Source organism: Formosa agariphila KMM 3901, from assembly GCF_000723205.1.
Taxonomy (GTDB): Bacteria; Bacteroidota; Bacteroidia; order Flavobacteriales; family Flavobacteriaceae; genus Formosa; species Formosa agariphila.
The window spans coordinates 4,097,534-4,155,204 of record NZ_HG315671.1 but is presented as its reverse complement, the minus strand read 5'-3'; the positions used below and the strand labels follow the sequence as shown (position 1 = coordinate 4,155,204).

Genomic DNA, 57,671 nt, shown 5'->3' with positions numbered 1-57,671 from the left:
GGTCATATTCAGTACACTAGAAATATGGTTACAGGAGCTTCAACAGCAAATGTGGCTACTATTTTAATAGACGCCAGACATGGTGTCATCGAACAAACAAAGCGTCATGCATTTATTGCGTCATTGTTAAACATACCACATGTTATTGTGTGTGTTAACAAAATGGATTTAGTGGATTATTCAGAAGAGGTGTTTAATAATATCGTTTCTCAATTTGAAGAAATTTCATCTAAGATGCTAATTAAGGATGTTAGATTTATTCCTATGAGTGCTTTAGATGGAGATAATGTTGTTAACCGCTCAGAGAATATGCCTTGGTACCAAGGTTCACCGATGCTATATGTGTTAGAAACGATGCATATTAGTAGTGATATTAATAAGGTTGATGCACGTTTTGCTGTGCAAACTGTACTTAGACCTCAGAGTGATTCTCATAGAGATTACCGTGGTTATGCAGGACGTGTAGCTAGTGGTGTATTTCGTATTGGAGATGAGATCACAGTAATGCCTTCAGGATTTACATCTAAAATAAAAGGTATAAATTTATACGATCAAGAATTAGAAGAAGCCTTTGCGCCGCAATCAGTATCGATTCAATTAGAAGACGATATCGATATTGGAAGAGGAGACATGATTGTGCGTTCTAATAACAAACCAGAAGCATCACAAGATATAGAAGTAATGTTATGTTGGTTAAATAGTACAGGAGCAAAACCACGTACTAAATACACAATAAAGCATACGTCTAACGATCAAAAAGCAATGATTAAAGATGTCGTTTATAAAATAGATATAGAAACCTTAAACCGTGTTGAGGGTAATGCTGAGCTTAATATGAATGATATAGCAAAAGTTAAGATTAGAACAACAAAGCCATTAATGATAGATTCTTATAGAGAAAACCGCTCTACAGGAAGCATTGTTTTGGTAGACGACTCAACTAACGAAACTGTTGCTGCAGGAATGATTGTGTAAGTTTAAGATTGCTTAACTAAAAGTAATTTTAAAAAAGTAAATCCATTAAAGGTATACATTAAAGTGTATATTTTAATGGATTTACTTTTTTAAAATAGTAGCTTTGTTTGCATTTTAATTCTGATAATAAATCTATAAAAATTGTTTAAAAACCTAATCAGTAAACTCAACTCAGACGCCAATTTAAAAGAACTTTTGTTTGGTAGTGCCATAACATTTGTCCTGAAAATTTTTGGTATGTTATTAAGTTACATTACTGTTTTAATTATTTCTAGAAAATATGGTGCATCGGGAGCGGGTGTATATACACTTACTTTAAATGCTTTAATTAGTTTATCAATTATTGGGGCTTTAGGTTTAGATATGGCTCTATTACGGTTTGTTGGTCAGTACAATAAAACTAAAAATGGCAATGATAAAATAAAAAATATTTATAAATACGTTTTTTATTTAGCCTTACCTTTTTCTCTGTTATTGTCACTGTTGTTATACTTTTTTTCGGAAACCGTAGCAGAGAATTTATTTAAAAACGACATCTATGTTCAGGTTTTAAGAATAGGTGCTGTTGCTTTGCCTTTTTTAACGGTTAGTATTGTTAATATAGAATTTATTAGAGGACTAAAAAAATTACAAATTAGTGAGTATTTACGAAGTGTTAACAGGCCTTTGTTTATAATAATTTTTTTATTGGCATTAAGTTATAGCGATAATGTAGTTAATGCGATTTACGCTTTAATAGGTGCCATAATTTTAAGTATGATTTTATCTTTTATACCAATTATAAAATTCTTCAATAAAAAGAAAGAATCGGTAGATGTTTATAAGTCCGAGGTAAAAACTAAAGATTTACTAAAGACAACATTTCCTATGATGATTGTTTTGGTTATCACATCGTTGTTGGGTACCTCTTCTGCTTTTTTTTTAGAAACTTATGGCACATCAGAAGAAGTCGGTATTTTTAATATTTGTTTTAAAGTGGCCCAACTAATAAGTATCGTTTTGGTGGTTGTTAATACTATTTCTGCACCAAAGTTTGCTGAACTATATTGGAATAATAAAAGAGTTGAATTGCAAAAATTATTATTTCAATCTTCAAAATTGATTTTTATTTTCGGGTCTATTTTATCTGTTGTCATAATTTTATTCTCTGGATATATTTTAAGCTTCTTTGGGGAAGAATTTTTACAAGGAAAGCAGATACTAGCGATTCTTGTTTTAGGGCTGTTAATTAGCTCTTTTTGCGGTTCTGCAGGTATATTTATGGGTATGACAGGTAGTGAAAAAGCATTGCGTAATATTATTTCTGTGGTATTTGTATGCACTTTATTATGCTTATATAAATTTGTTCCTTTATATGGTTTATTAGGAGCAGCTATTATATCTGCATGTTCCCCTATAATTTTAAATATGAGTTGTGCGTTTTATGTTTACAAAAAATCTAACTTAATTACTTTTTATATGCCTCAATTCTTGAATAACATATTAAAATCTAATAAAAGTTAAATTGAAAAATATACTTGTTTGCTGAATTAAACTTTAAAAACTATGAGGAATATATTTTTAATAGCATGTGTTTTTTTATTGTTTTCTTGTGAAGGAAAAAATGAAAAAAATAAAATTTCTGAAAAAAAAACTAGTATTAATAAAATTGAAAAAGACAATATTTTTAGTGTTGATTTAAATGTCAAAATATTAGAAGACGACAGATTACAATTATTTTTTATTGAAGATGATCCAGAATCAGGATTTAGTGCAGATAAAAGAATGTATATAGATATTAAAGGGAAAGATGAATTTCAGGTTGTATCGTTTAAATTACCTTCAGGCGTTTTGCCTTATCGTTTTAGAGTCGATTTAGGAGAGAATAAAATAGAATCGGATATACAAATTAAATCGATAGTAATTAAGTTTAATCAAGGTGTTATGGACATAGATAGCGCTACTTTTCCAAGATTATTTAGTTCAAATATTTACCTAAATACTACCGATTATAAAACATTTTCTAGAAAAATAATCGATACTCAGTATGATCCATACATTGTATCTACGCCACTGTTAGATAAAAAAATTGAAATAGATTTATAATAAGAATTAAGAACTTAATTGATGAATTCTAAAATGAAGGTAACTGTCGTTACGGTAACTTACGGAAATCGATTTACATTTCTCAAAGAAGTAATAGATTCGTCTTTAAGTCAATTAGTCGACGAGATTATTATAGTATCTAATGGTAGTGACGAGTATTCTATTAATCAGATTAGAAACCTTGTTGCTGTAAATACAAGTATAAAATTAATCGATTTAAAAGAGAACACGGGGTCTGCAAATGGGTTTTATCAAGGATTAAATGAAGCTTATAATACAGGTGCAGAGTTTATTTGGATTTTAGATGATGATAATAAACCTAAAGCGAATGCTTTATCAGAATTAAAACTCTTTTGGCAAAGTAACACTAATCTTAAAAAGAATAATACGGCATTACTGTCTTACAGATTAGATAGAGAATTATATAAAAAGGCGATACAATCTAAAGATCCGTTTAAAATGCTTGGCAGTCAAAATTCATTTTTAGGATTTAATATTTTAGATAAATTTTCTCAAAAAGAAACAACTCCGTTAGATACTAGTATTAATTATGGTGAAGTAAGTGTAGCGCCTTATGGCGGACTATTTTTTCACAGAAAATTAATTGATACAATAGGGTTGCCAGATATAAATTATTACTTGTACGGAGATGATTACGATTATTCTTATAGAATAAGTAAAAATAAAGGTAAAATATATTTAGTTTTGTCTAGTGTTTTAGAAGATTTAGAGAAATCATTTCATTTAAAATCAAGCCAAAAGCGGTTGTTAAGCAATCGGTTTATTAAAACGGATTCAAAAAATAAAATTTTCTATGCAGTTCGAAATGGAATTAAATTTGAACAAAATTTTGTAGATAATAAAGTTGTTTATATTCTTAATGCTATAATTTATTTAGTACTTACTTTTGTAATTCTGTTATTCAACTATAAACACTTTTGGAAATTAAAATATGTTTTAAAAGGGGTGATGGCCAGTATCAAGTAAATGTTAAAGCTTAAAACAATATATCAGTTCTCGTTCTTATTAATTTTTGTTTTGATATTCTTATTAGGAGGAAGTCTGCAGTTTTTTTTAGGGGTTTCTAATACAGGGTTAACATTAGCACTTTGCTTAATCATGTTAAGTAACTACGCTCTGTACGTTTTAATTAGAGGGAAAATTGTGTTTGATAAAGTTGTAGGTTTTGCTTTTCTTTATAGTATTGTAATTATTATTAGTGGAGTAATAAATCATTCTACTTTATTCCATATCGTATTATATAATATTTTTTCAGTATTACCTCTTAGTTGTTATTTGTTTTTTAAAATGAATAAAAACGAGAATTATATTCAAAAAAGAACTGTTAATAAACTTGTATTATATGTTGCCATTATACAGTTACCTATACTTCTTATTCAAAGAAATTTTTATGACATTTTAATTCATTTTAATAATAGCGGACAGCAAATTGCGTCTTTTGATTTTCTATTCGGAAGTTTCTTTCTTAAGTCTGATCATTCTTTAGGACTTTATCTGTTTTTAGTGATAGCCTCTTTGTATTTTAATATTAATAATATCCGTCAATCTACTAAATATACTTTTCTATTAATTGTTTATTTAAGTATTACGCTACTATTAGCAGAATCTAACATTTCTAAGGGATTATTGTTTTTGTTTTATGGTATTATAATTTCTATGAATTTATATAAAGCAATTACAAGAAACAGGATTGTTCGGAAAATTATGATTGGTTTTATTGTAGTTTTAGGAGCATTATTTATTTACAATATTAGGAATATTGAATTAATTACCTCTAGACTTGGAGGAACGTTAGAGCGTAATTTTACGGCCGAAAAATCGCTTCATTTCTTTAATCTAGGTACAGCCAAAAGAGAACAAATTGTTATTGCTGCAATACACGTTTTAGATACAAAATATATTGGTGATGGCCCATATTCATATTTTGACATATCTACAGGAAAGTTTAAAAACACGATTCATTTTACACAGTTAATTTGGACCTATTTTGACTTAGGATTAATAGGATTATTTGTAGTTATATTATACATGTATTTTATAATAAAAACACTCAATATTAATAACCGGCAAGGCTTCTATGCAGTATGTATTTTAGCACTTATTTATATGTTTTATACAACTCCATTTTCGGAGATCGGTATAATATTTAGCCTTATTTTATTTTTTAATTTTTATAAAGATGAACGTAATTATAATTCCATTTCATGATTGGAGAAAAAGCGAAAGAGAAGGGTTTAGAACACGAGATGTTCACTTTATTAAAGCATTTTCCAAAGACTCCGAAATTGAAAAAATATTAGTAATTAATAGGCCCACAACTTTTTTAGAATTGGCTTATAATAAACAGAGTAAAAAAATTAATGGTGAAATGCTGTTGTCAGAAAATGGTTTTACACTTAGTAAGGTTGATACAAACATATATGTAGTAGATTACCACTCTAAAGATATCTTTACTCAAATTATTAAAAAACACCTTTGGTTTATCGCTAAATATAACGACGAGCACTATTTTAATTTTATTGAAAAAGCAAAACACGTTCTTAAAATGGAAACAAGTAATGTGGTATTACAAAATGTGTTTGCTTATAAACTAGCAGTTAAATTAGATTCTAAAAATAAAGTTTTTGATGCTTGGGATAATTTTCTAAAATTCCCAGCTTACCAGAAAATTAAAAATGAAATTTATTCGGGGTATAAAACACTATCCGAAAATACTTTTATATGGATAACGAATTCTTTAGAGAATGTTGAATTTTATAAAAGCACTTTTAAAGTTGAAAATATTTCCTTAGTTAAGAATGGAGTTAAAACAGACTTCATTAAAAATTTAAAGCATGTACCCGAAGATTTAAAACATATTCAAAGACCAATTATTGGTTTTGGAGGTAAAATATCTTATTTATTAAACACAGATTTAATTAATTATTTATCGGCCGATAACCCGAATGCTTCTTTTGTTTTTGTAGGTCAAATTCTAGATAAAGAGATCTTTGAAAAAATTGAAAAAAGAAAAAATGTTTATTTCTTAGGCGATAAGCATTATGATGAGTATCCAAATTATGTTCAAAATTTCGATATCTGTATTGTTCCTTATAACATTAGAGAAAAGCAGCATGGAGGCGATTCAATTAAAGCATATGAATATTTACTAACAGGTAAGAAAGTAGTTGGTACAAGAGGAAATGGACTTCAAGATTTAGAAAAGCATTTATATTTAGTAGATTCTTCAGAAGACTTTTCAAGCGCATTAAAATCGGTAGAAAATAACAAGCCTTTAATTAATATTAATGAACATTCTTGGGAGTCTAAAGCTAAAATGTTAATGCGATTCTTTAAATAATGAGTGTTCTAAATACTATAAAAAAGCAAGGATTAAATCGTCCAGAAGAAACACTTATGTGTTTAATGGCGGTTACAATACCTTACATGCTAAACGTGGGTAATATTTCGGTTGTTTTAGCTGGGGTATTTAGCTTCTATTTAATTTTTACAAAAAAAATAGATTTAAAGCAGTATTATAATTTCGGATTTTTATTTCCGTTATTTTATTTTCTAATTATTATAGGAAGCGCACTAACGAGTGATAATGTTAATTATGGATTAAAAGTGGTCAATAAAAACCTATTATTGTTTTTAATCCCTTTTGTATTATTTAGTTTCAAAAATGCCGATTTTAAAATAAAACGTATTCTTGTAGTTTTTGCTTTATCAACAACTTTGGCAACCTTTATATTACTATGTTATGGTAGTTTTAATCTAATTTCAGGAAAGGGAATAGACTCGGTTTTCTTTCATGAATTTACTAAATTGTACGATCAGCATCCCGTATATTTTGCACTGTATATAACATTAAGCATTTTTATAGTTACCTATTATTCATTCAAATTACATTTAAGTTCTGTTTTCAAGAATAAACTGTTTGTTTTTGGCTTAATTTCTATTTTAGGAATTGGACTTATTTTAACAGCCTCTAAAGCAGTCTTATTTATAAGTATTCCTCTATATTTTTTCTTGATTTTTTCTTTGGTTCAGAAAATGAAAAACAAACTCCTATTGTCTGGAGGTTTGGTTGTATTCATTGCGCTATTGGCTTGTGTACCTATAATTAAAGAACGATTCCTGGAGGGTATTCATTTTAATATTGAAGCATTTCAACCTACAAATAACTTGTCTGAAGCTTATGTGTTTAGTAAAGAAGATAAGGATAATATTAGTGATTTAGAGTTACGTTATATCTTTTTAAAAATAGGCCTGTATCATACAACCGAAGACCATAAATTATTATTTGGTTATGGTGTTGGGGATGTTCAAAATTATTTAGATTACTATTATATGTATTATGGTTTAGCTCCAAATTGGTACGAAGGCTATAATGTGCACAATCAATATTTACAAATACTCGTGTCTTTAGGTATTATTTCGCTGTTATTTTTTATAAGCTACCTTTTGTTTAGTATTTGGATTGCGTTAAAATCTAAGAACATATTGTATATAATGTTTTTAATAATGATTACGTTTGCACTTTTCTTTGAATCTTATTTTGAAAGAAATAAAGGGATTGTATTTTTTATTTTTATGAATACATTATTTTTAATTGATTTTTTTAGACATGAAGATAGGAATATTGGGCACACGGGGAATACCTAATTATCATGGTGGTTTTGAGCAATTTGCAGAGTATTTTTCTGTGTATTTAGCAAATCAAGGTCACGATGTTTATGTGTATAACTCTAGTATGCATCCTTATCAAGAAAAAACATTTAAAGGTGTACATATTATTCATTGTAAAGATCCAGAGAATAGAATAGGTACTGCGGGACAATTTATTTACGATGTTAATAGTATTCTTGATTCAAGAAAACGAAATTTCGATATCCTTCTTCAACTCGGATATACTAGCAGTTCTGTTTGGTACAAATTGCTTCCTAAAAAAAGTATGGTTATTACCAATATGGATGGTTTAGAATGGAAGCGATCCAAATATTCTAAAAAAATTCAATCGTTTTTAAAAGTTGCAGAATCTTTAGCTGTTAAATCTAGCGACCATTTAATCTCAGATTCTGTTGGTATACAAAATTATTTGAATACTAAATACAATGTGCAATCAAAATACATAGCGTATGGTGCAGATTTATTCCATAATCCAAATGAGAAGGTTCTAAACGATTTTGAAGTAAAACCATATAAGTATAATATGCTTGTGGCTCGTTTTGAGCCCGAAAATAACTTAGAAACGATATTAGATGGAGTTGTGTTGTCTAACAAAAAGGAAACGTTCTTAGTTGTAGGTAAACATGATAGTAATGCGTTTGGAGCTTATTTAAAGAAAAAGTATCAACATCATGATTTTATAAAATTTGTTGGTGGTATTTACGATATAGATATTCTTAATAACTTAAGGTATTATTCAAATTTGTATTTCCACGGACATTCAGTTGGTGGTACCAATCCTTCATTATTAGAGGCAATGTCTTCGAATGCTTTAATAGTTGGTCATAAAAATGAATTTAATAGCTCTATTTTAGGAGATTTTGCATTTTATTTTGAAAGTGATATTGATGTTAAGGGCATTATAGAGTCAATTGAAAAAAAGGATTACCTAGAAAAAGTTAATGGTTGCCGAAATGAAATCGTAGAAAAGTATAACTGGAATACAATTAATAAACAATATTTGGAGTTTTTTAAAGATTGTTTAAAATGATAATAATAAGTTAACAACTAGCTTCTATAATCCCCTTTCTTTTCTATTTTTGCACCTGAGCTGTAAACATGGCAATAATCTTTTTTAGTAAAATTAAATTAATAGGTGAGGACACACAAACAAGGTAGATATTCAGGGTATTTAAGACCTATTTCTTACGCTATCGATTTATTTATAATAAATGGGATGGCTTTACTGTTTTTCTTCCCAAAAGTTAATCCTTATTTATTTATTGGTTTAGTTTCAACTACTTGGATTATTTTATCCATTTACTCGAAATTTTACGAAGTGTACCGTTTTACAAGACCAGTTACTATTGCAGCACTTTTGTTTAAACAGGCACTATTATTCACACTAATAGTCTTTGCTTATTTTGGATTTAGACATTCTTTAAATATAAATTCTATTCTAGTTTTAAAGTATATCTTTTATGTCTTTTTTGTTATTGGAGTAGCAAAATTTACAGTTTATTATTTGCTTCAAAAATATAGAGCTTCATTTGGTGGAAATTTAAGGAAGACGGTCATTGTTGGTAAAAACAGACAGACCAATGCTTTAGAAGGTTTTTTTAAAAACAACCCAGAATACGGTTATGATCTTAAAAAGGTGTTTAATTTAAAAGATAAATCTCAAGAATCATTAGAAGACTGCTTAGAATATATTAAAAAGAATAATATAGATGAAATATATTGTTCTATTACAGAGTTGTCTAATAGTCAGATTTTTAATATCGTTAATTTTGCAGATAACAACCTAAAAATATTAAAATTTTTACCAGATAATAAAGAAATTTATTCTAAAAAGTTGAAGTACGAATACTACGATTTTATTCCTATTTTATCTCTTCGTGATATTCCTTTAGAAGAAAGTGTAAATCATTTTCTTAAGAGGTTATTCGATATTGTATTTTCTTTATGCATAATTGTTTTTGTGCTCTCTTGGTTAACACCACTTTTGGGAATAATTATAAAATTAGAATCTAGAGGTCCTGTATTCTTTAAACAGTCTAGAAATGGTTATAATTACAGAGAATTTAAGTGTTTTAAATTTCGATCTATGATGCCAAATACAAATGCAAACTTGTATCAGGCAACAAAAGGAGATCAGCGTATTACTAAAGTAGGACAGTTTATTAGAAAAACAAGTATTGATGAACTGCCTCAATTTTATAATGTACTCTTTGGAGATATGTCTGTAGTTGGTCCTAGACCACATATGGTAAGTCATACACACATGTATGCCAAACGAATTGATAAGTTTATGGTGCGTCACTTTGTAAAACCAGGTATTACAGGTTTAGCTCAAGTAAGTGGTTTTAGGGGAGAAGTAGAAACAGATAAGGATATTATAAATAGAGTAAAATACGATATTTTTTATGTTGAAAACTGGTCGTTATTACTTGACCTTAAAATCATTTTCCAAACGTTAATAAATGCCTTTAAAGGTGAAGATAAAGCGTATTAATTAGATAATTTTAGTGCTAAATTATCTAATTGATTTTTTAGATCAAAACGTGTATAAGCAATAGTTTTAATAGCGTTATTTAACTCTGTATTTAAGTTTTGTTTATCTATACTGCTAATTACTCGATTTAGGTCGTTATAATCACCTGACTTAGCAATCCAGCCTAAATTATTATTTCTAATAATATTTTCTCCTTCTCCACCTCCAAAATAGAGCATAGGGAGTCCTAATTTTGCGTATTCAAAGATTTTAGAAGGTACAGATCCATAAATTCTATTTAATAAAGGTATGATGGTTATATCGTACTGTTTTAAAACTTCATGGAGTTCGTTTCTTGATACCTGACCATGAAAAGTAATTGGTAGTTGCGGGTTGTTGGTTATATAATTTTCAATTTTTTCTTGTTCAGAGCCGGATCCATAAATATGAAATTCAATATAATCGTAATTTAAACGATTACATAGTTCATAAATACCTTGGGCAATACCCAAGAGCCCAGCATAAACCATTTTTATTTTACCCTCTGGAGTAGCTTTAAAGTTTAAATCTTCATTTTTAATCTCTGGATAATTTCTGTATAAAAAAGTAGCCTTATCAGGATAGATAGAGGTAACATGTGTTAATATTTCTTCACTTTGACCTAAAATTAAGTCTGCTTTTTTATAATTGAAATGTTCTATTTTTTCAAGAATGCTATAGCTGAAATTCTTTTTTAAAGCACCCAATTCTAAACCTGCAATAGGCCATAAATCACTGACGTTTAAAATAAGTTTTCGCTTTTTAGATTTTAGGAATAACATGCAAGTAAATGCAACCAATAATGGAGGAGACTGTACAATAACTTTTTGAGGTATTTTATTAAAAGTAAAAAACCATAACAAACTAAAACTATAAGAAAACATGGCTATTAAGCGTAATAATTTGTTTTTCGAATTACTAGCATAAATCCATAATCTATTAACTGTAGTACCTTTTTCTATAGTAGTTAGTTTAAAGTGCCCTTTGTACGCTTTAAAAATTTTTCCAGTAGGATAGTTTGGTAAAGGTGTTAATATAGAAACATTAAATTTTTTATCTTTTAGTCCTTCTGCTAAATGAGCAATTCTGTTAGAAGCGGCACCTATTTCTGGCGGATAGTAGCTTGTAATGATTAAAATATCTTTCATGAATAATTTTAAATTTCTAAGAGATGGTTTACTATGCGATTTGCTGTGTTTCCATCCCAAAATTTTGGAATCTCACCAACTGGCCACTCATTAGACAATAACTTTTTAAAACCTGTTTCTAATTTTTTAGGGTTATTTCCTGCTAGATAATTTGTGCCTATATCGCAAGTTTCAGGGCGTTCGGTATTTTCTCTTAATGTTATACAAGGAACATGCATTACTGTAGTTTCTTCTGTAATTCCACCAGAATCAGTAAGAACTGCAAAGGCATTTTTAACTAAAAAATTAAATTCTAAATAACCAAGAGGCTCAATAAAATGAAGGTTATCAAAATTTAAATTTAAATCTGATAACATTTTTTTAGTTCTTGGATGTACGGGGAAAACTATAGGTTTGTTATTGCTTAATGTAACAATTTTAGTAATGAGTTCTTTTAAAGATTCAGTTTCATCTACATTACTAGGTCTATGAAGCGTTAAAACAAAATAAGATTTATGTTTTAAACCAATACTAGTCCATACTTTTGGCTGTTTTAGTCTGTTTTCGTGTTTTCTTAAAGTGTCAATCATAACATTTCCAACGTAGTAAATCTTGTTTTTAGGAACGCCTAGATTTTTTAAATTTTCATTAGCATATTCAGATGTAGTGAAAAAATAATCTGTTAGACTATCCGTAACTATTCTGTTAATTTCTTCTGGCATATTCATGTCTCCAGAGCGAATCCCAGCTTCAACATGCGCAACCTTAATCCCTGCTTTTTTAGCTACTATTGTGCATGCCATAGTTGAAGTTACATCGCCAACAACAAGAACTAAATCACACGGATTATCATTTAATTCTTTTTCAAAACCAATCATAATCCCTGCTGTTTGTTCTGCTTGTGTACCGCTTTTAATATTTAGATTAGCATCTGGATACGGAATATTTAATTCTTCGAAAAACGTGTCACTTAAATTTTTATCATAATGCTGGCCGGTATGTACTAATCTGAAATCAATATCGATACCTTCATTTTTTTTAAAGTTAATAGCATCTATTATCGGTGCTATTTTCATAAAATTTGGTCGTGCTCCTGCAACTATAGTTATTTTCATGTTTTTATTATTTTACCAAAGACTTAAATTGCTTTAGTTTGCCACTTTTAGAACGTTTTAAAGCCTTATGCTTTTCAAAATGTATAATTAGTCCGCTTTCCAAGTAGCGTTTCATTTCTGAAATTATTGCCTGTTGTTTGTCTTCAGAAATTTCCATATTTCCAACGTAATCTATCTTAAATGTAGATTTGGTTTCTTGGGTAATAATAAACTCTTTTACATTGCCATCGTCTTCAATAATAGCTTTTGTAATGTAATAAAACGTTAATCCCGCTGCGCGTTTACCGCTTGACAAGATAGCCATATCATTTGTTCTTCCCAGCAGTTTTTCTAAAACAGGTTTTTGTAAAGTGCTGGTTTTGGATAGAATTCCAATATCACCTAAATCGTACCGAATAAAAGGATGTGCTTTGTTGTAAAGAGAAGTAATTACAATTCGTCCTTCTTGCCCGTAGGGTAAAGGTAAATTTTTATCATCTAAAACTTCAATAAAAAGCGTGTCGCTATTGGCTTGCCAAATATCTTCTGGGTTCTGAAAGGCAATTAAATCTAATTCCGATGCGCCGTATTCGTTAATTACTGGAACTCCAAATTGATGTTGTAAAAGTAGTTTATCGTCAGGAAAAAGCATTTCCGATGTGACCACACAGCATTTTAAAGTGGGACACACCGTGTTTAAAATAAGATTTTTCGATTTTAAATATTTAGCAAATTGTACAATGGCGCTAGTGTAGCCGTTTATATAGTCGAACGGTTTCGTTTTAAAAACGTTTAGGTAATTTTCTAAGGCAGTATCACTCAAATCGAAAATAGAAAACCGGTAGCGGTTACTTAGTTTATCTTTTAGGTGCTCTTTGTAATACCCAAATTTATCTAGTGGAATTCCATAAAAGCGGGCTTGTAAAGCGCTGTTAAAATCGATACCATACCAACCAAATCGATTTTGTATCTCTGCCCAAGTTAATGCGTGACAGGTTTTATCTTTAGCAAACACAAAAGGATCTCCAGAAGAACCAGATGTTTTGTTTATATAGACATTTTTAAGCGTATAACCTTCTGAAAGACGATTTTCTAGAGGTTGCTGTAAATCGCGTTTCGTCATAACAGGAACAGAATTCCAGTTATTTAAATCTATATCCTTTCCGAAAGAATTGTAAAACGGATTGTGATTTAAATGGTGTTGGAGGATCTCTTTTTTTCTTGAATTTAAATAGTTTTCAAATTCAATTTCACTTAATTTCTGAATTTTAGAAATCGTCTCTTTTGCATCCTTTAGCGGGAAACCATTAAATTGTAAACTAAGATTAAATATCTTCAAAAGACGATGTGGTATATGTTTTTGTAAAATAATTATTTTTTAAGCTTAAAAGCAATTATTTTTGCTTCAAACTATAAGTAATATGACAATTTTAATTCTAGGTTCTGGCGGAAGAGAACATACTTTTGCTTGGAAAATTTCTCAAAGTCCATTATGTAAAAAACTTTTTGTAGCTCCGGGTAACTCGGGAACTGCTGCTATCGCAGAGAACGTTGCAATAGGTGTAACCGATTTTGAAGCTATTAAAAACTTAGTTTTAGAAAATAATATAGATATGGTTGTCGTGGGGCCCGAAGATCCTTTAGTACAAGGGGTTCATGATTTTTTCTTAAATGATGATAAATTAAAGCATGTTGCTGTTATCGGACCAGAAAAAGCTGCTGCAGAATTAGAAGGTAGTAAGGAATTTGCTAAAGAATTTTTATTTAGACATAACATTCCAACTGCTGCTTACAAAAGTTTTAATAAATCGAATGTAGAAGAGGGGTATGCGTTTTTAGAAACCTTAACAGCACCGTATGTATTAAAAGCTGATGGACTAGCAGCCGGAAAAGGTGTACTAATTTTAAGTGATTTAGATGAAGCTAAAGACGAATTAAAAGCGATGTTAGTCGATTCTAAATTTGGAGCAGCAAGCACTAAAGTGGTGATTGAAGAATTCTTAGACGGCATCGAGTTAAGTTGTTTCGTGTTAACCGATGGAACCAACTATAAAGTATTGCCAACTGCAAAAGATTACAAACGTATTGGGGAAGGCGATACCGGTTTAAATACAGGTGGAATGGGAGCCGTGTCTCCAGTGCCTTTTGCTACAGATGAGTTTTTAGAAAAAATTGAAACACGTATCGTAAAACCTACAATTGAAGGTTTAATTAAAGATAATTTACCATATAAAGGGTTTGTGTTTATTGGTTTAATAAAAGTTGGAGACGACCCAATGGTTATCGAATATAACGTAAGAATGGGAGACCCAGAAACCGAAGTGGTTTTACCTAGACTTAAAAATGATTTCGTGGAATTACTACAAGCTGTAGCAAATGGTACTTTAAATGAAATAGATTTAGAAATAGACGAACGTGCTGCAACTACAGTAATGACTGTTTCTGGTGGCTATCCAGAAGCCTACGAAAAAGGAAAAGAAATTACAGGTCTAGAAAATATTGAAGGTTCCATTCCTTTTCATGCTGGTGCAGATTTAAAAGACGGAAAAGTAGTAACTACTGGCGGTCGAGTATTAGCAATGACGTCTTATGGAAATACATATCAAGAAGCCATAAAAAAATCTTATCAAAATATAGAAAAACTACATTTCGATAAGATGTATTATCGTAAAGATATAGGGTTCGATTTGTAAAAATCGAACTTATAGAAAAGAGTGCGAAGAAATACTTTTGTCTTCTTCGTTGTTGTCGTTAAACTTTTTTAGCTGAAGCATCCAGTATACGAAAAATCCCATACCGATTAATATAAAAACCCAAGATAGTGCGTTTGCTGCAAACCAGTTTGTAAGTTCAAGTTCTCTAATAGCGTCCAGTGGAGCGAACAATACATTGACAAATAAATCCTGTATCGCGTAAAAAAAATCTTTCATAGTGTGGTATATTTACCAAACAAAAATACAAAAAGAGTTAATGATTACAAGTATTTTTAGTAAATCTAAGCCAATAAACTTTTTAGTAGTTTTTATAATTACTTTAGCCACATTTTTTATAGCGCATTTAAAGTATGCAGAAGGCTCAGGTTTATCTACGCATTATGTTAGATATTTCTTTGTGTTTTTGGCTAGTTTTTCTTCTATTTTAGTGCTAGATTTTTTGGTGAGTAAGAATAAATTAACTCAGAAAAGCAGTTATGAGATTCTGCTATATGCCTTATTTTTAATGGCTTTGCCTCAAACAATGTTAAACGATAACATTGTGTATGCTAACTTTTTTATTCTTTTGGCTTTAAGACGCATTTTAAGTCTGCGTTCGCAACTTCATGTAAAAAAGAAGTTGTTAGATGCCGCGTTTTGGATTGCAATTGCTTCTTTATTTTACTTCTGGTCAATTTTATTTATATGTCTTATTTATGCCGCTTTATTTTTCCATTCTAATAATAATTTAAAAGAATGGATTATTCCAATTGTGGGTGTGGCTGCTGTTTTTATATTAGGTGTGTCGTATTCTATAATTGTATACAACGATTTTTTTACAGCTTTAAATATTTTTCCTAGTGTAAGTTTAGAGTTCGATACCTACAATACGTTGCAGTATATAATTGGAGTTACATTGTTAATTTCTTTCGGAATTTGGTCCTCTGTGTTTTATATTCGGACCATTAAATCTAAAAAGAACGACTTTAAACCCGCTTATAAAGTCGTGTTAGTTGCTGCGCTAATAGCGTTTAGTATCATGATTTTATCTCCTAAAAAAGAAGGTGGAGAATTTTTGTTTTTATTTGCACCTTTGGCTGTTATTATTACCAATTACCTAGAAACAATCCAAGATAAGTGGTTTAAAGAACTTTTTCTTGGACTCTTAATTTTCGTGCCATTTGGCTTACTATTGTTGGAGTTTCTCGCCAAAACATAAATCTCCAGCATCACCAAGTCCTGGTACGATATAGCCTTTTTCATTTAATTTTTCATCTATAGTTGAAATCCATAAATGTGTATCTTCATTAAAATGATTATTAACATAATCTACGCCTTGCTGTGCGCCAATAACACTAACTAAATGAATTTCTTTAGGTGTTCCAAAAGGTTTAAGAGCTTCAAAAGTGGCAACCATAGATTGTCCGGTGGCAAGCATAGGGTCGGCTAATATTAAAGTTTTGTTTTCTAAAGACGGACAAGCTAAATATTCAACTACAATTTCAAAACTTTCTGGAGACGATTTATGCTGTCTGTATGCAGAAATAAATGCGTTTTCTGCCGCATCAAAATAATTTAATAAACCGTTATGCAGTGGTATTCCTGCTCGAAGAATAGAACAAATAACAATATCATTCTCTGGTAAATTCACAGTGGTTGAATCTAAAGGTGTTTCTACACTTTGTTTTTTAAACTGAAGTGATTTACTGAGTTCGTAAGCTAAAATTTCACCAATACGTTCAATGTTTCGTCTAAAGCGCATATTGTCGGTTTGAATGGTTTTATCTCGTAACTCTGACATAAATACATTTAAAATAGTGTTTTCTAAAGATAAATTATGAATCTGCATGGTTCTCTTTTATGGTGTCTGGTAAAGTTAATTAATTAAGAGTATATTTACGTTTGTATTGTCTATTTAAAATTTTGTTAAACGTGAACCTGCACACAATGTGAAATGAAGGTGTTTAACAAAAATATATGTAGGTTTGTACTTTAAAATAAAAATCATGTTTACAACTAAAGCAAATACTATATTTCAGGAGGTTATAAATACCTATCACGTTATAAATACTGTAGATCAGGAATTTTCTAATCCGTATAGCAAAGAAGACGATTTATTAGCACATCTATTATACAGAAAATGTTGGATAGATACTGTGCAATGGCATTATGAAGATATTATTCGTGACCCACAAATTGATCCTGTTGCTGCTTTAACATTGAAACGTAAAATTGATGCTTCTAATCAAGATCGTACAGATATGGTAGAGTACATCGATAGTTATTTTTTAGAGGAATACAAAGCTGTGACACCAAAAGCAGACGCTACAATTAATACCGAAAGTCCAGCTTGGGGTGTAGATAGATTATCTATTTTGGCTTTAAAAGTATATCATATGGAAGAAGAAGCTACACGTGAAGATGCTTCTGAAGCTCATAGAAAAGCTTGCCAAACGAAATTAGATATTCTTCTTGAACAGCGTGTAGATTTATCGACTGCTATAGATACTTTATTGAACGACATCGCTTCTGGCGATAAATACATGAAAGTGTATAAACAAATGAAAATGTACAACGACGACGAACTTAACCCTGTGTTACGTTCTCAAAAATAGGAAGACTTTTTCTTTAAATTCGTGTCAAAAAAAACACATCATATATTAGTTATACGTCTCTCGGCAATGGGAGACGTTGCTATGTCTGTACCTGTGTTGCGTGCATTAACTTCACAATACCCAAACTTAAAAGTCACCGTTTTAACGCGCCCTTTTTTTGAACCCTTTTTTCGAGATTTAGATGCGGTAAGTATTGTTCCGGCCGATTTAAATGGAGTGCATAAAGGTGTTTTTGGATTGTATAAACTTTCGAAATCACTTAAAAAACAGAATATAGATGCTGTTGCAGATATTCATAATGTGTTGCGTTCTAAGATTCTGAAAGCTTTTTTTATAGGGACGCCTTTTATTCAAATAGATAAAGGAAGAAGTGAAAAGAAAGCGCTTACAAGCGGAGCTGTTTTTAAACAACTTCCAACAACTATTTCGCGTTATGCTGAGGTTTTTAATAATTTAGGTTTTCCCATAGATTTATCTCAACCCACGTTTCCAGAACCATCAATTTTATCTGATAAATTGCAAGCTATATTGGGTGGGCATGGCACTAAATGGATTGGTATTGCGCCGTTTGCTGCTCACGATAGTAAAATGTATCCGATAGAACAGATGGAAACTGTTATTGAAACCTTGTCTAAAAATTACAAAGTATTCTTATTTGGAGGTGGTGCTAAGGAAGTTGAAATTTTAAACGGATTTCAAGCTAAATACAATGCAGTAATCAATCTTGCTGGACAATTAAATTTTAATGAAGAATTAGATATTATCTCTAATTTAGATGTAATGTTGTCTATGGATTCTGGAAATGGCCATATGGCAGCTATGTTGGGTAAAAAAGTAATTACCATTTGGGGTGTAACGCATCCGTTTGCAGGCTTTGCACCATTTAATCAACCAGATGATTATGCTTTAACGGCCGATAGAGTAAAATTTCCGCTAATTCCAACTTCAATTTACGGAAATAAATTTCCAGAAGGATATGAAAAAGCTTCCGGAACGATTGCTCCGGAAACCATTGTCAATAAAATTATATCGGTGATTTAAACGTCATCGTAATCTACAACTATTGTTGGTGTAGTAGGATGTGCTTGACATGTTAATACTAAGCCTTCTGCTAACTCTTTTTCTGTTAATATATTGTTTTGTCTCATGGTCGCCGAACCTTCGGTAACGCGTGCAATACAACTACTGCAAATTCCACCTTGACAAGAATACGGAGCATCTACTTCTTTAGCAATTGCCGCTTCAAGAATCGATTGTTTTTGCGACATTACAAATTCAACTTCTTCATCGTCTACAATAATTTTTATAGCAGTAGAACCATCGCTTACCGCTTCAGGAATAACCTCTTCGTCTGTAGCAATTGGCGTGGTAAATAGTTCGAAATTAATATCGTCTTCAGCAACACCAAAATCTTTTAACACATCTTTTGTCGTGGTAATCATGCCTTCTGGTCCACATAAATAAAAGGTGTCAATCTTTAAATGTTTGTAGGTGTTTTTCAATAAGAAATTCACTGTGCTTTTTTCAATTCGGCCAAACATAGCGTCGTCTTCTTGCGACTGACTAAATACCATTTGTATAGAAAAACGCTCGGTGTATTTGCTATGAAGCGCTAATAACTCGTTGAAAAAGATAGTGTCTTTAGGGGTTTTATTTCCGTAGATCAGGACAAAGTGACTGTTTGGTTCTTCTTCTAAAATGGTTTTCGCAATACTCATAATAGGTGTAATACCACTACCTGCGGCAAATGCAGCAACAGTTCTGGTTTTAGAAGCATCTGGCTCAAATATAAAGCGTCCGTTTGGTTCTGCAACTTCAATGCTATCACCTGCTTTTAGTGTTGTATTTGCGTATTTAGAGAATAATCCATCTTCTACAGCTTTAACAGCAACCTGTAATTCTCCGCTATTTGGAGATGAACATAATGAGTAGTCTCTACGCACCTCGTTACCGTTAATTTCGGTTTTTAAAGTAATGTATTGCCCAGCTTTAAAGCTGAATTTATCTTTTAGAAAAGAAGGAACATCGAAACTAATAGTTACAGCTGCTTCTGTTTCTTTATTTATATTTTGTATTGCAAGTTTATGAAATGCCATTGATGTAATTTTTTACAAATTTAGTGAAGCTAAAAGGTTTATAAATATAATTAAGAAAAAAAATAATACATTGGAATCTTATGTATGTGATAATTTATATATATTTATGATGTTATGGCAAATTCAAATTTATATAAAGGCAGTCTTACTACTATCATTTTAAAACTCTTAAAAGAGACAGATAGCATGTATGGTTATGAAATTACTCAAAAAGTAAAAACGTTAACTAACGGAGAATTAAGTATAACTGAAGGTGCTTTGTACCCAGCATTGCATAAGTTAGAGTCTGAAGGTTTATTAAAAGTTGAAATGGTAAAAGTAGATAACAGATTGCGAAAGTATTATAGATTAACCGATGCTGGAGAGAAGGAAACGGCCTCTAAATTATCGGAATTAGAGCGGTATATACAAACCATGCAACAATTGGTTAATCCTAAAATAATCTAATCATGAAAGTTTCTGAGGGTCAAATAGAAGAGTTGTATCTCTTCACGCGTAAACATTTTGTCGAGCATTACGATGTGCAAACAGAACTCGTAGATCATTTAGCAAATGATATTGAGTCGCAGTGGGAAGAACATCCACAGCGTACTTTTAGTGACGCTCTAAATCTCGCATTTAAAAGATTTGGAATTTATGGTTTTCAAGATATTTTATGGGCTAAATCTAAAGCATTAAATAAACACTATTGGAGTGCTGTTTGGGCTATTTATAAGCAGTTTTTTACCCTTCCTAAAATTATATTTACTACGGCTTTATGGTGCTCAACCTATTTAATTTTAAGATACACACCCTATTTTAATTATACCTTAATTATTGTAGTTTGTCTGTTGGTATTAATATATATAATTCAGGTGTTTCGTATTAATAAGGCCGTAAAACAAAGGCAAAAAGAAACTGGTAAAAAATGGCTGTACGAAGATGTTCTTGGTCGATTAGGGGGTATGGCTGGTTTGGCAAGCGTTGTTATTCAGTTTTTTCCAAGAATTTTAGATATTGAAAACAGTATTGCAGGATATAAATTACTAGTGCTAACTTCAGCTTTGGTAGCACTGCTAATTTTGTGTTACGTTACCTTATTTGTTGTACCTAAAAAGATTACATTGTACATAAAAGAAGAATATAAAAAATATTACGTGTAACATTTATTAAATTACGCATACCAATATAAAAACCATACCAAACCAACCATCTTAATTATGATTAAACACTTTTTGAACCTGGAGTGGAAACAATTTACTAGATCGGCAAGCTTCGGGAAAACACTAGGCCTTAAATTAATAATGATATTTTTTTCATTGTATTTTATTGTCATGTTTTTGTTTTTGGGAGTTGCCATGTATCCACTGCTTAAAAAACTGTTCCCTGAAAGCGATCCTTTTGTAGTTTTTAATAGCTTTATTTTTTATTGGATTTTAGGAGATTTGGTAATGCGTTTTTTCTTTCAAAAATTACCAGTAATGAGTGTTAAGCCATTACTTACACTTCCAATAAAACGAAAAAAGATTGTAAATTTTGTATTGAGCAAATCGGCTTTATCATTTTTCAATTTTTTACCCTTATTTGCTATTATTCCTTTTGGTGTAACCCTAATTACAAAAGGGTATAATACCTCTACAATTGTAATTTGGGTGTTTACCATAATAGTAATTACATTAATAGATAATTTCTTGAATTTTATAATCGAAAGTCTGTCCTCTAAAACAGAATTATCCTTTCTTCCAATTATCCTGTTCTCGGGTGGATTGTATGCTTTAAATTATTTTGAAATTCTGAATATTTCTGAACTATTAGCAAACGGAATTCTAGCTATTACTAATAATCCGTTATTAATAATCGTGCCTATTTTAATTTTAATTGGCTTGTATGTTTACAATTTTAAAATACTTCGAAATAAATTATTTTTAGATAGCTCTTTACAGACCAAAACACTGGAGGTTAATGCTTCTAACCTGGATTGGACTAAGAAATTTGGAGATATTGCACCTTTCATGCAGTTAGATTTAAAATTACTTTGGCGTAATAAGCGACCAAAATCTTCGGTTTGGATGTTGGTCTTTGGGTTACTTTATGGTTTAATATTTTATCCAAATCCCGATTATCAGGACAAACCTTATTTTTATGCGTTTGTGGGCATATTTGTAACCGGTATTTTTCTTATCAATTTCGGACAATTTATTCCTGCTTGGGATAGTGGGTATTACAAGTTGCTAATGAGTCAGAATTTAAGGTATAAACAATACCTAAAATCTAAATATACATTAATGACGTTAAGTGTTATTATTCTATTTGTATTGAGTATACCTTATGTGTATTTCGGATGGAAAGTTCTACTCGCGCATTTTGCCGCAGCCATTTATAATATTGGTGTAAATACGTATGTTATTTTAATTGGAGGTTCGTTTAATCGAAAAAAAATAGATCTTAATCAAAGAGCTGCGTTTAATTTTCAAGGCACGGGTGCTGTGCAGTGGCTTATAGGTTTGCCGTTAATTATTTTGCCTATGGTGATTTTTGCCATCTTTAATTCGTTTTTTGGTTTCGAAATTGGCTGTTTAGTTTTAATTCTTTTAGGCATTACAGGAATCATTTTTCACGAAAAACTAATGAAATTTATAACCAACAAATATTTAGATTCAAAATATAAAATGATCGCTGCTTTCGATCAAGACAACTAAAATATTACAGTATGATAATTACAACAAATCTTTCTAAAAAATACAATTCTAATCAGGTTTTAAACATAGAGCATTTAGAAATTCCTAAAGGACAAAGTTTTGGTTTAGTAGGCAATAATGGTGCTGGTAAAACAACATATTTTAGTTTGTTACTCGATTTAATTCAGCCAACTACTGGACATATAAAAAGTAATGATATCCAAGTTAATTTAACCGAAGATTGGAAACCATTTACGTCGTCTTTTATAGACGAAAGTTTTTTAATTGGCTATTTAACTGCCGAAGAGTATTTCTACTTTATTGGCGAACTTAGAGGTCAGAATAAAGCAGATGTTGATGCGCTTGTTGGGCAATTTGAAGATTTTTTTCATGGCGAAATCCTTAATCAGAAAAAGTACTTAAGAGATTTAAGTAAAGGAAATCAGAAAAAAGTGGGAATTATAGCGGCTTTAATTGGAGATCCAGAAGTGATTATTTTAGATGAGCCTTTCGCGAATTTAGATCCTACAACACAAATTAGACTTAAAAAAATCATTAAAGACTTAGCCGAACAAAAAGGCGTAACCGTACTTGTTTCTAGTCATGATTTAATGCATGTTACAGATGTGTGCGAACGTATTGTTGTGTTAGAAAAAGGTGAAATTGTAAAAGATATAGTAACTAGTAATGAAACGCTTAAAGAGTTAGGAGATTATTTTGCTAGCGAGCTTCAAGTTTAAAAGTCAATCTAAAATATATAGGTTAATCGAAAAAGATGCTTATTTTTACCGCTTTGCATAATAATAGCAAGAGTTTAAAGTTATTTAGTTGATTAAATACTCCAACGTTGAAAACATCTTTTAAGGTTATTTTTATAGCATGTATTTCTGTATTTCTATTGGTGAATTGTTCTCGGAAAAAGGACAAATTTATTAGTAGAAATTATCATGCAATGACCACAGAATATAATACACTTTACAACGGTAACATGGCCTTAGAAGATGGTCGTGCGCGTCTTAATGAAGAGTATCGAGACGATTATTGGAATATTCTTCCTGTAGAGCGTTTAGATTTCGAAGAGGATGCTATGCTTCCTGGTCAATCTAAAAACGAAACTTTTTCCAGGTCTGAAGAAAAGGCAGTAAAAGCCATTCAGAAGCATTCTATGAATATTAAAGGGAAAGAGAAAAACCCTAAAATGGACGAAGCTTATTTGCTGTTAGGAAAGTCTAGGTATTTTGATCAACGTTTTGTGCCTGCTTTAGAAGCCTTTAATTATATTCTTTACAAATATGCTTTAAGTGATAAAATTAACGTGGCTCGAGTATGGCGTGAGAAAACCAATATGCGTTTAGATAACGACGAACTCGCTATAGAAAATTTAAAACGGTTATTGCGTTTAGAAAAGTTAGACCGACAAGAATTAGCAGATGCTACATCTACTTTAGCGCAAGCATATCTTAATATAAAAGTTGTAGATACTGCCATAACCTATTTAGAAGTTGCTGCAGAGTCTACCACAAAAAACGAAGAGCGTGGCCGCTATTTGTTTATAAAAGGTCAGTTATATAATACTTTAGGGTATAAGGATAGTGCAAATATTACTTTTGATCGTGTTATAGACATGCATCGAAAAATTCCTAGAGACTACTATATAGGTGCTTACGTTGAGAAAGCAAAGAATTTCGATTACGAAACTGGAGATAAATTAGCCTTTGCCGAAACGTTATCTATGTTAGAGGAAGATCGCGAAAATCGTCCATATTTAGGGCGTATTTATCATCAGGTTGGAGAATATTATTTGGCCACCAATAACGATTCTTTAGGTGTTGCTTATTACAATAAATCTTTAAGAACAGAGCGAAGCGATAAAGAATTAAATGCAAGAAATTATAAAATTTTAGGAGATTTTTATTTCGATAATGCCGAGTATAAATCTGCTGGAGCTTATTACGATAGCACGTTAACCAATCTTAAAGTAGATTCTAAACCTTATAGAACAATTAAACGCGAACGTGATAATTTGGTAGATGTTATTTACTATGAAGAAATCTCGAAAGTAGACGATAGTATTATACATTTAGTAAATTTAACAGAGACCGATCGTTTAGCCTATTTTGAATCGTATACCGATACGCTTAAAATTCAAGCCGAATTAGAATTCGAACGTCAGGAAGCTGAAGCTCGGGCGCAAGACATGCTAAGTTCTAATAATGGTTTTAATGTCGATACTAAAGCCTCTGCTTTTCAAAGTCGAGACGAAGCTGCAAAAAATGCAAATACTTTTTATTTTTATAATTCCACAACACTAGCTTACGGTAAGAATGAATTTATGAAAATTTGGGGCGATAGAAAAAATGAAGATAATTGGCGTTGGTCGAATATGAATTTTTCAGCATCAACCGGACCAATAGGAGTTTCGGCAGCAGAAGGCTTAGATTTGACTGCCGACATTTTTCAGCCACAGTTTTATTTAGATCAAATTCCTACAGAACAAAAAGTAATAGATAGTATTGTTAAAGAACGAAACTATGCCTATTTTCAATTAGGTGTGATTTATAAAGAAAAATTTAGCGATTACGAATTGTCTAAAAGCAAACTGCAAGCGCTATTAGAAAGCAATCCTGAAGAACGTTTAATTGTTCCTGCAAAATATAACTTATATAAAGATTATGAATTACTGGGTCAGCATGGAGAAGCAGAGATTGTAAAAAAAGATATTATTACAAACCATTCAGATTCGCGTTATGCCGAGATACTAAGTAACCCAAATCAAGGGTTAGCCGAAGATATAAATAGTCCAGAAACCATCTATAAAATGGTTCACGATAAATTCGATGCACAGCAATTTCAAGACGTTATTACACTTTGCGATAAGAATATACGTGATTTTGAAGGAGACGATATCGTTGCTAAGTTTGCTTTACTAAAAGCCACTGCAATGGGACGATTGTATGGGTTCGAGACATATAGATCGTCCTTAAATGAGGTAGCAACATCGTGTCCTAATCTTCCCGAAGGACAACGTGCAGAAGAATTAATTCGGGATGTATTGCCAAGAATGGCCGATAGTAGTTTTGAAGATGATGAGTCTGGAAAACGATTCCGTGTTATATTTCAGTTCGCTAATGCTTCAGACGAAGAAATTGATGCTTTTGAAGAGAGATTGAATGCGCAAATTAAAAAACTTCAGTATTATTCATTTACAACATCTAAAGATGTGTATTCGCCAACAACAACCTTTGTAGTAGTTCATGGCGTAGACCATTTAGTTATTGCCGAAGGTTTCGACGGTTTGTTTAAAAAGAAAGATAAAAATAGAATTACAAAACCATACTTTGTAATTTCGTCAAATAACTATCAGGTTATTCAAATACATAAAAATTTAGATTCATATTTAAGTCAGAATAAATCATAACGTCCTCCAAATTTAATTACTATGTTTAACGATAGCAAAAAGGAAAAACAACAAAATTTAGAAAATACAAGTAACCAAAACATTATTGCTCACGGCACCAAAATTGTTGGTGATATTAGCAGTGAAGGTGGGTTTAGAATTGATGGAATAGTTGAAGGAAATATTAAAACACCAGGTAAGATTGTTGTTGGTAAAACGGGTTCTATTAAAGGAACTTTAGAAGGCACAGACGCTTATTTTGAAGGTAAATTTTCTGGGAAACTACAACTGTCGGGAACCTTAACTTTAAAAGCTTCAGCAGAAATTGATGGCGATGTTGTGGTTGGAAAACTAGCAGTAGATCCAGGTGCGAGTTTTGATGTAACTTGTGTTATGAAAAGTGCTGTAAAGACAATAAACAATGGGAAATCAAAAGAAAAAACCGCTTAGTAAGTATGTAAGATTTACTACTATGGCGATTCAAATGGGATTAACCATTTATTTAGGAAGTATTTTAGGGGATTGGTTAGATCAGAAATTTGAAACTCAAAATCAGCTATATTTTAAAATTGTAACATTATTTGCTGTATTTATAGCCATGTATTCTGTTATAAAACAAGTGCTTAATATTACTAAGAATGATAAAGAATGATTAAAAGAATTCTAATTTTTACACTATGCATACTTTTATTGTTTGCTGTTGGGTTTGGGTTGCATAGCTATTTAGCACCGGATGGATTAACATTAGAGTTATGGCAAGTGTATTTGTATCATGCTATAGCCTCAGTAATTATTTACGCAGCTCTAGAAGCGGTTGCTAGTACAGTGCCAAATCAGGCAGGTTATGCTTATTTAGTGCTTATGTTCCTTAAGTTAGGTTTGTTTATGCTTATTTTTAACAGTACTGTTTTTGAGGAAGAGCAACTCTCTCGAGTAGATAAATTTGGATTGGTAATACCACTATTTTTGTTTTTAACGGCCGAGGCAACAGCGGTTGCAAAACTGCTAAATAGCAAATAGTTGAAGTTTTTTATATAAAAATATAAATTCGATACTATTATTTAAACATATGTAAAAAAAGGGTTTGGGTTTTTAAATTATTGTTTACATTTGCACAAAATTTTAGAGATCGTAATTCATTAGTTTTAAAAATATGATGGTAGCAAAACAATCTATCAAGTTTATTGCAATTTTAGTTTTATTGATGACTTCTGTCTCGTCTTTCGCAAAAGGGGGAGATCAAGATAATCAACATCATGAAGAAGGGGATAGTAGGATAGATACTCCTGATAAAATTAAGGAATACATCGGGCATCACTTAAAAGATTCTCACGATTTTGCATTGTGGTCTTATACAAATGATGCTGGTGAACGTGTGCATGTTGGAGCACCGTTGCCTATTATACTTTGGACCTCTGAAGGTTTAGTAACTTTTATGTCATCTGAATTTCATCATAACGACGATGGTTCTGTAATTGTCGATAAAGGTGGAGTTAAACTTACAAAAATTCACGGTAAAATTTACGAATTAGATGCTGGAGCAAATACGGTTGCTTTTGATGAGCATCATCACGCAACAAACGCACATAGGGTTTTAGATTTTTCTATTACAAAAAGTGTGTGTGGAATGTTGTTAGCTGCGCTTCTAATGTTTTTAGGATTTACAGCTTTAGCTAGAGGTTATAAAAACGGTCCTATTCCTACAGGTTTTGCACGCGTACTTGAGCCATTAGTAATTTATGTGCGCGACGATATGGCACGTCCAAATATTGGGGAGAAAAAGTATAAGAAATTTATGCCTTTTTTATTATCGGTGTTTTTCTTTATCTGGATTTTAAACTTACTAGGTTTAACACCTTTAGGTTTTAACGTAACAGGACAAATTGCAGTAACGGCATGTTTAGCAATATTTACAGCAATTATTTATCTAACAAGTGGGAGTAAAGATTTCTGGGCACATACATTATGGATGCCTGGTGTACCATATTTATTAAGACCAATATTAGCAGTTATAGAGCTTATTGGGTTTTTAATTATTAAACCGTTTTCATTATTAGTACGTTTATTTGCTAACATTACCGCAGGTCACTTTGTTCTTATGAGCTTAATTGCTTTAACAATTACATTAAAAGAAGCTTTCGGTCCTGTAGTATCTACAGGAGTATCGCTTGCATTGTCGTTATTCATTATGCTAATAGAAATATTAGTGGCATTTTTACAAGCGTTTATTTTCACGATGTTATCGTCTTTATTTATCGGTATGGCCGTTGAAGAACACGAACATCATTAAAAAGAATTTGTTTAATTAATATATATATAAGTCAAATTACTATGGAGTTACATTTAATTGGAGCTGGATTAATCGTAATCGGAGCAGGAATCGGATTAGGTCAAATTGGTTCAAAAGCAATGGAAAGTATTGCTCGTCAACCAGAAGCAGCAGGAAAAATCCAAACAGCAATGATTATTATTGGAGCATTATTAGAAGGTTTAGCATTCGGTGCTTTAATCTTAGGTTAATAATCCTCTCAGTAAAGAAGCAATAACAGCATTCTGCAACGGTTGGTTGCAGAAGCTGTTTTTAAATTAAACAAAAACAGAAGTAAAACTTTTTATTTAGTTACACATGGATCAGTTATTAAACGATTTTTCACCAGGATTGTTCATTATGCAAGCCGTTATTCTTATAATCTTAATTGTATTATTAGGAAAGTTTGCTTGGAAACCTATATTAGAGTCTTTACAAACTCGTGAAGATGGTATTACAGATGCTATAAATGCTGCTGAGAAAGCAAAATTAGAATTACAAAATCTTCAAGCCGATAATGAAAAGTTATTAAACGCTGCTAGAGTAGAACGTGACACTATGCTTAAAGAAGCTCGTGAAATGAAAGATAAAATGATTCTAGACGCTAAAGAAGAAGCACAAAGTCAAGCAGATAACATGATTGAGGCTGCAAAACATGCTATCGATGGTGAAAAGAAAGCTGCTATGGTTGAGATTAAAAACCATGTTGCAGAATTATCTATAGAAATCGCTGAAAAAGTGGTGCGTGGAGAATTATCTAATAAAGACAAGCAATTAGAATTGGTAGATTCTTTACTTGGTAAAGAAACTTTAAACTAATTAAACATGGCGGGATCAAGAGCAGCAATACGTTACGCAAAAGCAGTTTTAGAATTAGCAAAAGAAAGTAATTCAGCAGAAGCTGTAAATACAGATTTGACTTTAATTGCTAAAACTATTGCAGATAGTAAAGACTTAGGCGATATGCTAGAAAGTCCTGTACTAAAATCTTCTGTAAAGAAGTCGGCGTTGTTAGAAATTTTTAAAGACATCACGCCAGCAACAGTTAACTTAATTGATATTTTAATTGAAAACAAAAGGTTACCTATCTTTAAAGACGTTGCAAATACTTACAATATATTATTCGAACAATTATCGGGTACAGACATTGCAATAGTAACTACTGTTGTGCCATTAACTAGCGATTTAGAAGTTAAAGTATTAGCTAAACTAAAAGAGTTAACTGGAAAAACAGTTGAGATTAAAAACGTAATAGACGAAGACATTATTGGTGGATTTGTATTACGTGTTGGCGATTTGCAGTACGATGCAAGTGTAGCAAACAAACTGAATAAAATAAAACAAGAATTTTCATTAAATTAATTTTATAACTTTTTTAATCGGAAATTATTTCGATTAGAGCTTATATCTAAATAAAATGGCAGAAGTAAAACCAGCTGAAGTAACAGCAATCCTAAAGCAACAACTACAAGGTTTTGACGCAGGAGCAACCTTAAACGAAGTAGGAACAGTATTAACTGTTGGAGATGGTATTGCACGTGTTTACGGATTAGCTAACGCACAATATGGTGAATTAGTAGATTTCGGAGACGGTCTTGAAGGGATTGTATTAAACCTTGAGGAAGATAATGTAGGTGTAGTATTATTAGGACCATCACAATTCGTTAAAGAAGGAACAACTGTAAAACGTACAGAGCGTATCGCATCTATTAATGTAGGTGAAGGTATTGTTGGTCGTGTTGTAGATACTTTAGGAAACCCTATCGATGGTAAAGGACCTATCACTGGTGAAACTTACGAAATGCCTTTAGAGCGTAAAGCGCCAGGGGTTATCTTTAGAGAGCCAGTAACAGAGCCGTTACAAACAGGTATTAAAGCAATTGATGCGATGATTCCAGTAGGTAGAGGGCAACGTGAGTTGGTAATTGGAGATAGACAAACAGGAAAAACAGCTGTTTGTATTGATGCTATTTTAAATCAAAAAGAATTTTACGATGCAGGTGAGCCTGTATATTGTATATATGTAGCTGTTGGGCAAAAAGCTTCAACAGTTGCTTTAATTGCTAAAACTCTTGAAGAAAAAGGAGCTTTAGCTTACACAACAATAGTAGCTGCAAATGCGTCTGATCCTGCTGCAATGCAAGTTTATGCACCATTTACAGGAGCTTCTATTGGAGAGTATTTTAGAGATACTGGTAGACCAGCTTTAATTGTTTTCGATGATTTATCGAAGCAAGCGGTTGCTTACCGTGAGGTGTCTTTATTATTACGTCGTCCACCGGGACGTGAAGCATATCCTGGGGATGTATTTTACTTACACTCTCGTTTATTAGAGCGTTCTGCAAAAGTTATTAATAATGACGCTATTGCTAGAGAAATGAATGATTTACCAGATTCATTAAAGCCAATCGTAAAAGGTGGTGGTTCTTTAACAGCGTTACCAATTATTGAAACACAAGCGGGAGACGTTTCTGCATATATCCCAACCAACGTAATTTCTATTACAGATGGGCAAATCTTCTTAGATGGAGATTTATTTAACTCTGGTGTACGTCCAGCTATTAACGTTGGTATTTCTGTATCTCGTGTTGGTGGTAACGCTCAGATTAAATCTATGAAAAAAGTATCAGGTACTTTAAAACTTGATCAAGCACAATACCGTGAATTAGAAGCTTTCGCGAAATTTGGATCAGATTTAGATGCTGTAACTTTAAATGTAATTAACAAAGGTAAACGTAACGTAGAGATCTTAAAACAAGCTCAAAACGATCCGTTTAAAGTAGAAGAGCAAGTTGCAATTATTTATGCAGGTTCTAAAAACTTACTTAAAGACGTTCCTGTTGAAAGAGTAAAAGAATTTGAAAATGATTACCTTGAATTTTTAAGAGCTAAACATTCTGGTGTTTTAAGCACTTTAAAAGCAGGTAAATTAACTGATGAAGTTACAGATACATTAGTGGCTGTAGCAAAAGAAGTATCAGTGAAATATAAAGCATAATTAGATTTTAGTATTGAGTAGTGAGGTCAAATAGATTTCACTACTGAATACTCAATACTTTATTCTAGTATAAAACATGGCAAATTTAAAAGAAATACGTAACAGAATAGCTTCGGTATCTTCAACGATGCAGATCACAAGTGCCATGAAAATGGTATCGGCTGCAAAGTTAAAGAAAGCGCAAGATGCTATTACTGCTATGCGTCCTTACTCAGACAAACTTACAGAGCTTTTACAAACATTAAGTGCAACCATAGATTCAGAAATATCTAATCAATATTCAGAACAAAGAGAGGTTAACAAAGTACTTATTGTTGCAATAACTTCTAACAGAGGTTTATGTGGTGCGTTTAACTCTAACATTGTTAAAGAGGTAAATAACCTAGCTAAAACAAAGTATGCTGGTAAAGATGTATCTTATCTTGCAGTTGGTAAAAAAGCAAATGATGCATTTAAAAAGACTAACAAAGTAATCGATAATAGAAGTGATATTTTCGATACTTTAACATTCGACAATGTTGCAGAAATAGCTGAAACTTTAATGCAAAAATTTGTTGCTGGCGAATTTGATAAAATTGATATTGTTTACAATCAATTTAAAAATGCAGCAACTCAAATTGTAACAACCGAACAGTTTTTACCTATTGAGCCTATTGAAGTAGAAAAAGAAGTAAATACGGAATATCTTTTTGAGCCATCTAAACTTGAAATTATTGACCAATTAATTCCGAAATCTTTAAAAAACCAATTATTTAAAGGTCTTAGAGATAGTTTTGCAAGTGAACACGGTGCACGTATGACAGCTATGCATAAAGCAACCGACAACGCAACAGAATTAAGAGATCAATTAAAATTAACATACAACAAAGCACGTCAGGCTTCAATTACTAACGAAATCTTAGAAATTGTTGGTGGTGCAGAAGCTCTTAATAATTAGTCCTTACTAATAGATTAAGCAAACCATAACAATGTTTATATTTTAATTTAAACATTAATATCACATTACAATTAAAGCCTTGCAATTCGCGAGGCTTTTTTTATGATCTAACTTTGGTTTTAGTATCTTTATGACATGCAAAATCTGTATTATGAAATCGTTTAAAATCTTTTTATTATTTAGTGTTTTATTGAGTTCGATTACAAATTGTGCTTCACAAAAAATAGAAAAAATACCACCAATTCAAATTTCATATATATACAAACAGCATTGGCATTCTGGCCAGAAAGCTGGTGGCTCGGGAACTAATATTTTTATTGAATTAGAATCCGAACTTCCTGAAAATATAACTCTTGATAGTATTTATTTTGAAACTTTTCGATTAGCACTAAAACAAGATAGTCATAATCCATTACAACTTGTAGGTAGACGTGTCGTAGATTCGAAAAAGGACTATACTATTCCAGTATTAAATCCTGTTGAAAAACTCGAAACTTCTAACACAACTTTAAATAGTTCAAAATTTGAACTTGAAAAGAACGAATGTGTGCTACGTTACACAAGTTCTGGAACGATAAAATATTATAAGTACGACAGCCTGTACACTAAACAAACACCATTAATTCCATAGTCTAGATCAAAACAGTAATAATTTAGTGTTTACTTTTTTAGTTCTCTTGATTTCTATACTTTTAGCCACCTAGAATTTAAATATATTGAGCTCTTTACAACGCCTTTTTAAACAAACATTTATTTACGGTTTAGCAACAGTGTTGCCTCGTATGCTTAATTTCTTTTTAGTGCCGTTATATACGTCGCCAGGGGTCTTGAATTCGGTTGCAGAATACGGTACAGTCTCGGTTATCTTCTCTTGGTTTGTTATTTTTAATGTGGTGCTTGCCTATGGTATGGAAACTGCTTTTTTTAGATTTTTTAATAAAGAGAAAAATCAAGATGAAGTTGTAGGTACGTCTACCATTTCTTTAATTCTCTCTTCATTAGGGTTCTTTGCATTAGCTTTAATTTTTCAGAATCAAATTGCTTACATCACAGAAATTAAAGTTGAATATATTAAACTGGTCATTTGGATTTTATTACTAGATGCCTTAGTTATTATTCCATTTGCATGGTTACGTGCTAATGAGAAATCTATGACGTATGCGATTATAAAAATCATTAATGTCGCTATTAATCTAGGTTTAAACTTGTTCTTCCTGTTAGCTTTAAACGATTGGTCGTATCACGTCGAAATTTTAGATAGTATTTGTCGCGAAAATTATCAAATCAACTATATATTTATTGCCAATTTAATAGCGAGTGCAGTCACGTTATTATTGTTATTATCGTTTTATGTTAAGGTGAAATATAATTTCAATACAGACTTATGGAAACGGATGATGCGTTATGCATTCCCAGTATTAATAGCTGGATTAGCGTTTTCTGTTAATGAAACTTTCGACCGTATTTTACTGAGTAAATTATTACCTGAAAGTATTGCCGATACACAAGTGGGAATGTACTCTGCTTGTTATAAACTCGCGTTATTCATGACGTTGTTTGCAACAGCGTATCGTTTAGGGATAGAACCGTTCTTTTTTAGTCATGCAAAAACCGAAAATCCGCAGAAAAACTATGCAAAGATTTTAGAATTCTTTGTTACCATTGGCTCTTTAATCCTGTTAGGAGTTATTGTATTTGCAGACCTTTTAAAAGTTATAGTAATTAGGAGTGAAGATTATTGGGAGGCCATGTCTGTAGTCCCTATTATTCTATTGGCATATTTATTTTTAGGAATGTATCATAATTTATCGGTATGGTATAAAATTACCGATAGAACGAAATTTGGAGCTTATATTTCTATTTTTGGAGCTGTAGTAACACTAGTCTTAAATTTTTGGCTTATTCCAATTATTAGTTATAGAGGTTCTGCAATTGCAACTTTAGCAGCTTATGGAAGTATGGTGTTATTGTCGTATTACTTCGGAAGAAAATATTACCCAATTCCGTATAACATCAAAAAAATTAGTGCTTATATATTAGTATCTGTTACATTTTCAATCATTTCTTTTTATTTCTTTAGAGAGAATTATGTTGTTGGAATTGGTTTGCTTTCAGTGTATATGCTGATAATATATAAGTTTGAAAAACAAGATATTCAAAGTTTATTAAAACGATAACTATGACAGTAAAAATTATAAACAAATCGGATAATGCATTACCACATTATGAAACTGAAGCTTCAGCAGGAATGGACCTGCGTGCTGTAACATCAGAAGCGATTACTTTAAAACCGTTAGAGCGAACAATTGTAAAAACAGGATTATTTATAGAGTTACCAGTTGGAATAGAAGCGCAAGTTCGTCCACGTAGCGGATTGGCAGCAAAGCATGGAATTACAGTGTTAAATGCTCCAGGAACTATAGATGCTGACTATCGCGGAGAAATTGGCGTAATTTTGGTTAATTTATCTAACGAGAATTTTACTATAGAGCATGGAGAGCGTATAGCACAATTAGTGTTTGCGAGACACGAACAAGCACAATTTTTAGAAGTTGAAACGCTTTCTGAAACCGTAAGAGGTGAAGGCGGATTTGGAAGTACAGGGAAAAAATAGAGGCCTTTAAAGTCTCAGACATCTATATACAAAACAAATATTAACTAAATACACCTGTTTTTTTACAGGCCTTTATTATGAAAATTATAGTACCAATGGCAGGTCGCGGATCGCGATTACGCCCACACACATTAACAGTACCAAAACCATTAATTCCAGTTGCAGGACAACCTATCGTTCACCGTTTGGTAAAAGATATTGCAAAAGTAATAGACCAACCTATTGAGGAAGTTGCGTTTATTTTAGGAGATCCAGCTTTTTTTGGAGATGATGTTGTAGACAGTTTAACCAAACTAGCCAACGACCTTGGAGCAAAAGCTTCAATTTATCGTCAAGACCAACCATTAGGAACAGGTCATGCTATTATGAGCGCAAAAGAGTCATTATCTGGACCAGCAGTAGTGGCATATGCCGACACGTTAATTCGTGCCGATTTTAATTTAGATGAAGATGCCGATGCTGTTATTTGGGTAAAGCAAGTAGACAAGCCAGAAGCTTTTGGTGTAGTACAATTAAATGAAAAAGAAGAAATTGTAGAATTAGTAGAAAAACCAGAAACCTTTGTTAGCGATTTAGCGGTTATTGGAATATACTATTTTAAAGATATAGCCGTTCTTAAAGACGAACTTCAGCATGTGCTAGATAATAACATTATTAACGGTGGTGAATACCAAATTAATGATGGAATTAAAGGTATGATGGCTAAAGGAAAAGTCTTTAAAACAGGTCAGGTAGACGAGTGGATGGATTGCGGTAACAAAGCGGTGACTGTAGAAACTAACGGTAAAATGCTAGGTTTTTTACATGCCGATGGGATTGAGCAACTAGTAGACCCGTCTGTAACTTTAAATAATTCGAAAATTATCGAGCCTTGTTATATTGGCAAAGATGTAGTATTAACAGATTCAACTGTAGGACCTAATGTGTCTATTGGTAACGGATGTGTTTTAGATAATTCAACAGTTAAAAATACTATAATAAGTAATTATTCAAGTATTAAAAATGCTACTTTAGATGATGCAATGATTGGTAATCATGTAGAATTCGATGGTAATTTTAAAACCATTAGTATTGGTGATTATTCAGTTTTAAATTAAAATAATAACAACATGAGCATAAGATTTAAAACCATAATTAAGTTTGGTTTTTTGGGATTCTTTTGGATTTCCATGCAATCTTATGCTCAAGTTGAACCTGCAGAAAAGCCTGTAGACGATTTGGGTGAAGTGAACGATGAGTTTCAAGAATTATTTTTCGAAGCTTTAAAGCAAAAAGGAATTGAAAACTACAATCGTTCTGTAGAAGCACTTCAGAAATGTATTGCTTTAGATGGTTCGCATTCTGTGCTCTACTTCGAAATGGGTAAGAACTACAATAAACTTAAAAATTTTGGTGAAGCAGAAAATGCTTTAAAGAAAGCGGTAAAGTTAGAGCCGTCTAACGAATGGTATCTAGACGAGCTTTACGATGTGTATGCACAGCAAAATGAATACGATAAAGCCATAAAAACCTTAAAGCAGTTGGTTAAGTACCATCCAGATTATAAGGAAGATTTAGCGGCTTTATTTGTGCGTACTAAAGATTATAATGAAGCTCTAAAAGTTTTAGATGAATTAGATGCCGAGTTGGGTATTTCTGTAAGTCGTGATTTTTTAAGAAATCAGATTTATGAGGAAACAGGACAAAAGAAAGAGCAAATAGAAAATCTTGAAGAACGGGTGGAAAACAACCCTGATCAGGAGTCTAATTATCTAGCATTAATTTATCGTTATAGTGAAAGTGGTGATGCCGAAAAAGCATTTGAAACGGCAAAAAAACTATTAGAGATTAATCCTAATTCTCAATTGGTACATTTGGCCTTATATAAATTTTATTTGGATAGTAACGCGCCTGAGAAAGCCATCGAATCCATGAAAATTGCCATGAAAAGTGCCGAAATTAAAGCCGAAGCTAAAGTGTTGGTGCTTTCAGATTTCGTAAAGTTTGTAGGTGAAAATCCAGAATATGAACAAGACTTGGTAGAAGTTTCTGCCATGGTTGGCGATTCTAACGATGGAAAAACTTTAGTGGAATTAGCGCAGTATTATTTAGCAAAAGGCGAAAAAGAAAAAGCGATAAAGTATTATAGTGAAGCTCTGCAATTAGAAGGTGATAATTATAGTATTACTAGAAATATTATTGTGCTATATGTCGACTTAGAGCAATTCGATTTGGCATACAAAAAAACAGCAGAAGCCTTAATAAAATACCCATCTCAACCCGAATTGTATTTAATGGCAGGATTGTCTTTAAATAAAATAGGACGTTATAAAGATGCCATAGAGCAGTTAGATATGGGTTTAGATTACATTATAGATAACACTAAATTAGAAAGTGATTTTTATTTTCAAATGGCACAATCTCATTTGGGTTTAAATCAGCCTAAGGAGGCAAAACGCTTTACAGAAAAAGCAAATAAAACAGAAATTTCAAAGTAATGAAACATCTACTTCGTATTGTAATTATAGCGGTTTTATTGGTAACAGTTGGTTGTAAATCGGCTAAAACATTAACTAATACAGATGCCAATTTAAAATTAAATACAAAGCAATTAATAAAGGAAAATACAAGACAAGCTGCAGCTTTTAAAACACTGTCTTCTAAAGTAAAAGCCGTGTATTCTGAAGGAGATAATTCTAAATCGGTTGCTATAAATTTGAGAATGGAAAAGGATAAAGCCATTTGGTTAAATGGTCCGTTTTCTGCTGCCAGATTATTAATAACACCCGATAACGTTGGTTTTTACAATAAACTAGATAACACTTTTTTTGAAGGTGATTATAAATTATTAAGCGATTTTTTAGGTACAGAACTAGACTTTAACAAAGTGCAGAATTTATTATTGGGCGAAGCACTCTTCAACTTAAAAGACGCAAAATACGTGTCCTCTATCTATGATGAAGCATATCTTGTACAACCAGAACAACAAAAAGCGTTATTTGAACTGTTTTATATTATAAACCCCACCTATTTCAAAATTATGTCTCAGCAATTATCTCAACCTAAAGAAGAGCGTATACTGCAAATAGACTACTTAAAATATCAAGATGTTGCTGGACAAATTATTCCTGAACAAATAAAAATTAATGCTGTTGAAGCTAGAAGCGAAACTATTATAGAATTGGAATTCAAATCTGTATCTTTGAACGAAAATTTAAATTTTCCATTTAAAATCCCATCAGGTTTTAACCCTATCAAACTTAAATGATAAAAGTAAAATCTCTATATAAATTAAGTGTTCTTGTACTCTGTTTGTTAAGCAGTGTTTTTGTGTTTTCGCAAAGTAAAAAACAACAAGAGTTGGAAAATCGCCGACAAGAATTGCGTATTGAAATTGAACAAATAAACAGTATGTTGTTCAAAAATAAATCTAAAGAGAAGTCACAATTATCGGCTATTGAAGATTTAAATCATAAAATTAATGTTCGCAGTAATTTAATTAAAGTTACCAATCAGCAAGCCAATTTATTAACACGTGAAATAGGTGTAAATCAACGCGAAATTACTCAGCTTCGTGAAGACCTTGAAACGCTTAAAAATGATTATGCCGAGATGATTGTGCATTCTTATAAAAGTAGGAGTGAGCAAAGTCGTGTAATGTTTTTACTATCGTCTAACAACTTTCAGCAAGCTTATAAGCGCTTACAGTATATAAAACAATACACCGATTATCAAAAGGAGCAGGGAGAAAATATTAAAATTAAGACTGCCGAATTAAAAGTCGCGAACACAAAACTTTTAAAGCAAAAAGAAGACAAACAAATTCTTATTAAAGAGAATAATGCTGCACAGGCTCAATTAGAAATTGAACGTAAACAACAGCGAGAAATAATGGCTTCTATTCAGAAAGATGTTAAAACTTACTCCAATCAGATTAAGCAAAAACAACAAGAAGCAGATCGTATTGATCGTGAAATTGAAAAGTTAATTCGCGAAGCTATTGCAAAATCCAATACAAAGGCAGGTAAAAGTTCTAGTTCTAAAGGTTTTTCTTTAACACCAGAAGCTAAAAATTTAGCAGCAAGTTTTGTAGCTAATAAAGGAAAGTTGCCTTGGCCAGTAGAAAAAGGCGTGGTAAAATTAAAGTATGGCGATCAGCCGCATCCCATTGTTAAATCTGCAACTATACATAGTAATGGGGTACGAATAGCAACCAGTCCAGGAGCGGAAGTTAAAGCCGTTTTTAATGGTGAGGTTTATGCTATTATTGTTCAGAAAAAAGGAAACCCGACTGTACTTGTACAACATGGTAATTACTTTACCGCGTATAAGAATTTATCTAAAGTATACGTAAAAAAGGGTGATAAAGTAACTACCAGACAGGCTATTGGGCAGGTGTTCACAAATAGTGCAACAGGAGATACCACTTTAAGTTTTAGTATTTTTAAAGAAAGTACAACACAGAATCCAGCGTCGTGGTTATATAAAATGTAACCGTAAAGATTTAATCTTCTTTTAAGAATAACGCTTTTAATTCTGTAGCTTCATTAGGCTTCATTCTACCTGCTAACACTAAACTTAATTGTTTGCGGCGTAAGGCAGCCTCGTAGCGTTCTTTTTCTAGCTTAGTTTCAGGAATAAGCTCTGGAACAGGAATAGGTCGTCCGCTTTCATTTACAGCCACAAAAGTGTAAATGGCAATGTTTGCTTTGGTTTTAAGACCAGATTCTCGATCTTCTGTCCAAACATCTATATAGACTTCCATAGAGCTCTTAAATGCTCTAGAAACCTTAGCTTCAACAATTACAACGCTACCTAATGGTATAGCATGGTTAAAAGCCACATGGTTTACAGATGCAGTAACTACAATTCGTCTTGAGTGGCGACGCGCAGCAATACTTGCAGCACGATCCATACGTGCTAGTAATTCTCCTCCAAACATATTGTTTAAAGGGTTTGTTTCGCTTGGTAACACAAGGTCTGTTAATGTAGTTTTAGTAGCTTCTGCTGTTTTTGATTCCATAGATGTTTATTTGCCTCAAAGGTACAAAGCGATGGTTGACTTTCAAACTTAAATTAGGATTACCGCATAAAAAAAGCGTTACAGGAAATTTCCAATAACGCTTTTGTGTTTATATCTGTTTAAGATGTTTTATTTTAAGTCTTTAACAAGTAACCATGCATGAGGATTGTTGTTTCTACGAATTTCGCGTAATGCATTTAAGGCTTCTTTTCTATCTTCATAGCTATCGTAAACCACTTGGTGTAAACCATATTTATTAACACCAATTTTTCGGGCATTGAAACCTTCAGATTTAAGATCGCTTACAATTTTTTCGCAGTTTTCTTCCACACGAAATGCTCCAGCAATAATATGATATGTTCCTACAGGTTTTGTAACTGTTAAACTTACAGCTGGCAACGGATTCTCAATAACAAATGTTGCTTCTTGTATTTTGTGTTCTAACTGTGTGTTAGCGGTTTCTTGCGCAATTTGATTATGATTTTCTACCTGATTTACATAATACTTAGACCCTAAAAATCCGCTAAGTCCTAATGCTAGTACAGCAATAGCAGCATAACGTAAATATGGTCTTGTTTTACGACGTTCTGGTGTAAAAGTAAGCGGTATAACTTTCTCTATAGACTCTATTTCTTGCTTATATTCTTCTCTAGATATAGCAGGAGAAACCATTATGTTTAGTCCAAAAGCATCGGTTAAATAGTTTAAATGATTAAAAGGTTCAAATGTTATTTTACCTTCTTCATTTAAAGCTAATTCTCCAATGTTTTCTAAAGAAATACTTTCTTTTTCAACCAATTGAGATTTAATTGAAACCACACGCTTTTTAATTTTTTCTAAGGCGATTTCAAATGGAATTTTCTCCACATCAGCTACATAATGTGCTAAAAGACCATCGTTTTGCTGAATTTGTTCGTTAAAAGAAATGGCTTTTTTAGGTGGAAAAAATGTATTGGTATCAGCATTTATTTTTGCCGAAACACGTTGTGTTAAAAATGCTCCAAACTCAGGAACAATAACACATTCATATCTATATAGTAAGTCGCTTATGTAAGTCTCTAATTGCATAAATACAAAGTTAATCAAATTTTAGTGCGTTCAAAGTTGGTGTTTCACTTTTTTATTAACAGTAAAGTAATTTGTTTCTTGTATCTTAAGAATCAATTGATTAATTTACGTTAAAGGAATGATTTTTTCACGTTTAAATGAAATCGGATAGATGTGGTTATGACAGAAGACCAACTTTTATATGTTTTAGCATTACAACATGTACCTAATGTAGGTGATATTGGTGCTAAAAAGTTAATTAAGCATTGTGGATCGGCTGAAGCTGTTTTTAAAGAGAAAAAACACATACTTGCTAAAATTGATGGAATAGGAAAAGTAAGACTTAACGAATTAAGTTTGAGTACCCATTTAGCAGCTGCCAAAGCCGAATTAGATTTTATACATAAAAATAATATAACGTGTTTATATTTTGAAGACTCTGATTATCCTGAAAAACTAAAACATTCTATTGATGGGCCTATTTTGGTATTTCAATCTGGAGCCGTCAATTTGAAATCAGAACGTATTATAAGTATTGTTGGAACTCGAAAGATTACAACATCGGGTATTGCTTTTTGCGAAAAATTAGTTGAAGAATTAGCAGTGTTTAATCCAGTTATTGTTTCGGGGTTTGCTTATGGAACAGATATTACAGCACATAAATCGGCTGTTAAAAATGGTTTGCAAACCATTGGATGTTTGGCACATGGATTAAATCAGACATATCCTAAAGTTCATAAAAAGTATGTTGCAGAAATAGAACAACACGGTGGATTTTTAACAGATTTTTGGAGTTCCTCTATTTTTGATCGGAATAATTTTTTAAAGCGAAATCGAATTATTGCTGGTTTAAGTACAGCAACTATTGTGATTGAATCTGCAGAACGTGGTGGAAGTTTGGTAACTGCAGATATTGCGAATTCTTATAACCGAGATGTATTTGCCGTTCCTGGACGTCCAACAGATGCCTTAAGTAAAGGGTGCAACAATTTAATTAAGCAACAGAAAGCACAGTTACTTTCGACACCGTTAGATGTGGCTTATATTTTAAACTGGCAATTAGAAAGGGAGCCAAAAGTTATTCAGAAACAATTGTTTGTAGAATTAGATGATCAAGAAACCTTGATTTACGAGTTTTTAAAAAAGACTGATAAACAATTATTAGATAGTATTGCTATAGCTTGTGGTTTACCCATTTTTAAGGTTGCAGGTATATTGTTAAATATGGAATTAAAAGGCGTTATTCGGCCATTGCCAGGTAAGTTATTCGAAATAATTTAAAGGGTTACATGTTTATTTTTAACACCCAAATATCTTCAAAATAATCTAAACGCGACAATTCTCGTTGTTTTAAATAGACTTCATTTGGATCTTCGCTGTTTTTTAAATAAATATAATCCCAGTTATTTATTGGGTTTTTATACGAATGAGGTGTGTGTCCTTTTTCTGTTAAAAATTCCTTCCAATTCGTTGCGTTTTTTTCTACAGAAAACACATTGGTGACAAGGTAATACCCTGCCTTTAAACCTGGAATGGATGTGGATTTTAAATTTTTAATTTTTTCTAAATCTTTATCTTGTGGTAGGGCGTAGGTGTCAATATCTACCGTCATATAATAATCCGTGTTTTTGTTTTCTAAATATATCGGACTAATCTCTGTTTCGAAAGCCACAAAAAACAAATAAAACCGATCGGCTTTGGTTTTAAACTCAATAGTTAATTCCGAGCTATTATTAGATAGAATAGAATTATCCTTATTAGGAATATCCATTTTTACCAAATCGAAACCTAAGGTATTTATACTATTTGGAGTGCGATTTTTAAAGTATACATCATCAATAGTTATAGAACTATTAAAAAAATTATCTTCAGCTCTTAAGTTGGTATAAAGCGGTACATAATCTCCAACATTACTGTTGTAAACTTTACAAACATCCGTTTTTAATTTTTGATCACCTTCTAAAGCTCCAATAGAAAGCGATGTTTTTATATCGCCTATTTCGTTAGTTTTAAAATCGGCAAACGTAATGTCTACTGTTTTTTTATCGACTTCAAGAAAGCCATTGTATGTCGTGAAGTATTTAGGCTTATCGTCTGGATTTTCATAGACAACGTAAAGTAACCATCCTCCAGAACATCCTCCAGAAACATAGCCTTCGGTGGCTTTTATATTGGCAACGGTGTAATTTCCGTTTACTGTTTCTGTGTCTTGTAATAATTGGGTTACATCAGAATAACAAACATAAGGTTTAGAGTCGTTAAATGAAGAATTTAAATAACTATCGTAAACTTTTAATCCTTTAATTTCTGTGTATTCGCCTAGTGGTGTTTTAAAAAGTATTTTATTTACGTCTAGTGAGCGTTCATCATTTCCTTTGTAAACTATTTGATCATTTAAGGTGCGTTTTACACCTTTGTCGTACTTGTATATGGCACTCCAATACAACGCAGCATAAACTATTTTTTTAGAATGTTCTGGAAGTGTTAAAGCGGCTTGACTAGAACTAAAAGTTTCTTTATCATCATCGACATCAATATATTCCATTTTAATTTTATCGTTAAAAATGGCTCTGTCGTTAAAGGGTTTTGTAGCATGTTCACTCACGATATTATTCCCTATTAAAGCAGAATTACCTTTAAGGTATAATTGGTGGTTTACAGAAAAATGTAATCCTTCTTGTCCGTATCCAGTACGAACACCTACAAAAAGGATTATTAACACTAAAAGTTTTAAGTGGGGCATATATTAAATATTAGGGCAATAATCACCCTAAAGATACAAAAATGTGAGAGGTCTTAATAGCCTACTTTTGCACGAACACGACTTAATGTGTTTTGTGCAACTTGTTTTGCTTTTGCAGCACCTACGGCTAACGCTTTATCTATTTCTTCTAAATTATTTATATAATAATCGAAACGTTCGCGTTCTACTGCAAAGCGTTCAACAATTAATTCAAAAAGGGCCTGTTTAGCATGACCGTAACCATAATTACCGTTTTCATAATTGGCTTTCATAGCGGCAATCTGTTCTTCGGATGCTAATAAGTTGTAAATAGCAAAACAGTTACAGGTACTCCAGTCTTTAGGTTCTTCAAGAGGCGTACTATCTGTTTGTATGCTCATGACTTGCTTGCGTAATTTTTTATCGCTTTGAAAAATATTAATCAAATTGTTTTTACTCTTACTCATTTTAGCACCATCGGTACCAGGAATTAAAATACCATCTTCTTGTATTTTACCTACCGGTAGCACGAAGGTTTCACCTCCCATTTTAGCATGAAAACGAGAAGCAACATCACGAGTCATTTCAATATGTTGCAATTGATCCTTTCCTACAGGAATAACTTCGGCGTCGTATAATAATATATCTGCAGCCATAAGCATAGGGTAAGTAAACAAACCAGCGTTTACATCTTCTAAACGGTCTGCTTTATCTTTAAAACCATGAGCTAATGTTAAACGTTGGTAAGGAAAAAAGCAGCTTAAGTACCAGCTTAACTCGGTTGTTTCAGGAATATCGCTCTGTCTGTAAAACACGACTTTGTCTATATCTAAACCAAAAGCGAGCCACGTTGCAGCAACGCAATAGGTATTATGTCTAAGGCTTTCTGCGTCTTTAATTTGAGTTAACGAGTGCATATCTGCAATAAATAAATACGATTCGTTTGCATCTATTTCAGACATTTTTATTGCAGGAATAATTGCTCCTAATAAATTTCCTAAATGTGGTATTCCGGTGCTTTGTACACCAGTTAAAATTCTTGCCATGTTAATTGTGCTTATTGAAACACAAAGGTAATTTTTTTATGGAAAAAATTAAGGTATTACCTAAAGAGTAAAGGGAAACGTTTAAAGAGTACCTGATATTAAGAATAAAAACTATGATGTAGACAAAACTTACATTGTAAGTAGTTTGCTACATAAGGTAGTCGTGAAAATCTTAAGTTTTAGTACCAACGTGCTAGATTATAGCCTTTCATAGGTATTAATTAGCGTATAAACTAATTTTTTTGTGTCGACTAACTCTCTTCTTAATTTTACGTAAAATTATGTTAATACACCACTCTCCCTATGTATTGACGTGGATTTAAATTACGCATTTAAAACCCCTGCTTATGAAAAACTTTACTTCTTTTATGCCGCTATGCATATCGTTTAAAAAGATATTACCTTTTATATTGTTGTTTTTAACGCTGCCTTTCTATGGGCAAACGGTTACAGATGTATTTCCTACTCGGGTTACATACGAAACCAAAATTACTATTGTAGGGACTGGATTTGATGAAACTGATAGAGATAATATTACTATTACGAATATTCCAATTAAAAATGTAAAATTGGTTAGTCCTACCGAAATGACTCTTGAGATTGATGATGGAGGGTCAGCCTCAGGCAATGATAAAACGGGTATTTTAAGTATTGGTGGAATAAGTATTCCTTCTACGAAAAACACCATTAATTATGTAGGTTATCTAATTCTGAATACAAAAAGCCGTAACTATGAATTAAATTCAAAAATTACCGAAATATTTACCAATTGGGATTATAATGGTAATGGTTATTGGAAATCAAGTTGGTATGTTGCTAATAATCAAAACACTTGGCCTAATGATAAACATGAATTATTAGCCTTTACTTATAATGGCACAACTTATTCTACTGGAGTGGATGATGCTTTGCTAAATGCTAAAGGAATATCTTATTCGCCAGAGGTTTTTAAAGCTTACTCTACTAATGGTGTGTCTGGGACAACATATGGGCAAAATTATATAATAACTGGAGATTTAGTAGATAATGTTGTCGGATCTGCTGAAACGGGGCCATTAGACTCGGAAATATCAAACCTTAATATTATTGATGCTGTTGTGGATGGAAAAAATGGACTTGAATTAGGTACGGGTATTACAAATTTCAATACAAATGCAACCATTCGTTTTTTTAGTGGGAACGGTCAAATAGGAGCAGTGAATGATGCTGTACCAGACTTGATTATAACGCAAATTGCAACAGCGGGAGGAACAGATATATATTATTATGCAGATGAAATAGGAAATATTGTTGGGCGACCAATTAGATTTTATATTCATACTGATGTTTACCTAACTGAATGGCGAATGGATTTGTATAGGCTTAATCCATATACAAATTATGATATTGCGACACCTGTTGGCCGTGCATATGGTACAGATGAAACTAGGCCTCTTTCAGTTATAGGTCTTAAACTAGAGTATTTTGAGATTGATGCATCAAATATAGCTGATGTAGGTAATATTAATTTATTGGCAGGAGGGACTTCAGACATGGCTTTTTTAGCTTATAACACCTCAGCTTTTGAAATTAAATCACCTAAAATTGCGCAATATCCAGTATCACGATATTTATGTAGGCTACCAAATGATACAGATATAACGTTTTCGACTGTAGCGTCTATAGACGATATTGTAATTGATGATGGTAGTTCTACATCTGATCCCAAAGACGATATACGTTATCAATGGTTAAAATATAATACAGAGATTACCGGTGCTACTACTGATAGTTATACGATTACAAATCAAATAATTGACTCAGATTTGGCAACATATAAACTTAAAGTGATTAATGACTATGGTACAGTTATTTTACCTGTGTCATTATCAGAAGGAGGAACACCGTACATTTGGAATGGTACATCTTGGAATTTACCTAATGCTTATACAGAGCAAAATATAAATGTAGCTGTTGAAGATCGTAGTTTAATTTTTTCCGCAGATTATCCGGCCCAAAGTATAAATCTTGAAGGTTGCGACTGTACAATTCCAGCAGGAACAAATGTAATTATAAAATCAGGACAGAGTATGTCTTTATATAATAACATTACAGTTGCAGGAGAAATTCCTGCGGGTACAGATCCTGATAATAATCCTACTCCTTATGTACCAGAAGGTACTTTTACTCTAGAGAACAATGCGAGTTTAGTGCAAATAAATGGTGAAAATGGTAATATTAATGAAGGGGATATAGTTATGAAACGTAACGCCTATGTGAACGACGTATCAGATTATATTTATTGGTCTTCACCAGTATTAGGTTTTAATGTTAACAACATTGCAACGTCTCGAGTGTATCAATGGGATCCACAAGCTTCCGATTATGGCAACTGGATTGCTGCTACCAATGCTGATATGACGGCTGGCGAAGGTTATATTGCTCGTGTTAAAAACGCATCAGACTTTACGGTAAATTTTGATGGAGTTCCAAATAATGGTGAAGTATTAGTTGAATTAAGTTCATCTAAGGAGTCGGTTGAGATGGATGCAGAAAATACAAATTGGAATTTATTAGGAAATCCATACCCTTCAGCTATTTCAGCTAAAACATTTTTAGAAGACAACACTAATTTACAGGGTAGTGTTAGCATTTGGACGCATAATGAAGCTATTTCTAATACAGAAAATGATCCTTTTTATGACGATTTTGGATACAATTATTCAGATCAATATATTGTCCATAATGGTACAGGAACGACTCCTTCTAGCCCGGCATTTAATGGAAATATAGCTGCAGGTCAAGCCTTCTTTGTGCAGTTGGATGAAGGAACTTCAAATAATACGGTCAAATTTACTAATGATATGAGATATGGGGTTAATGAAAGTGTTTTAGATAATTCCGATTTTTTCAGAACGTCAACAGAAGAAACTCAAGAAAAACAATTGATATGGTTAAGTTTGATTAGTGATTCAAATTCCTCTGTTAGCACATTAGTTGGTTATGTAGAGGGGGCTACAAATGAAAAGGATAGGTTGTATGATGCCTATGCAAATTATAGTGGTTTTAATATATATTCACTTATATCTGAAAAGAAAATGACTATTCAAGGGCGTTCTCTTTCATCTTTTATTGATTCTGATCAGGTGTCCTTGGGAATAGATATTTTAACAAACGGATCATATAAAATAGGTATAGATCATCTAGAAGGAAAATTGTTTAAAGATAAGAACCAAGCTATTTTTTTAGAAGACACTTATTTAAATATGGAACATGATTTAAAACAGTCGCCTTATGCATTTACGGCGGTTAAAGGTGTAACAAACGATCGCTTTATTTTAAAATATAAATCATCGTCTAAACTTTCTGTAAAAGAGGATTTAGTAGCTAAAACTTATGTTTTTATTAATAATGGAGCTTTAAATATTAAATCATCAAAAAACATAACAGGAATTGCTGTGTATGACATCAATGGGAAACAGCTTATTAACTATGTGCCTAGTGTAATTAGCAGCAGCACTTCAATTAATTTTCCTTTTTCTAAAGGAGTATATTTAGTGAATATCACTTTAGACAACGGGATAATAGTTTCTAAGAAATTAATTCATTAAATAAAAGTATTTACAAAATGTAATATTCTTCCTACCGCTATATTATTGCTATTATCAAACTTAATTTTATTAAACCGTAAACCTATGACAAAAACAATTACGCAATCAAAATGTATTAACCTTTCTAAAAAAATGATATTATTCCTTTTCGTAATGGTATCGTTTCAATTATTAGGGCAGTCAGTAACCGAAATATTTCCTACTCGCGTTACAACTAACTCTAAAATCACAATAGTTGGTTCAGGATTTACAGCTTCAACTTCTATAAGTATTCCTGGTGTAGCTATAAAAAGAGGTAGTAAAATATTAGTTAACTCGATGGAAATGACATTTGAGATTTCTGAATCTGGAAAAGATGATGTTACAGCGGAATTGCTTGTTGGTGGAAATTCCACAAGCTTTAATATATATTATATAGCTCCGGAGGTAAAAATTCTTGACAATGGAGAAAATAATAACGTCACGAGAATTACAGAGATTTTTACTACCTATAAGGGGTTTTGGAGATCATCACAATGGAAAGCAGATACCGCAAATGTAGATTTAATGCCAAATACGCGTCATGATCTTTTAGCATTTACTTTTGATGGAGTCACTTATTCTACAGGTGTTGATGATGATTTATTAACTGAAAAGAATGTTGATTTCGATTCGCAGTTATTTAATGCATATAGTACTAATGGTGTCGATGGTTCAACTTACTCGCTTAATTACTTAGCAATGGCAGACTTGATAGATGGTGAGGTAAATGAAGGAGAGATGATTACCTCCCCAGAAATTTTGAATGCAACGATTTATGAAAACTTAGTAGATGGTATTAATGGATTAGATTTAGGAACAGGTGTAACTAACTTTAATCAGCTGGCCGATGTTGGGTTTTATAGTAGTGGTGGACAATTAGGAGGTATTAATGACGGGGCTCCAGATTTTTTAATAACTCAAATAGCCAAAGCAGGAAGTACAGATATTTATTATTATGCTGATGATTCAGGGAATGTAGTAGGAAGACCTATAAAATTATCAATTATTCAGGAAGAAGTAGAGGATTATGCTGGAGACGGACTTTTGGCTATGTGGAGATTAGATTTATATTCACTGCAGGCAGGTTTAAATTATGGGGTGGCTAAACCGCAAATAAGAACATTTACTGAAGATGAAAAACGACCTTTACGTATGGCTGCTTTTAGATTTGAAGATTTTGAAATTACACCAGATAATGTGGCAAATATTAATAATATTAATATGGTTGCAGGCGGTACTGCGGATCTTGCATTCTTAGCATATAATCGTGGGTCGTTTGATATTAAAACACCTGTAATTACTAAATATCCAGTTTCAAATTATGTGTGTAAAATTCCTAATAGTGATGATATTTCTTTTTCTGCAATAGCTCAAGTTTCGGGTAATGCGACAGGGGCAGCGGATGAAAAGTTATCCTACCAATGGTATAAATATAACACTCCTATTTCTGGGGCTAATTCCAATACATTAACATTAAGTGATGACATTCAGTTAGAGGATTTAGGTAAATATAAATTACAAGTTTCAAATTCTTTTGGATCAGTTTTTACAGCAGTTTCATTAACTCAAGGAGGTACTCCCGTTTATTGGGATGGAAATGCGTGGCAGCTACCACCTTCATATGTGGAAGCAGGTATTGTTGTTAAACCAGAAAATAGGCGTTTCATATTTTCCTCAGACTATAAGGAGATGGGTAATTTAGAAGGTTGTGATTGTGTAGTTCCTTCGGGGAGTAGTGCTACTATTCTATCGGGGTCAACTGTGACATTGAGTGGAAATGTAATGGTGGAAACTGGAGGTGAGTTAATATTTGAAGATAGTTCAAACTTAATTCAAACTAGCGAGGATACAGACGATAATATCAATACTGGTGATATTACAATGTTACGAAATGTAAATAATATTAAAAGTGACGATTTTATTATGTGGTCTACGCCAGTAGGAAACTATAATGTAAATACTATTACCTCACCATATGTAACTCCTGTTTTTCAATGGGATGTAAATGGCAGTTGGATTACTTCAGGAGGCTTAATGGAGTCAGCAAAAGGATATGCTGTTCAAATTCCCCAAGAATTCGTTTTTCCATGGTTCACAGCAGTTTTTAAGGGAGTTCCACTAAATGGGAGTAAAAGTGTAGCTGTATTAAAATCTAGTGATTCAGATAAACAAGAAGAATTAAAAAACTGGAACCTTATAGGGAATCCTTATCCGTCTGCGATTAGTGGTGATGAGTTTTTAGCAGCTAATACAGCATTAAATGGAACTATTTGTTTTTGGGCAGATAATTTAGCAATTAAGAATGTAAATTCTCCTTTAACGAGCAGTCAGTATCAAAGTTTGGCATATAATTATAACGAGCAGTATGTTAGTTATAATTCTACAGGAGCGAACCCACCGCAAACAACTGAAGGAAATATTTCTTCTGGACAAGCATTTTTTGTACAGTTAGACGAAGCATCTGCAGAGGGGCAAGCTGTTTTTACGAATGATATGAGATATGATGGAGATGGTAATGGCTATGATAATTCTGGTTTCTTTAAAACAAATATGGCTACAGATAATACTGGGAAGCAATTAATTTGGTTAAGTTTAATCGATGCAGCTAATACTTCTGCAAGTACTTTAATAGGGTATGTAGAGGGTGCAACTCTGGGAAAAGATAAATTATACGATACGTATTCAGATTTAGTTGGGTTAGATGTTTACACCATGGTAGAAGATTCAAAAATGGTTATTCAAGGACGGCCATTACCTTTCTCAGATTCAGAAGGAATTCCAGTAGGAGTTAATCTTCCAGCAGGTGGAAGCTATAAAATTGCAATCGGTGATTTAAGTGGTTCTGTATTTGTTGATGATGAGCAACCTTTGTACTTAGAAGATACTTATTTAAATATGGAGCATGATTTAAGAATGTCGCCGTATGATTTCTCTGGAGAACAAGGAGAGATTAATGATCGTTTTGTTTTACATTATAAGAAAACACTTTCTGTAGACGAGTTAGAGAAATCTAGAACATTTGTTACTATTGTCCATAATGTATTGAATGTAAAAGCATTTAAAACCATTAAGGAAGTTAAAATGTATGATATTAGTGGAAAACAAATTGTTTCATTTAAATCTAGTGGTAATAGTACTCAGTTAAATGAGAGCTTTAAATTTTCAAAAGGTATTTATTTAGCCTCAATAGTTTTAGAAGGGAATATTGTTGTGACCAAAAAGGTCGTGAACTAATACAATACGAACTCAAGATAATTCATAAAGCTCCCTGTCTTCAGGGGGCTTTTTTTATGCCGTTTTTTAAGTTTCTGTGTTTCTTAATATAGAAGTAATTTGGTTTTAGATGTATCTGAAAGCACTGAGTTTAATTTTAAATTATAAAAAGTGATACTTTAGTATGGCTTTAATGGCATTCATTTTATGTATTTTTGACAAGTATGAAGATATTTAAATATATTTTTTGGATTCTATATCGTGTGTGGTTCTATATTTTAGTAGCAATCCCAATCCTAATACTTCTACCTTTTTTGTTAATTTCTATTTCTAAGGAATCGTGGTACCCATATTTTTTTAGAATGGCTAGACTTTGGTCTAAATTTATTTTAATAGGAATGTGCTTTCGGTGGAAGATCGAACGGGAAGAGATTCCAAATATAGAGGAGAGCTATATGTTTATAGCAAACCATACTTCCATGACCGATATTATGCTCATGTTAGTCACCGTTAAGAATCCATTTGTATTTGTAGGTAAAAAAGAATTGGCTAAAATTCCGTTGTTTGGTTTTTTTTATAAACGGACTTGTATCTTGGTAGATCGCGACAGTTTGCGTAGTAGACATGCTGTGTTCGAAAGTGCAGAGCGACGATTAAAATCAGGTTTAAGTATTTGTATATTTCCTGAAGGAGGAGTGTCTGAAGAAGACATACTCTTAGATCAGTTTAAAGATGGTGCTTTTCGTTTAGCAATAAATCATCAAATTCCTATTGTTCCTATTACATTTGCTGATAATAAGGAGCGTTTTTCATTCGATTTTTTTAGTGGTAGTCCTGGTCAAATGCGGGTTCGTGTTCATGAATTTTTACCAACAGCTGGTATGACACTTAAAGACAACTGTAAAGCCTTAAAAGAAAAGTCCCGAAATATTATTTTAAATCAGTTGGAAGTCTATAAATGGAAATCACATTAATGAAAAAAATATATTCTTAAATCTGATAATTAATTAATTAAACTTTGTGAATTGATTTTTTTTTTCTTTATCATGTTGAATACTATTGAAGGAAATTAAGAAGCCCCTTTAGTATCTATTTAACATAAGGTTGCAACTTAACTAGCACTAGTTTTTTATTTTGGTTTATTAAAAAAAAAGCTTCTTAAATTAAGAAATATTAACTAACCTTTTTTATATTAAATTTAAAAAAATATTATTGTTTTTGTTATAACATTAGGATTAATGTCATTTACAAATAAAGATCTAGACAAGCCACAAGCTAAAGTAGCAGAGAGCCCTGGATTTTGTTGTACAGCAAATGTTACTTATAATGGAGATTACTATACCTCATTTACAGAATATGTGCCTGGTTATGGACCGGAAGCAATTGCAATGGCATGTAGTGCTGCTCGTGCATCAGCTCAACGATATATTGACATGCAAATGAGTGATGCTGGAGGCCAATAAAACTAGCTACAATTATGAAATATTATTTTATTCTTTTATTTGGGTGTCTATGTTCGTTATCGTATAGTCAAACTACTGAGGCCAATGCTTCCATTATTGTAAATTACATTTATACAAAGCAACTTGAAGGTATGCCAAATGTAACGGAAATTAACTCTACGCTCATTGCAAATAATAATGTTGCCGCTTACGAAATGGATTTTCTTAATAACTCAAACTTTGTACGTGAATCTGATGGGGAACAAGGCACTATTTTGGCTATTCGCCCAACTAAAAATCCAATAATTTTTAAGGATTTAAAAACAGACAAGGTTTTTAATAAAGAAAACATAATGTCTAAATTTTATCTTATAGAAGATGATTTGAGTGTCATGTTTAATTGGACACTGTCTCAAAATTATAAAGAAATTTTAGGTTACAAGTGTCAAGAGGCTACAACGCATTACAGAGGTAGAGATTATAAGGCTTATTTTACTACAGAAATTCCTTTCTCAACAGGGCCATGGAAATTTGGAGGCCTACCGGGGCTTATTTTAAAGACAGAATCTTTAGATGGCGTCTTTAAAATAGTAGCGAATAAAATTGAATTAAAAAATTCACAATCTACGATTGAAAACCCGTTTGAAAGTACACAAAATGAAGCCATAAGTTGGGATGAATTTATTGAGATTTATCAGAATAAATATCTCGATTTACAAAATTATAGAAGCCCAGCTGGAGGTTCAATGTCAATACCTACAAAAAATATTGAGACCTATATTAAAGAATAATTTAATTAAATTAAAGCTTAAAAGTAAAACCACAACTTTAGTTGTGGTTTTGTGCTTTTCAGTACATTTCTTAGCTATTTCACAAGTTAAGCTACAAGGGCAGGTATACGACATAGAAACAAATTTACCTTTATGGCGTGTAAATATTTTAATTAAAAATACTAAAGATTCTGGGTTAATTGCCTTTACTAAAACAAATGAGTTGGGTGCGTATAGCCTAATGCTTCCTACTGGAGTAGATTCTGTTCAGGTAGAAACGTCGCTTCTTAACTATAGCTCTAAATTAGTATCAATCAGTGTGAAACAACTTTCTGGGTTTTTAAATTTTAAATTAGAGCGACATGCTACACTGCTAGACGAAGTCTTAATCGAAGGAGAAAAAAAAGGAGTTACAATTAAGCAAGATACTACCGTTTATAATATAAATAGATTTAAAGACGGTACAGAACGCGTAGTAGAAGATGTTTTAAAAAAGTTACCCGGTATAACAGTGGCCGAAAATGGAGAATTAAAATTTAAAGGTAAATCGGTTACAAGGCTATTGTTGGATAACGATAATATTTTCGACGCGAATTATACTATTGGAACACGAAATATTGATCCTAAAATCATTGAAGAAATACAAGCTATTGAGGATTATAATGAAAACCCTCTACTTAAGGATGTAATAAGCTCTAAAGACGTGGCTTTAAATCTCGTGCTAAAAAAAGGGAAAACAGATTTTTCTGGAAATCTGGAATTAGGATTAGGTTATAAGGATAAAGAGAAAATTAAAATAACCCCTCTAGCGGTTTCTAAAACATTTAAAGGGTTTGCAGTTTTAAGTTATAATTCTATAGGCGAAAATTATAGCCCTTATAATTTTGTCTCTAATATATTAGATATGTCTACTCTAAACGAGGCTATCCAAAGAACAAGCAATTTGGTTAACAACACAGGGTTTAACTCCAATTTGCCAGCAGATAAAATTCGGGTTAATAATAACCTGTTTGGTAGTCTAAATGGGTTATACCGTGTAAATGAAAAACTGTCTATTCGTTTAAATTATAATCTATTTAAAGACCGGTTAATTCGGGAGGAGCAGATTCAAACAACATACGGCATTAACAACGAAGAGTTAGATGTTAATAATTATGAAGATGTGGTAAAAAATCCACTAGTAAATGCATTTACTTATAAGCTTATTTATAATATTAATAAATCGTCACTATTAACTTCTGATGGAATTTTAGATTCTAAAATTGTCGAAAAAAGTAGTAATGGTTTTAATAATAATTTAGAGTTTAATAGTGATACAAAAAGTAAGGATTTATTTCTGAAAAATAATACAGAATATACATGTAAATTAAATGCTGAGAGTGTATTTCAGCTTACTAGTAATGTGTCTACAAACCGTTTGCCCCAAAATGTAGATGTCGCTTATGATATAAATCAATTTTATCAAGATATAGATTTTAAAACGAATTATTTAAGGTTAGAATCGGCTTTTTTATCAAGAGGAAATCGAAGCGAGTACGAGGCAAAGGTGGGATATACTTTTGCTGAAAATTTTGTAAATTCCGAATTAGAAGGTGTTCAAATTAATAATGAAAGTAGTAATAATGATATATATTATAAGAACACAAATCTATTTGCTAATTTGAATTATCAATTAAAATTCGGAAAATGGCGGTTAGAAACTGGCCTTAAAATAAATTATTATAAAATTGCTTTAAACGATATAAATACAACTAATTATAGGAATGATATTTTTAATATACAACCGGAATTAGAACTGTTTTATGCCGTAAACAAAAAAACGAATTTGTCCCTAAATTATAAGTTAAGTAATCAGATACCTGATGTCAGCCATGTGTATTCGGGGCTAATACTAACAACCTATCGAACACTGTTAAGAAATAATTTTAACTTTAATTTATTTGAAACACATGCGGGGTCGGTTGGGTTTCGGGTTAACGATTTTTTTAATCTATTTCAGTTTAATGTGTTTAGTGATTTCAGATATAGCGCGTATGGTTATGTAAGTAATCTTCAAGTCGATGAGGACTTTCAAGTTTACAATGCAGTAGTTGCGGCGACCGATAATAAAAAGTTAAATGTAGGTTTAGATTTAGAGAAATACATCCGGTTTTTAAAAACTACACTAAATTTAAGAACAACTTATGGCTTGTCTAGTTATCAAAACGTCATCAATAATTCGGAATTAAGAGATAATACGGCGAAATCATTTATGGGAGAGTTTTCTTTTAGAACTGGATTTAGAAGTTCTGTTAACTTTAGTAATGTTTTAATGTTTAATCATAATACATATAAAACCCAAGCTAGTAATATAGTAACCGCATTTACATCGCTCGAAAATAAATTTAAAATGACATATCAAAAAAACGATTTTAATTGTAGTGTTTCTAGTCAATATTTTAATTCAGATTTGTCTAATGCTAATACTGATGATTTATTTTTGAATGCAACATTTAGCTACAAACCAAAGCAGGGCAAGTTAGAATATATTTTAAATGCAAATAACTTACTGAATCAGGATACGTTTAGAAATATTTATAAATCGGATTTTTCTAGTACCATTTTCGAACATAATTTACAAGAGCGTTATTTGCTTCTTACTGTACGCTTTAAATTTTGATCTCAGCCTTAAAAATACCAGAAATACTAGGTGTTTCGGTCAGAATTTTTAACACTTTAACACTTAAAACTTAAAACTAAATCCTGTATACACCCCAATTATATATGGTTTAAAGTTTCCAGAAGTATTGTTATAAGCGTTTAGTTGATATTTAAAAGTTGGTTCAAGATTAAAATTAAATCGTTTCGAAAAGTTGTAATCGAAACCAATTCCAAAATTAGTACTGAAACTAAAATCATTAATATTTGTTGCTTCGCCAATAAGAATTCTACTTGTATTATTTTCAGAATATATTTGATTATCTTCTAAAATAAATGTGCTAAAGCCCCCAATTACGTTAATGGCAATTCGTTTATTTAAAATGTTGTATTCTACTTCTAAAGGCAATTCAAAATAGCTTATGTTTTGATTAATAGAACCACTTTCGTTGTTGCTTGTAAACGTACTGTTTTGAATCGTAGAAACTTTATTCGCATTTAAAAAAGAATAATTTTGAGATTGATTGGTTTTAGAAACGTGCTGTAAATTAGGGACGCCTCTACTACTTGAAATTCCAGGATTTTCAAGTAAAACAACATCGTTAGTATTAAAACTTAACTTAAGGTTGTTTATTCCAGATCTTAACTTAATTTTTTTGTTAATAGCATAGCCTATTCCAACGCCGTAACTCGTGTTTATTTCGCCAGATTTAGAATTGCTTATAAATTGATCGTCTAAATGAGAGCCTTTTCCGGTACTGCTATAATAAACAGGTGCAATGTTTGGGTGGATATCCCATTTTTTTAATTTATTATCAACTTTTGGGTGTGTGTTAGTTGCAGCAATGGCGTCTTCAATGCTTAATGAGTCTATTGTCGTGTTTTTGTTTAAAAGCTCTGGAGCATTCTTAATTACATCGTTAGTTGCTATTTGAGGGTGCTCTTGAGTAAATATTGATTGTTTTGAAATAGATTTAGAAATAGTGTCTCTTTTAAAGGGTGTTGTTGAGTTCTTGTTTCCGGATGCAATAGTAGTATTTGTTGTCGCATGTTTTGACGTAGAAGGTGTGTTCGGTGTGTTTGTAACTATAGCTGTTGCTTCTGTGGTGGACGGCGAATTCTTTTTAGTAAATGGATTTAGATTTTGTTTTTTAGACTGATTTACTATTTGAGTACTATTTATAGAATTATGAGGTGAATGTGATGATTTTTTAGAAATAGAATCTAGAGGCTTTAAGGTTGTTGTGTCTTCTTGAGGCGTAGAAGTCACTGTAGATTCATTTTTTAAATCTGAATTGTTAAAGCTTGGAGTGTCTACTAGTATGGTGTTAGGGGTGTTATTTGATGAGGTTTTTGAATTAAAAATAAAATTTCCTAAAGC

52 protein-coding genes (2 of these 52 running past the window's edge) are annotated in these 57,671 nt (G+C 31.9%); 41 read left to right on the top strand and 11 right to left on the bottom strand.

Annotated features, from left to right (window positions below; all coding sequences use genetic code 11):
* From BN863_RS17555 to BN863_RS17515, 9 genes are all read left to right on the top strand, one after another.
* Nucleotides 1-975, top strand: the 3' portion of a protein-coding gene (locus tag BN863_RS17555) for a sulfate adenylyltransferase subunit 1 (RefSeq protein ID WP_038532810.1). The gene continues 279 nt to the left of window position 1, outside the view; the window shows 975 of its 1,254 coding nt (coding positions 280-1,254); the start codon falls outside the window, past its left edge; its stop codon occupies nucleotides 973-975.
* Between the two features lie 141 nt (nucleotides 976-1,116).
* A complete protein-coding gene (locus BN863_RS17550) occupies nucleotides 1,117-2,478 on the top strand; it encodes an oligosaccharide flippase family protein (RefSeq protein WP_038532808.1) in 1,362 nt (453 codons plus the stop codon).
* Nucleotides 2,479-2,520: 42 nt separating this feature from the next.
* Nucleotides 2,521-3,060 (top strand): hypothetical protein, encoded by a 540-nt coding sequence (locus BN863_RS17545; protein ID WP_038532805.1) that lies wholly within the window; start codon nucleotides 2,521-2,523, stop codon nucleotides 3,058-3,060.
* Nucleotides 3,061-3,081: 21 nt separating this feature from the next.
* Nucleotides 3,082-4,047 carry a glycosyltransferase gene (locus BN863_RS17540; protein ID WP_051774918.1) on the top strand — a complete coding sequence of 322 codons (966 nt, stop codon included), beginning with the start codon at nucleotides 3,082-3,084 and terminating at the stop codon, nucleotides 4,045-4,047.
* A 321-nt stretch (nucleotides 4,048-4,368) separates the two neighbouring features.
* Nucleotides 4,369-5,289, top strand: a complete 921-nt coding sequence (locus tag BN863_RS17535) for a hypothetical protein (protein WP_206778063.1) — start codon at nucleotides 4,369-4,371, stop codon at nucleotides 5,287-5,289.
* Nucleotides 5,261-6,421, top strand: coding sequence for a glycosyltransferase (locus tag BN863_RS17530; protein WP_038532800.1), 1,161 nt, complete (start codon nucleotides 5,261-5,263; stop codon nucleotides 6,419-6,421). Before BN863_RS17535 ends, BN863_RS17530 begins: the two co-directional genes overlap by 29 nt.
* Nucleotides 6,421-7,728, top strand: a complete 1,308-nt coding sequence (locus BN863_RS17525) for an O-antigen ligase family protein (RefSeq protein ID WP_038532798.1) — start codon at nucleotides 6,421-6,423, stop codon at nucleotides 7,726-7,728. The genes BN863_RS17530 and BN863_RS17525 overlap by 1 nt, the downstream gene beginning before the upstream one ends.
* Nucleotides 7,691-8,782: a DUF1972 domain-containing protein gene (locus BN863_RS17520; protein WP_038532795.1), complete on the top strand. Its 1,092-nt coding sequence runs from the start codon at nucleotides 7,691-7,693 to the stop codon at nucleotides 8,780-8,782. The genes BN863_RS17525 and BN863_RS17520 overlap by 38 nt, the downstream gene beginning before the upstream one ends.
* Nucleotides 8,783-8,887: 105 nt before the next feature.
* Nucleotides 8,888-10,246, top strand: coding sequence for an undecaprenyl-phosphate glucose phosphotransferase (locus tag BN863_RS17515; protein WP_038532793.1), 1,359 nt, complete (start codon nucleotides 8,888-8,890; stop codon nucleotides 10,244-10,246).
* Here the strand turns inward: BN863_RS17515 and BN863_RS17510 are convergent.
* The 3 genes from BN863_RS17510 to BN863_RS17500 are packed head-to-tail and all read right to left on the bottom strand — an operon-like array spanning nucleotide 10,243 to nucleotide 13,824.
* Nucleotides 10,243-11,412, bottom strand: a complete 1,170-nt coding sequence (locus BN863_RS17510; protein ID WP_038532791.1) for a glycosyltransferase family 4 protein — start codon at nucleotides 11,410-11,412, stop codon at nucleotides 10,243-10,245. The two genes, BN863_RS17515 and BN863_RS17510, sit on opposite strands and share 4 nt — an antisense overlap.
* An 8-nt stretch (nucleotides 11,413-11,420) precedes the next feature.
* Nucleotides 11,421-12,506, bottom strand: coding sequence for a non-hydrolyzing UDP-N-acetylglucosamine 2-epimerase (gene wecB, locus BN863_RS17505; protein ID WP_038532788.1), 1,086 nt, complete (start codon nucleotides 12,504-12,506; stop codon nucleotides 11,421-11,423).
* Nucleotides 12,507-12,513: 7 nt separating this feature from the next.
* On the bottom strand, nucleotides 12,514-13,824 hold the full coding sequence (locus tag BN863_RS17500; RefSeq protein WP_038532786.1) for a phenylacetate--CoA ligase family protein: 1,311 nt from the start codon (nucleotides 13,822-13,824) through the stop codon (nucleotides 12,514-12,516).
* Nucleotides 13,825-13,906: 82 nt separating this feature from the next.
* Here BN863_RS17500 and purD point away from each other — a divergent pair, with 82 nt between their 5' ends.
* A complete protein-coding gene (gene purD, locus BN863_RS17495) occupies nucleotides 13,907-15,178 on the top strand; it encodes a phosphoribosylamine--glycine ligase (protein ID WP_038532784.1) in 1,272 nt (423 codons plus the stop codon).
* Between the two features lie 9 nt (nucleotides 15,179-15,187).
* On the opposite strand, the gene BN863_RS17490 is transcribed toward purD, so the two are convergent.
* Complete coding sequence (locus tag BN863_RS17490) at nucleotides 15,188-15,415, bottom strand: DUF6341 family protein (RefSeq protein WP_038532782.1); 228 nt, start codon at nucleotides 15,413-15,415, stop codon at nucleotides 15,188-15,190.
* 40 nt (nucleotides 15,416-15,455) lie between these two features.
* Here BN863_RS17490 and BN863_RS17485 point away from each other — a divergent pair, with 40 nt between their 5' ends.
* Complete coding sequence (locus BN863_RS17485; protein ID WP_038532780.1) at nucleotides 15,456-16,397, top strand: DUF6427 family protein; 942 nt, start codon at nucleotides 15,456-15,458, stop codon at nucleotides 16,395-16,397.
* Here the strand turns inward: BN863_RS17485 and upp are convergent.
* On the bottom strand, nucleotides 16,368-17,027 hold the full coding sequence (gene upp / locus BN863_RS17480; RefSeq protein ID WP_038532778.1) for a uracil phosphoribosyltransferase: 660 nt from the start codon (nucleotides 17,025-17,027) through the stop codon (nucleotides 16,368-16,370). The two genes, BN863_RS17485 and upp, sit on opposite strands and share 30 nt — an antisense overlap.
* A 157-nt stretch (nucleotides 17,028-17,184) precedes the next feature.
* Between upp and BN863_RS17475 the strand changes: the two genes are divergently transcribed.
* Both BN863_RS17475 and BN863_RS17470 read left to right on the top strand, forming a co-directional pair.
* A complete protein-coding gene (locus tag BN863_RS17475; protein ID WP_038532776.1) occupies nucleotides 17,185-17,793 on the top strand; it encodes a DUF4254 domain-containing protein in 609 nt (202 codons plus the stop codon).
* A gap of 21 nt (nucleotides 17,794-17,814) precedes the next feature.
* Nucleotides 17,815-18,834: a glycosyltransferase family 9 protein gene (locus BN863_RS17470; RefSeq protein WP_316930368.1), complete on the top strand. Its 1,020-nt coding sequence runs from the start codon at nucleotides 17,815-17,817 to the stop codon at nucleotides 18,832-18,834.
* Here BN863_RS17470 and BN863_RS17465 read toward each other — a convergent pair.
* Nucleotides 18,831-19,889: a ferredoxin--NADP reductase gene (locus BN863_RS17465; RefSeq protein ID WP_038532772.1), complete on the bottom strand. Its 1,059-nt coding sequence runs from the start codon at nucleotides 19,887-19,889 to the stop codon at nucleotides 18,831-18,833. The genes BN863_RS17470 and BN863_RS17465 overlap by 4 nt on opposite strands.
* A gap of 114 nt (nucleotides 19,890-20,003) precedes the next feature.
* On the opposite strand from BN863_RS17465, the gene BN863_RS17460 reads away from it, so the two are divergent.
* The 21 genes from BN863_RS17460 (at nucleotide 20,004) to BN863_RS17360 (ending at nucleotide 39,273) form a co-directional block, all read left to right on the top strand.
* On the top strand, nucleotides 20,004-20,336 hold the full coding sequence (locus tag BN863_RS17460; protein ID WP_038532769.1) for a PadR family transcriptional regulator: 333 nt from the start codon (nucleotides 20,004-20,006) through the stop codon (nucleotides 20,334-20,336).
* Between the two features lie 2 nt (nucleotides 20,337-20,338).
* Entirely contained in the window at nucleotides 20,339-21,031 is a 693-nt protein-coding gene (locus tag BN863_RS17455) for a hypothetical protein (RefSeq protein WP_038532767.1), read from the top strand.
* A gap of 57 nt (nucleotides 21,032-21,088) precedes the next feature.
* Nucleotides 21,089-22,567 (top strand): DUF5687 family protein, encoded by a 1,479-nt coding sequence (locus BN863_RS17450; protein ID WP_038532765.1) that lies wholly within the window; start codon nucleotides 21,089-21,091, stop codon nucleotides 22,565-22,567.
* Nucleotides 22,568-22,578: 11 nt separating this feature from the next.
* Nucleotides 22,579-23,286, top strand: coding sequence for an ABC transporter ATP-binding protein (locus BN863_RS17445; RefSeq protein WP_038532763.1), 708 nt, complete (start codon nucleotides 22,579-22,581; stop codon nucleotides 23,284-23,286).
* A 161-nt stretch (nucleotides 23,287-23,447) separates the two neighbouring features.
* Entirely contained in the window at nucleotides 23,448-25,964 is a 2,517-nt protein-coding gene (gene porW, locus BN863_RS17440; protein ID WP_449404105.1) for a type IX secretion system periplasmic lipoprotein PorW/SprE, read from the top strand.
* A gap of 21 nt (nucleotides 25,965-25,985) precedes the next feature.
* Nucleotides 25,986-26,393, top strand: a complete 408-nt coding sequence (locus tag BN863_RS17435) for a bactofilin family protein (RefSeq protein ID WP_038532761.1) — start codon at nucleotides 25,986-25,988, stop codon at nucleotides 26,391-26,393.
* The gene (locus tag BN863_RS17430) at nucleotides 26,365-26,595 is read left to right on the top strand and encodes an AtpZ/AtpI family protein (protein WP_038532759.1); all 231 of its coding nucleotides are present in this window, start codon (nucleotides 26,365-26,367) and stop codon (nucleotides 26,593-26,595) included. Before BN863_RS17435 ends, BN863_RS17430 begins: the two co-directional genes overlap by 29 nt.
* A complete protein-coding gene (locus tag BN863_RS17425; protein ID WP_148304644.1) occupies nucleotides 26,592-26,963 on the top strand; it encodes a DUF6168 family protein in 372 nt (123 codons plus the stop codon). The genes BN863_RS17430 and BN863_RS17425 overlap by 4 nt, the downstream gene beginning before the upstream one ends.
* Before the next feature lie 133 nt (nucleotides 26,964-27,096).
* Nucleotides 27,097-28,233, top strand: coding sequence for a F0F1 ATP synthase subunit A (gene atpB / locus BN863_RS17420; protein ID WP_038532758.1), 1,137 nt, complete (start codon nucleotides 27,097-27,099; stop codon nucleotides 28,231-28,233).
* Between the two features lie 41 nt (nucleotides 28,234-28,274).
* Nucleotides 28,275-28,463: an ATP synthase F0 subunit C gene (gene atpE / locus BN863_RS17415; protein WP_038532756.1), complete on the top strand. Its 189-nt coding sequence runs from the start codon at nucleotides 28,275-28,277 to the stop codon at nucleotides 28,461-28,463.
* Nucleotides 28,464-28,569: 106 nt separating this feature from the next.
* Nucleotides 28,570-29,070, top strand: coding sequence for a F0F1 ATP synthase subunit B (locus BN863_RS17410; RefSeq protein WP_038532754.1), 501 nt, complete (start codon nucleotides 28,570-28,572; stop codon nucleotides 29,068-29,070).
* A 6-nt stretch (nucleotides 29,071-29,076) separates the two neighbouring features.
* Nucleotides 29,077-29,613, top strand: coding sequence for an ATP synthase F1 subunit delta (gene atpH / locus BN863_RS17405; RefSeq protein WP_038532752.1), 537 nt, complete (start codon nucleotides 29,077-29,079; stop codon nucleotides 29,611-29,613).
* A 55-nt stretch (nucleotides 29,614-29,668) separates the two neighbouring features.
* Nucleotides 29,669-31,249, top strand: coding sequence for a F0F1 ATP synthase subunit alpha (gene atpA, locus BN863_RS17400; RefSeq protein WP_038532750.1), 1,581 nt, complete (start codon nucleotides 29,669-29,671; stop codon nucleotides 31,247-31,249).
* A 76-nt stretch (nucleotides 31,250-31,325) separates the two neighbouring features.
* On the top strand, nucleotides 31,326-32,186 hold the full coding sequence (atpG, locus tag BN863_RS17395) for an ATP synthase F1 subunit gamma (RefSeq protein WP_038532748.1): 861 nt from the start codon (nucleotides 31,326-31,328) through the stop codon (nucleotides 32,184-32,186).
* 151 nt (nucleotides 32,187-32,337) lie between these two features.
* Nucleotides 32,338-32,817 (top strand): hypothetical protein, encoded by a 480-nt coding sequence (locus BN863_RS17390; protein ID WP_038532746.1) that lies wholly within the window; start codon nucleotides 32,338-32,340, stop codon nucleotides 32,815-32,817.
* Nucleotides 32,818-32,902: 85 nt separating this feature from the next.
* The gene (locus tag BN863_RS17385) at nucleotides 32,903-34,363 is read left to right on the top strand and encodes a lipopolysaccharide biosynthesis protein (protein ID WP_038532744.1); all 1,461 of its coding nucleotides are present in this window, start codon (nucleotides 32,903-32,905) and stop codon (nucleotides 34,361-34,363) included.
* A gap of 2 nt (nucleotides 34,364-34,365) precedes the next feature.
* Nucleotides 34,366-34,800 (top strand): dUTP diphosphatase, encoded by a 435-nt coding sequence (gene dut / locus BN863_RS17380; RefSeq protein ID WP_038532742.1) that lies wholly within the window; start codon nucleotides 34,366-34,368, stop codon nucleotides 34,798-34,800.
* A gap of 77 nt (nucleotides 34,801-34,877) precedes the next feature.
* Nucleotides 34,878-35,897, top strand: coding sequence for a sugar phosphate nucleotidyltransferase (locus BN863_RS17375; RefSeq protein WP_038532740.1), 1,020 nt, complete (start codon nucleotides 34,878-34,880; stop codon nucleotides 35,895-35,897).
* A 12-nt stretch (nucleotides 35,898-35,909) separates the two neighbouring features.
* On the top strand, nucleotides 35,910-37,277 hold the full coding sequence (locus BN863_RS17370) for a tetratricopeptide repeat protein (protein ID WP_038532738.1): 1,368 nt from the start codon (nucleotides 35,910-35,912) through the stop codon (nucleotides 37,275-37,277).
* Nucleotides 37,277-38,047, top strand: a complete 771-nt coding sequence (locus BN863_RS17365) for a DUF4292 domain-containing protein (protein ID WP_038532736.1) — start codon at nucleotides 37,277-37,279, stop codon at nucleotides 38,045-38,047. Before BN863_RS17370 ends, BN863_RS17365 begins: the two co-directional genes overlap by 1 nt.
* Nucleotides 38,044-39,273, top strand: a complete 1,230-nt coding sequence (locus tag BN863_RS17360) for a murein hydrolase activator EnvC family protein (RefSeq protein ID WP_038532734.1) — start codon at nucleotides 38,044-38,046, stop codon at nucleotides 39,271-39,273. The genes BN863_RS17365 and BN863_RS17360 overlap by 4 nt, the downstream gene beginning before the upstream one ends.
* A gap of 10 nt (nucleotides 39,274-39,283) precedes the next feature.
* Here the strand turns inward: BN863_RS17360 and BN863_RS17355 are convergent, their stop codons facing one another.
* Complete coding sequence (locus BN863_RS17355; protein WP_038532732.1) at nucleotides 39,284-39,802, bottom strand: acyl-CoA thioesterase; 519 nt, start codon at nucleotides 39,800-39,802, stop codon at nucleotides 39,284-39,286.
* Between the two features lie 129 nt (nucleotides 39,803-39,931).
* Nucleotides 39,932-40,870 carry an HU domain-containing protein gene (locus BN863_RS17350; protein ID WP_038532730.1) on the bottom strand — a complete coding sequence of 313 codons (939 nt, stop codon included), beginning with the start codon at nucleotides 40,868-40,870 and terminating at the stop codon, nucleotides 39,932-39,934.
* 159 nt (nucleotides 40,871-41,029) lie between these two features.
* Between BN863_RS17350 and dprA the strand changes: the two genes are divergently transcribed.
* The gene (gene dprA, locus BN863_RS17345) at nucleotides 41,030-42,130 is read left to right on the top strand and encodes a DNA-processing protein DprA (protein ID WP_038532728.1); all 1,101 of its coding nucleotides are present in this window, start codon (nucleotides 41,030-41,032) and stop codon (nucleotides 42,128-42,130) included.
* A gap of 4 nt (nucleotides 42,131-42,134) precedes the next feature.
* On the opposite strand, the gene BN863_RS17340 is transcribed toward dprA, so the two are convergent.
* Nucleotides 42,135-43,592, bottom strand: coding sequence for a hypothetical protein (locus BN863_RS17340; protein WP_038532726.1), 1,458 nt, complete (start codon nucleotides 43,590-43,592; stop codon nucleotides 42,135-42,137).
* 53 nt (nucleotides 43,593-43,645) lie between these two features.
* Nucleotides 43,646-44,617 (bottom strand): tryptophan--tRNA ligase, encoded by a 972-nt coding sequence (gene trpS, locus BN863_RS17335; RefSeq protein WP_038532724.1) that lies wholly within the window; start codon nucleotides 44,615-44,617, stop codon nucleotides 43,646-43,648.
* Nucleotides 44,618-44,964: 347 nt separating this feature from the next.
* On the opposite strand from trpS, the gene BN863_RS17330 reads away from it, so the two are divergent.
* From BN863_RS17330 to BN863_RS17305, 6 genes are all read left to right on the top strand, one after another.
* The gene (locus tag BN863_RS17330; protein ID WP_084817573.1) at nucleotides 44,965-48,207 is read left to right on the top strand and encodes a T9SS type A sorting domain-containing protein; all 3,243 of its coding nucleotides are present in this window, start codon (nucleotides 44,965-44,967) and stop codon (nucleotides 48,205-48,207) included.
* Nucleotides 48,208-48,291: 84 nt separating this feature from the next.
* Nucleotides 48,292-51,462: a T9SS type A sorting domain-containing protein gene (locus tag BN863_RS17325; protein WP_148304643.1), complete on the top strand. Its 3,171-nt coding sequence runs from the start codon at nucleotides 48,292-48,294 to the stop codon at nucleotides 51,460-51,462.
* A 203-nt stretch (nucleotides 51,463-51,665) separates the two neighbouring features.
* Nucleotides 51,666-52,415 (top strand): lysophospholipid acyltransferase family protein, encoded by a 750-nt coding sequence (locus tag BN863_RS17320; RefSeq protein WP_038532718.1) that lies wholly within the window; start codon nucleotides 51,666-51,668, stop codon nucleotides 52,413-52,415.
* A 264-nt stretch (nucleotides 52,416-52,679) separates the two neighbouring features.
* Nucleotides 52,680-52,904, top strand: a complete 225-nt coding sequence (locus tag BN863_RS17315; protein WP_038532717.1) for a hypothetical protein — start codon at nucleotides 52,680-52,682, stop codon at nucleotides 52,902-52,904.
* A gap of 14 nt (nucleotides 52,905-52,918) precedes the next feature.
* Nucleotides 52,919-53,674, top strand: a complete 756-nt coding sequence (locus BN863_RS18175) for a GLPGLI family protein (RefSeq protein WP_084817572.1) — start codon at nucleotides 52,919-52,921, stop codon at nucleotides 53,672-53,674.
* Nucleotides 53,652-56,312 (top strand): TonB-dependent receptor, encoded by a 2,661-nt coding sequence (locus tag BN863_RS17305; RefSeq protein WP_038532715.1) that lies wholly within the window; start codon nucleotides 53,652-53,654, stop codon nucleotides 56,310-56,312. The genes BN863_RS18175 and BN863_RS17305 overlap by 23 nt, the downstream gene beginning before the upstream one ends.
* A 63-nt stretch (nucleotides 56,313-56,375) precedes the next feature.
* Here the strand turns inward: BN863_RS17305 and BN863_RS17300 are convergent, their stop codons facing one another.
* Nucleotides 56,376-57,671, bottom strand: the 3' portion of a protein-coding gene (locus BN863_RS17300; protein WP_038532713.1) for a porin family protein. Its footprint extends 183 nt past the window's final position; the window shows 1,296 of its 1,479 coding nt (coding positions 184-1,479); its start codon lies beyond the right edge, outside the window; it ends in the stop codon at nucleotides 56,376-56,378.

Coding starts and splice junctions, on each gene's coding strand:
- BN863_RS17545 (WP_038532805.1), top strand. CDS start 2,521: ATGAGGAATATATTTTTAATAGCATGTGTTTTTTTATTGTTTTCTTGT.
- BN863_RS17540 (WP_051774918.1), top strand. CDS start 3,082: ATGAATTCTAAAATGAAGGTAACTGTCGTTACGGTAACTTACGGAAAT.
- BN863_RS17535 (WP_206778063.1), top strand. CDS start 4,369: ATGAATAAAAACGAGAATTATATTCAAAAAAGAACTGTTAATAAACTT.
- BN863_RS17530 (WP_038532800.1), top strand. CDS start 5,261: ATGAACGTAATTATAATTCCATTTCATGATTGGAGAAAAAGCGAAAGA.
- BN863_RS17525 (WP_038532798.1), top strand. CDS start 6,421: ATGAGTGTTCTAAATACTATAAAAAAGCAAGGATTAAATCGTCCAGAA.
- BN863_RS17520 (WP_038532795.1), top strand. CDS start 7,691: ATGAAGATAGGAATATTGGGCACACGGGGAATACCTAATTATCATGGT.
- BN863_RS17510 (WP_038532791.1), bottom strand. CDS start 11,412: ATGAAAGATATTTTAATCATTACAAGCTACTATCCGCCAGAAATAGGT.
- wecB (WP_038532788.1), bottom strand. CDS start 12,506: ATGAAAATAACTATAGTTGCAGGAGCACGACCAAATTTTATGAAAATA.
- purD (WP_038532784.1), top strand. CDS start 13,907: ATGACAATTTTAATTCTAGGTTCTGGCGGAAGAGAACATACTTTTGCT.
- BN863_RS17490 (WP_038532782.1), bottom strand. CDS start 15,415: ATGAAAGATTTTTTTTACGCGATACAGGATTTATTTGTCAATGTATTG.
- BN863_RS17485 (WP_038532780.1), top strand. CDS start 15,456: ATGATTACAAGTATTTTTAGTAAATCTAAGCCAATAAACTTTTTAGTA.
- upp (WP_038532778.1), bottom strand. CDS start 17,027: ATGCAGATTCATAATTTATCTTTAGAAAACACTATTTTAAATGTATTT.
- BN863_RS17475 (WP_038532776.1), top strand. CDS start 17,185: ATGTTTACAACTAAAGCAAATACTATATTTCAGGAGGTTATAAATACC.
- BN863_RS17465 (WP_038532772.1), bottom strand. CDS start 19,889: ATGGCATTTCATAAACTTGCAATACAAAATATAAATAAAGAAACAGAA.
- BN863_RS17460 (WP_038532769.1), top strand. CDS start 20,004: ATGGCAAATTCAAATTTATATAAAGGCAGTCTTACTACTATCATTTTA.
- BN863_RS17455 (WP_038532767.1), top strand. CDS start 20,339: ATGAAAGTTTCTGAGGGTCAAATAGAAGAGTTGTATCTCTTCACGCGT.
- BN863_RS17450 (WP_038532765.1), top strand. CDS start 21,089: ATGATTAAACACTTTTTGAACCTGGAGTGGAAACAATTTACTAGATCG.
- BN863_RS17445 (WP_038532763.1), top strand. CDS start 22,579: ATGATAATTACAACAAATCTTTCTAAAAAATACAATTCTAATCAGGTT.
- BN863_RS17435 (WP_038532761.1), top strand. CDS start 25,986: ATGTTTAACGATAGCAAAAAGGAAAAACAACAAAATTTAGAAAATACA.
- BN863_RS17430 (WP_038532759.1), top strand. CDS start 26,365: ATGGGAAATCAAAAGAAAAAACCGCTTAGTAAGTATGTAAGATTTACT.
- BN863_RS17425 (WP_148304644.1), top strand. CDS start 26,592: ATGATTAAAAGAATTCTAATTTTTACACTATGCATACTTTTATTGTTT.
- atpB (WP_038532758.1), top strand. CDS start 27,097: ATGATGGTAGCAAAACAATCTATCAAGTTTATTGCAATTTTAGTTTTA.
- atpE (WP_038532756.1), top strand. CDS start 28,275: ATGGAGTTACATTTAATTGGAGCTGGATTAATCGTAATCGGAGCAGGA.
- BN863_RS17410 (WP_038532754.1), top strand. CDS start 28,570: ATGGATCAGTTATTAAACGATTTTTCACCAGGATTGTTCATTATGCAA.
- atpH (WP_038532752.1), top strand. CDS start 29,077: ATGGCGGGATCAAGAGCAGCAATACGTTACGCAAAAGCAGTTTTAGAA.
- atpA (WP_038532750.1), top strand. CDS start 29,669: ATGGCAGAAGTAAAACCAGCTGAAGTAACAGCAATCCTAAAGCAACAA.
- atpG (WP_038532748.1), top strand. CDS start 31,326: ATGGCAAATTTAAAAGAAATACGTAACAGAATAGCTTCGGTATCTTCA.
- BN863_RS17390 (WP_038532746.1), top strand. CDS start 32,338: ATGAAATCGTTTAAAATCTTTTTATTATTTAGTGTTTTATTGAGTTCG.
- dut (WP_038532742.1), top strand. CDS start 34,366: ATGACAGTAAAAATTATAAACAAATCGGATAATGCATTACCACATTAT.
- BN863_RS17375 (WP_038532740.1), top strand. CDS start 34,878: ATGAAAATTATAGTACCAATGGCAGGTCGCGGATCGCGATTACGCCCA.
- BN863_RS17370 (WP_038532738.1), top strand. CDS start 35,910: ATGAGCATAAGATTTAAAACCATAATTAAGTTTGGTTTTTTGGGATTC.
- BN863_RS17365 (WP_038532736.1), top strand. CDS start 37,277: ATGAAACATCTACTTCGTATTGTAATTATAGCGGTTTTATTGGTAACA.
- BN863_RS17360 (WP_038532734.1), top strand. CDS start 38,044: ATGATAAAAGTAAAATCTCTATATAAATTAAGTGTTCTTGTACTCTGT.
- BN863_RS17355 (WP_038532732.1), bottom strand. CDS start 39,802: ATGGAATCAAAAACAGCAGAAGCTACTAAAACTACATTAACAGACCTT.
- BN863_RS17350 (WP_038532730.1), bottom strand. CDS start 40,870: ATGCAATTAGAGACTTACATAAGCGACTTACTATATAGATATGAATGT.
- dprA (WP_038532728.1), top strand. CDS start 41,030: ATGACAGAAGACCAACTTTTATATGTTTTAGCATTACAACATGTACCT.
- BN863_RS17340 (WP_038532726.1), bottom strand. CDS start 43,592: ATGCCCCACTTAAAACTTTTAGTGTTAATAATCCTTTTTGTAGGTGTT.
- trpS (WP_038532724.1), bottom strand. CDS start 44,617: ATGGCAAGAATTTTAACTGGTGTACAAAGCACCGGAATACCACATTTA.
- BN863_RS17330 (WP_084817573.1), top strand. CDS start 44,965: ATGAAAAACTTTACTTCTTTTATGCCGCTATGCATATCGTTTAAAAAG.
- BN863_RS17325 (WP_148304643.1), top strand. CDS start 48,292: ATGACAAAAACAATTACGCAATCAAAATGTATTAACCTTTCTAAAAAA.
- BN863_RS17320 (WP_038532718.1), top strand. CDS start 51,666: ATGAAGATATTTAAATATATTTTTTGGATTCTATATCGTGTGTGGTTC.
- BN863_RS17315 (WP_038532717.1), top strand. CDS start 52,680: ATGTCATTTACAAATAAAGATCTAGACAAGCCACAAGCTAAAGTAGCA.
- BN863_RS18175 (WP_084817572.1), top strand. CDS start 52,919: ATGAAATATTATTTTATTCTTTTATTTGGGTGTCTATGTTCGTTATCG.